Origin of the sequence: Microbispora sp. H13382 (genome assembly GCF_014161445.1) — a bacterium.
Classification (GTDB): Bacteria; Actinomycetota; Actinomycetes; order Streptosporangiales; family Streptosporangiaceae; genus Microbispora.
This window is the reverse complement of the sequence record NZ_JABBXA010000003.1, coordinates 1-57,671: the sequence shown is the minus strand read 5'-3', so window position 1 is coordinate 57,671 and position 57,671 is coordinate 1. Positions and strand designations below refer to the sequence as shown.

51 protein-coding genes (1 of these 51 running past the window's edge) are annotated in these 57,671 nt (G+C 71.9%); 21 read left to right on the top strand and 30 right to left on the bottom strand.

Going from position 1 to position 57,671, the window contains the following annotated elements:
• Positions 1-254, bottom strand: the 5' portion of a protein-coding gene (locus tag HHX41_RS07910) for a phosphoribosyl-ATP diphosphatase (RefSeq protein WP_169985931.1). Its footprint begins 10 nt before the window's first position; 254 of the gene's 264 nt are visible here — the first part of the coding sequence; it begins with the start codon at positions 252-254; its stop codon lies off the left edge, out of view.
• Between the two features lie 100 nt (positions 255-354).
• A complete protein-coding gene (locus tag HHX41_RS07905; protein WP_182905407.1) occupies positions 355-1,320 on the bottom strand; it encodes an acetylxylan esterase in 966 nt (321 codons plus the stop codon).
• A 331-nt stretch (positions 1,321-1,651) separates the two neighbouring features.
• On the opposite strand from HHX41_RS07905, the gene HHX41_RS07900 reads away from it, so the two are divergent.
• From HHX41_RS07900 to HHX41_RS07890, 3 genes are all read left to right on the top strand, one after another.
• Positions 1,652-2,908 carry an extracellular solute-binding protein gene (locus HHX41_RS07900; protein ID WP_182905406.1) on the top strand — a complete coding sequence of 419 codons (1,257 nt, stop codon included), beginning with the start codon at positions 1,652-1,654 and terminating at the stop codon, positions 2,906-2,908.
• 130 nt (positions 2,909-3,038) lie between these two features.
• A complete protein-coding gene (locus HHX41_RS07895) occupies positions 3,039-3,953 on the top strand; it encodes a carbohydrate ABC transporter permease (protein WP_182905405.1) in 915 nt (304 codons plus the stop codon).
• Complete coding sequence (locus HHX41_RS07890) at positions 3,953-4,909, top strand: carbohydrate ABC transporter permease (protein ID WP_182905404.1); 957 nt, start codon at positions 3,953-3,955, stop codon at positions 4,907-4,909. The genes HHX41_RS07895 and HHX41_RS07890 overlap by 1 nt, the downstream gene beginning before the upstream one ends.
• Here the strand turns inward: HHX41_RS07890 and HHX41_RS07885 are convergent.
• The 10 genes from HHX41_RS07885 to HHX41_RS07840 form a co-directional block, all read right to left on the bottom strand.
• Positions 4,867-6,702 carry an alpha/beta fold hydrolase gene (locus HHX41_RS07885; protein WP_182905403.1) on the bottom strand — a complete coding sequence of 612 codons (1,836 nt, stop codon included), beginning with the start codon at positions 6,700-6,702 and terminating at the stop codon, positions 4,867-4,869. The two genes, HHX41_RS07890 and HHX41_RS07885, sit on opposite strands and share 43 nt — an antisense overlap.
• 220 nt (positions 6,703-6,922) lie before the next feature.
• Positions 6,923-8,434 carry a DEAD/DEAH box helicase gene (locus HHX41_RS07880; protein WP_182905402.1) on the bottom strand — a complete coding sequence of 504 codons (1,512 nt, stop codon included), beginning with the start codon at positions 8,432-8,434 and terminating at the stop codon, positions 6,923-6,925.
• A 373-nt stretch (positions 8,435-8,807) separates the two neighbouring features.
• On the bottom strand, positions 8,808-9,197 hold the full coding sequence (locus tag HHX41_RS07875; protein ID WP_169985943.1) for a metal-sulfur cluster assembly factor: 390 nt from the start codon (positions 9,195-9,197) through the stop codon (positions 8,808-8,810).
• A gap of 67 nt (positions 9,198-9,264) precedes the next feature.
• On the bottom strand, positions 9,265-9,702 hold the full coding sequence (gene sufU, locus HHX41_RS07870; protein ID WP_169985945.1) for a Fe-S cluster assembly sulfur transfer protein SufU: 438 nt from the start codon (positions 9,700-9,702) through the stop codon (positions 9,265-9,267).
• A 3-nt stretch (positions 9,703-9,705) separates the two neighbouring features.
• Positions 9,706-10,968 (bottom strand): cysteine desulfurase, encoded by a 1,263-nt coding sequence (locus HHX41_RS07865; RefSeq protein ID WP_182905401.1) that lies wholly within the window; start codon positions 10,966-10,968, stop codon positions 9,706-9,708.
• Positions 10,968-11,720 (bottom strand): Fe-S cluster assembly ATPase SufC, encoded by a 753-nt coding sequence (gene sufC, locus HHX41_RS07860; RefSeq protein WP_169985949.1) that lies wholly within the window; start codon positions 11,718-11,720, stop codon positions 10,968-10,970. The genes HHX41_RS07865 and sufC overlap by 1 nt, the downstream gene beginning before the upstream one ends.
• 7 nt (positions 11,721-11,727) lie before the next feature.
• Complete coding sequence (locus HHX41_RS07855) at positions 11,728-12,057, bottom strand: non-heme iron oxygenase ferredoxin subunit (RefSeq protein ID WP_169985951.1); 330 nt, start codon at positions 12,055-12,057, stop codon at positions 11,728-11,730.
• A complete protein-coding gene (sufD, locus tag HHX41_RS07850; RefSeq protein ID WP_182905400.1) occupies positions 12,054-13,178 on the bottom strand; it encodes a Fe-S cluster assembly protein SufD in 1,125 nt (374 codons plus the stop codon). Before sufD ends, HHX41_RS07855 begins: the two co-directional genes overlap by 4 nt.
• On the bottom strand, positions 13,178-14,590 hold the full coding sequence (gene sufB / locus HHX41_RS07845) for a Fe-S cluster assembly protein SufB (RefSeq protein WP_169985954.1): 1,413 nt from the start codon (positions 14,588-14,590) through the stop codon (positions 13,178-13,180). Before sufB ends, sufD begins: the two co-directional genes overlap by 1 nt.
• A complete protein-coding gene (locus HHX41_RS07840) occupies positions 14,587-15,345 on the bottom strand; it encodes a helix-turn-helix transcriptional regulator (RefSeq protein ID WP_396705823.1) in 759 nt (252 codons plus the stop codon). The genes sufB and HHX41_RS07840 overlap by 4 nt, the downstream gene beginning before the upstream one ends.
• Before the next feature lie 300 nt (positions 15,346-15,645).
• On the opposite strand from HHX41_RS07840, the gene HHX41_RS07835 reads away from it, so the two are divergent.
• From HHX41_RS07835 to HHX41_RS07825, 3 genes are all read left to right on the top strand, one after another.
• The gene (locus tag HHX41_RS07835) at positions 15,646-16,602 is read left to right on the top strand and encodes an ABC transporter ATP-binding protein (RefSeq protein ID WP_182905399.1); all 957 of its coding nucleotides are present in this window, start codon (positions 15,646-15,648) and stop codon (positions 16,600-16,602) included.
• 56 nt (positions 16,603-16,658) lie between these two features.
• Positions 16,659-17,375 carry an ABC transporter permease gene (locus HHX41_RS07830; protein WP_182905657.1) on the top strand — a complete coding sequence of 239 codons (717 nt, stop codon included), beginning with the start codon at positions 16,659-16,661 and terminating at the stop codon, positions 17,373-17,375.
• A gap of 86 nt (positions 17,376-17,461) precedes the next feature.
• A complete protein-coding gene (locus HHX41_RS07825; protein WP_182905398.1) occupies positions 17,462-18,373 on the top strand; it encodes a DMT family transporter in 912 nt (303 codons plus the stop codon).
• A gap of 22 nt (positions 18,374-18,395) precedes the next feature.
• On the opposite strand, the gene HHX41_RS07820 is transcribed toward HHX41_RS07825, so the two are convergent.
• Positions 18,396-19,106: a GntR family transcriptional regulator gene (locus HHX41_RS07820; protein WP_182905397.1), complete on the bottom strand. Its 711-nt coding sequence runs from the start codon at positions 19,104-19,106 to the stop codon at positions 18,396-18,398.
• Between the two features lie 124 nt (positions 19,107-19,230).
• Between HHX41_RS07820 and HHX41_RS07815 the strand changes: the two genes are divergently transcribed.
• A complete protein-coding gene (locus HHX41_RS07815) occupies positions 19,231-20,226 on the top strand; it encodes a COX15/CtaA family protein (protein ID WP_310741830.1) in 996 nt (331 codons plus the stop codon).
• Between the two features lie 5 nt (positions 20,227-20,231).
• The gene (locus tag HHX41_RS07810) at positions 20,232-20,930 is read left to right on the top strand and encodes an ElyC/SanA/YdcF family protein (protein ID WP_310741829.1); all 699 of its coding nucleotides are present in this window, start codon (positions 20,232-20,234) and stop codon (positions 20,928-20,930) included.
• A gap of 390 nt (positions 20,931-21,320) precedes the next feature.
• On the opposite strand, the gene HHX41_RS07805 is transcribed toward HHX41_RS07810, so the two are convergent.
• The 3 genes from HHX41_RS07805 to HHX41_RS07795 all read right to left on the bottom strand — a co-directional run bounded on the left by HHX41_RS07805 (position 21,321) and on the right by HHX41_RS07795 (position 24,879).
• Positions 21,321-22,385 carry a lytic polysaccharide monooxygenase gene (locus HHX41_RS07805; protein WP_259400778.1) on the bottom strand — a complete coding sequence of 355 codons (1,065 nt, stop codon included), beginning with the start codon at positions 22,383-22,385 and terminating at the stop codon, positions 21,321-21,323.
• 215 nt (positions 22,386-22,600) lie between these two features.
• On the bottom strand, positions 22,601-23,827 hold the full coding sequence (locus HHX41_RS07800; protein ID WP_169985965.1) for a CaiB/BaiF CoA-transferase family protein: 1,227 nt from the start codon (positions 23,825-23,827) through the stop codon (positions 22,601-22,603).
• A gap of 218 nt (positions 23,828-24,045) precedes the next feature.
• The gene (locus tag HHX41_RS07795; protein WP_182905395.1) at positions 24,046-24,879 is read right to left on the bottom strand and encodes an alpha/beta fold hydrolase; all 834 of its coding nucleotides are present in this window, start codon (positions 24,877-24,879) and stop codon (positions 24,046-24,048) included.
• Positions 24,880-25,096: 217 nt separating this feature from the next.
• Here HHX41_RS07795 and HHX41_RS07790 point away from each other — a divergent pair, with 217 nt between their 5' ends.
• Together HHX41_RS07790 and HHX41_RS07785 are read left to right on the top strand one after the other, a co-directional pair.
• Entirely contained in the window at positions 25,097-25,744 is a 648-nt protein-coding gene (locus tag HHX41_RS07790; protein WP_182905394.1) for a winged helix-turn-helix transcriptional regulator, read from the top strand.
• Positions 25,745-26,033: 289 nt separating this feature from the next.
• Positions 26,034-27,488 (top strand): carboxyl transferase domain-containing protein, encoded by a 1,455-nt coding sequence (locus tag HHX41_RS07785; RefSeq protein WP_182905393.1) that lies wholly within the window; start codon positions 26,034-26,036, stop codon positions 27,486-27,488.
• A gap of 22 nt (positions 27,489-27,510) precedes the next feature.
• Here the strand turns inward: HHX41_RS07785 and HHX41_RS07780 are convergent, their stop codons facing one another.
• Complete coding sequence (locus HHX41_RS07780) at positions 27,511-28,857, bottom strand: PrsW family intramembrane metalloprotease (protein ID WP_182905392.1); 1,347 nt, start codon at positions 28,855-28,857, stop codon at positions 27,511-27,513.
• A gap of 137 nt (positions 28,858-28,994) precedes the next feature.
• On the opposite strand from HHX41_RS07780, the gene HHX41_RS07775 reads away from it, so the two are divergent.
• Complete coding sequence (locus tag HHX41_RS07775) at positions 28,995-30,545, top strand: N,N-dimethylformamidase beta subunit family domain-containing protein (RefSeq protein WP_182905391.1); 1,551 nt, start codon at positions 28,995-28,997, stop codon at positions 30,543-30,545.
• A 26-nt stretch (positions 30,546-30,571) separates the two neighbouring features.
• Here HHX41_RS07775 and HHX41_RS07770 read toward each other — a convergent pair whose 3' ends face one another.
• Entirely contained in the window at positions 30,572-31,525 is a 954-nt protein-coding gene (locus HHX41_RS07770; protein ID WP_182905390.1) for a heme o synthase, read from the bottom strand.
• A gap of 320 nt (positions 31,526-31,845) precedes the next feature.
• Between HHX41_RS07770 and tkt the strand changes: the two genes are divergently transcribed.
• The 6 genes from tkt (at position 31,846) to pgl (ending at position 40,116) form a co-directional block, all read left to right on the top strand.
• On the top strand, positions 31,846-33,879 hold the full coding sequence (tkt, locus tag HHX41_RS07765) for a transketolase (RefSeq protein WP_259400802.1): 2,034 nt from the start codon (positions 31,846-31,848) through the stop codon (positions 33,877-33,879).
• Positions 33,880-33,889: 10 nt separating this feature from the next.
• The gene (gene tal / locus HHX41_RS07760) at positions 33,890-34,993 is read left to right on the top strand and encodes a transaldolase (protein WP_182905389.1); all 1,104 of its coding nucleotides are present in this window, start codon (positions 33,890-33,892) and stop codon (positions 34,991-34,993) included.
• 7 nt (positions 34,994-35,000) lie between these two features.
• A complete protein-coding gene (locus HHX41_RS07755) occupies positions 35,001-36,626 on the top strand; it encodes a glucose-6-phosphate isomerase (protein WP_182905388.1) in 1,626 nt (541 codons plus the stop codon).
• A 220-nt stretch (positions 36,627-36,846) separates the two neighbouring features.
• A complete protein-coding gene (gene zwf, locus HHX41_RS07750) occupies positions 36,847-38,367 on the top strand; it encodes a glucose-6-phosphate dehydrogenase (protein WP_169986060.1) in 1,521 nt (506 codons plus the stop codon).
• Positions 38,368-38,416: 49 nt separating this feature from the next.
• The gene (locus HHX41_RS07745) at positions 38,417-39,340 is read left to right on the top strand and encodes a glucose-6-phosphate dehydrogenase assembly protein OpcA (RefSeq protein WP_169985980.1); all 924 of its coding nucleotides are present in this window, start codon (positions 38,417-38,419) and stop codon (positions 39,338-39,340) included.
• Positions 39,337-40,116, top strand: a complete 780-nt coding sequence (pgl, locus tag HHX41_RS07740) for a 6-phosphogluconolactonase (RefSeq protein WP_182905387.1) — start codon at positions 39,337-39,339, stop codon at positions 40,114-40,116. Before HHX41_RS07745 ends, pgl begins: the two co-directional genes overlap by 4 nt.
• Positions 40,117-40,336: 220 nt before the next feature.
• On the opposite strand, the gene HHX41_RS07735 is transcribed toward pgl, so the two are convergent.
• Together HHX41_RS07735 and HHX41_RS07730 are read right to left on the bottom strand one after the other, a co-directional pair.
• Complete coding sequence (locus tag HHX41_RS07735) at positions 40,337-41,311, bottom strand: hypothetical protein (RefSeq protein ID WP_182905386.1); 975 nt, start codon at positions 41,309-41,311, stop codon at positions 40,337-40,339.
• A gap of 1,121 nt (positions 41,312-42,432) precedes the next feature.
• On the bottom strand, positions 42,433-43,509 hold the full coding sequence (locus tag HHX41_RS07730; RefSeq protein WP_182905385.1) for a GNAT family N-acetyltransferase: 1,077 nt from the start codon (positions 43,507-43,509) through the stop codon (positions 42,433-42,435).
• A gap of 196 nt (positions 43,510-43,705) precedes the next feature.
• On the opposite strand from HHX41_RS07730, the gene HHX41_RS07725 reads away from it, so the two are divergent.
• Both HHX41_RS07725 and HHX41_RS07720 read left to right on the top strand, forming a co-directional pair.
• Positions 43,706-45,103 (top strand): FAD-binding oxidoreductase, encoded by a 1,398-nt coding sequence (locus HHX41_RS07725; RefSeq protein WP_182905384.1) that lies wholly within the window; start codon positions 43,706-43,708, stop codon positions 45,101-45,103.
• 61 nt (positions 45,104-45,164) lie between these two features.
• Positions 45,165-46,772, top strand: coding sequence for an amidohydrolase (locus HHX41_RS07720; RefSeq protein ID WP_182905383.1), 1,608 nt, complete (start codon positions 45,165-45,167; stop codon positions 46,770-46,772).
• A gap of 138 nt (positions 46,773-46,910) precedes the next feature.
• On the opposite strand, the gene HHX41_RS07715 is transcribed toward HHX41_RS07720, so the two are convergent.
• Positions 46,911-47,438, bottom strand: coding sequence for an MBL fold metallo-hydrolase (locus tag HHX41_RS07715; protein ID WP_310741828.1), 528 nt, complete (start codon positions 47,436-47,438; stop codon positions 46,911-46,913).
• A gap of 24 nt (positions 47,439-47,462) precedes the next feature.
• Here HHX41_RS07715 and HHX41_RS40285 point away from each other — a divergent pair, with 24 nt between their 5' ends.
• Entirely contained in the window at positions 47,463-47,600 is a 138-nt protein-coding gene (locus HHX41_RS40285) for a hypothetical protein (RefSeq protein ID WP_182905382.1), read from the top strand.
• Positions 47,601-47,645: 45 nt separating this feature from the next.
• On the opposite strand, the gene HHX41_RS07705 is transcribed toward HHX41_RS40285, so the two are convergent.
• The 9 genes from HHX41_RS07705 to uvrC form a co-directional block, all read right to left on the bottom strand.
• The gene (locus tag HHX41_RS07705; RefSeq protein WP_079319880.1) at positions 47,646-47,993 is read right to left on the bottom strand and encodes an RNA polymerase-binding protein RbpA; all 348 of its coding nucleotides are present in this window, start codon (positions 47,991-47,993) and stop codon (positions 47,646-47,648) included.
• A gap of 75 nt (positions 47,994-48,068) precedes the next feature.
• Positions 48,069-48,299 carry a preprotein translocase subunit SecG gene (gene secG, locus HHX41_RS07700; protein WP_076441471.1) on the bottom strand — a complete coding sequence of 77 codons (231 nt, stop codon included), beginning with the start codon at positions 48,297-48,299 and terminating at the stop codon, positions 48,069-48,071.
• A 124-nt stretch (positions 48,300-48,423) separates the two neighbouring features.
• A complete protein-coding gene (gene tpiA, locus HHX41_RS07695) occupies positions 48,424-49,203 on the bottom strand; it encodes a triose-phosphate isomerase (protein WP_169985994.1) in 780 nt (259 codons plus the stop codon).
• The gene (locus tag HHX41_RS07690; protein ID WP_169985996.1) at positions 49,204-50,391 is read right to left on the bottom strand and encodes a phosphoglycerate kinase; all 1,188 of its coding nucleotides are present in this window, start codon (positions 50,389-50,391) and stop codon (positions 49,204-49,206) included.
• A complete protein-coding gene (gene gap / locus HHX41_RS07685; protein WP_169985998.1) occupies positions 50,391-51,395 on the bottom strand; it encodes a type I glyceraldehyde-3-phosphate dehydrogenase in 1,005 nt (334 codons plus the stop codon). Before gap ends, HHX41_RS07690 begins: the two co-directional genes overlap by 1 nt.
• A 287-nt stretch (positions 51,396-51,682) precedes the next feature.
• Positions 51,683-52,663 (bottom strand): DNA-binding protein WhiA, encoded by a 981-nt coding sequence (whiA, locus tag HHX41_RS07680; protein WP_169986000.1) that lies wholly within the window; start codon positions 52,661-52,663, stop codon positions 51,683-51,685.
• A gap of 63 nt (positions 52,664-52,726) precedes the next feature.
• Positions 52,727-53,686, bottom strand: coding sequence for a uridine diphosphate-N-acetylglucosamine-binding protein YvcK (gene yvcK / locus HHX41_RS07675; RefSeq protein WP_182905653.1), 960 nt, complete (start codon positions 53,684-53,686; stop codon positions 52,727-52,729).
• Between the two features lie 281 nt (positions 53,687-53,967).
• On the bottom strand, positions 53,968-54,837 hold the full coding sequence (gene rapZ, locus HHX41_RS07670; RefSeq protein ID WP_182905381.1) for an RNase adapter RapZ: 870 nt from the start codon (positions 54,835-54,837) through the stop codon (positions 53,968-53,970).
• Between the two features lie 238 nt (positions 54,838-55,075).
• Positions 55,076-57,031, bottom strand: a complete 1,956-nt coding sequence (uvrC, locus tag HHX41_RS07665; protein ID WP_169986004.1) for an excinuclease ABC subunit UvrC — start codon at positions 57,029-57,031, stop codon at positions 55,076-55,078.
• A gap of 500 nt (positions 57,032-57,531) precedes the next feature.
• Between uvrC and HHX41_RS42250 the strand changes: the two genes are divergently transcribed.
• Positions 57,532-57,671 (top strand): transposase (locus HHX41_RS42250; RefSeq protein WP_396794288.1); only part of this gene is annotated, 140 nt, incomplete at its 3' end.

The window sequence follows — 57,671 nt, the reverse complement described above, 5'->3', positions numbered from 1 at the left end:
TTGTAGACCTCGTCCAGCCCGATCCCGCGGGCCAGCATGAGCACCTGGACGTGATAGAGCAGCTGCGAGATCTCCTCGGCCGCCCGGTCCGCCGACTCGTGCTCGGCCGCCATCCAGCTCTCCGCGGCCTCCTCCACGACCTTCTTGCCGATGGCATGGACGCCGGCGTCCAGGGCGGCCACGGTGCCCGACCCCTCGGGCCGGGTGCGCGCCTTCTCTGCCAGCTCGGCGTACAGCTCTTCGAAGGTCTTCATGGTCTCTCTCGGATCGTGGGCCTGCGCGTTCAGGTTATCGGCCCCAGGGTAGTCGCGGGGGCGGACCGCCGCGCCCCGCGTCCACCCTGCGAGATCCGTCTCAGCCGAGGATCTTCCTGGCCAGCCTGAGCTGCTCCAGCGCCTGCTGCGACTCCCCGCCCTCGTGGCCGTTGAACGGCCAGACCGTGATGTCCTTCGGCCCGGCGTAGTGGTTGTAGGCCCCGAACACGGTCGAGGGCGGGGTGACGCCGTCGCGTAGGGCGGCGGAGAACCGGGCGGGCGTGGCGGCCCTCGCCGCGAAGTGCAGGCCGTCGAAGTAGTCGAGGGTCGCGAAGATCTCCTCGACCCGGGTCCGGTGGATCCCGCAGAACCGGCCCAGCTCGGCGTACGGGTCCTCGGCGGTGATCTCGACGGCGCGCCGGATGTCGCACATGAACGGCACGTTGACGAACGCGAAGGCGAGGTCCGGCACGAGCGCGGCGGCGGCGAGCGCCATGCCGCCGCCCTGGCTGCCGCCGGTCACCACGACGCGCCCGGCGTCCACGAGGGGGTGCGACCTGGCCGCCTCGACCGCGCGCACGACGTCGGTGTAGAGCCGCCGGTAGTAGTAGCCGTCCCGGTCGAACACGCCCTGGGTGAGCTTGCCGGGGATCTGCGCGCCGTTTCCGCCGACCGGGTCGGGGGTGTCTCCGGAGCGCCAGGTGCCGCCCTGCCCGCGGGTGTCCATCACGAAGGCCGCGTATCCGGCGGCCGGCCACAGCAGCCAGTCGTGCGGCCGGCCCCGGCCGCCGCCGTACCCGATGAACTCCACCACGCACGGCAGCGGGCCCGACGCGCCCGCGGGAGCGAGGAACCACCCCTTGATCGGATGCCCGCCGAATCCGGCGAACGTCACGTCTGCCACGTCCATCAGCGCGAGGTCCGCCTCGTACGGCTCGAAGACGGGGTTCAGATCGTGCGCACGGGCCTCGGCCAGCGTGCGGTCCCAGAAGGCGTCGAAGTCGGCGGGCTCCCGGCGCTCGGGCAGGTACGCGCGCAGCTGGTCGAGAGGCATGTCGACGAACATGGGGGACTCCCGTGGGTGGTGGGCCTGGCTCGTGTTATGCCGCAAGGTTACACAAACGCCTTGTTTCAGACTTCTGACCCGGTTAAGGGTCTTCCGCCGGGGTTCGGCTCCAGACCATCCCCGCCGACGACCTGCGAAATGACACTCGGGACAGCGTTACACCCGGGTTGACGGGATGAAACACCCTCTTGAAACTAATCCGGTTTAGTGCTGGACTCTGCACGAATTCGAAGCGTGGGAGGTGCGGCCGCACCGGCACTGCCTCGCGGTCCGCCCTCTCGGGGGGCACGACATGTCAGTCGATCACTTTCCGTAGAGATCGGAGACGTCCATGCGACGAACGACGGCGGCCACCTGCGCCGCCCTGATCGCCGCCCTCGGCGCGGGCTGCGCGACCAGCGGCACGTCGGAGACCAGGCAGGCGGACGCGAACGCCCCCGCCACGATCACGTGGTGGTCCACCGGCGGCGACGACGAGACCGCGACCTTCCAGAAGGCCGCCGACCTGTATGCCAAGACGCACCCCAACATGACGATCAAGGTGCAGACGCTGAGCTGGGACGACGCGTACGCGAAGCTGCTCGCGGCCTCGACCAGCCGCAGCGGGCCCGACATCATCTCCGGCGGCATGACCTGGACCATCCAGTTCGGCCTGCGCGGCGGCATGGTGGACCTGCGCAAGTACGGCATCGAGCAGCTCCAGGCCCAGGCGCAGCCCGCCCAGTGGAAGTCGGCCGTCTCCCCCGACGGCACCATCTACGGCATCCCGCTCGACATGTCCACCGAGGCGCTCTACTACCGGACCGACCTGTTCGAGGAGGCCGGGCTCAAGGAGCCGCCCAAGACCTGGGACGAGCTGACCGCCGACATCGAAAAGCTCAAGAAATCCGGGGTCAAGACGCCGTTCAGCATCGACTGGGGCAACCTCGACTGGATCGGCTACTTCAACTTCCTCTACCAGGCGGGCGGCACCTTCTACACGCCTGACTGCAAGCCGTCGCTGAACACCTCCCAGGCTGAGCAGGCGCTGTCGTACTGGATCGACCTGCACCGCGAGCACGGCGCGCCGACCGACACGGTGACGACCCCGGACGCGCTGGGCGCGGGCACCGCGATGGTCTACGGCGGCAACTGGAACGCCCTCGCCATCGACACCAGCAAGCCCGAGCTGAAGGGCAAGTGGGCGATCGCCCCGCTGCCGACCGGCCCGGCGGGGCCCACGACCTTCATCGGCGGACGGGCCGTCGGCGTCACGTCGTACAGCAAGCACATCCAGCAGGCGGCGGACTTCGTCAAGTTCCTCTACACCGACGAGGCAGTCGACGCGGTGGCGGCGGAGTCGAAGGCCCGCAACATCGCCTACATCCCGCCCCGCCCGGACAAGGTCGCCGACTCGCCGTTCGCGCCGGAGCACTCGGCGGTGTTCGCGGAGATCATCAAGACCGGCGCCGCGGCGCCCGGGTGCCCCGGCTGGGACGAGAGCGCGTCCGACGTGGCCAAGCAGCTCCAGTCGGCGATCCTCGGCAAGGCCGACGTGAAGACGGCCTTGGGCGAGGCCGCCAAGGTGATGGAGCGCAACGCCGGATAGCCGTTCCGGCCGGTGACGCCTGACCCCTCACCGGCGCGGCATCCGTCCCCCCCAACCAGGCCCGGGCCGGTGACACCTGACCTCTCACCGGCCCGGGTCCGTCCTCGGCTTCCCTTCGACTGGAGACGACATGGCAACCCACACCGCCGCGCCCCGGCGACGATGGCGCCGCTACGGCACGTCCTATCTGATGCTGCTGCCGTTCCTCGGCCTGTTCGCCGGCTTCCTGGTCTGGCCGCTGGTCAACTCGCTCTACCTCAGCTTCACGAAGTTCGACGGGGTGAACGCCCCCGAGTTCCAGGGTCTGGAGAACTTCCGGCGCCTGCTGTTCGACGACGACCGGTTCCGGCACGCCCTGGGCAACACGTTCCTCTACGTCGTGGCGTCGATCGGGATCGGCACGCTGCTGTCGCTCGGCCTCGCGCTGGCGTTCAACGGGTCGAGCTGGCCGCACCGCATCATGCGGACGATCTTCTTCCTGCCCTCGGTGACCTCGTCGATCGCGCTGATGCTGCTCTGGAAGTGGGTCTTCAACCCGGGCGACTTCGGCCTGGCCAACACCGTCGCGGCCTGGTTCGGGGGCAGGGCCGTCGAGTGGCTGGCCACGCCGGGTCTCACGATCCCGATCCTCGTGCTGATGTCGGTGTGGGGCGGGATGGGCTACGGCATGGTCCTGTACGTCGCCGGGCTCAACACGATCCCGCAGGAGTACTACGAGGCGGCCCGCATCGACGGCGCCGGCACCTGGCAGCAGTTCCGCCGGGTGACGCTGCCGCTGCTGCGGCCGGTCACCACGTACGTGGTCGTGACCGGCCTCATCGGGGCCTTCCAGGTCTTCGAAGCCGTCTACATCGTGTTCCGGGGCACCAACAACATCGGCGGCGTGCTCGACTCGGGCCTGATGATCGTGCCCTATCTCTACGACCAGGGCTTCACGCACTTCAAGCTCGGCTACGCCTCGGCGATCGCGTGGGTGCTCTTCCTGATCATCTTCGCCCTGAGCATGGTCAACCTCCGCATCGGCCGCGCCCTGAAGGAGCTGTGATGGCCGCCGCCCCCACGACCACGCCGATCGTCTCCGACCCCGCCGTCGCACCCCGGCGGGCGCCCGCCGCGTCGCGCGCCACCTGGCGCGGGAACCTGCTGCGCCTGCCGTTCTACCTGCTGTCGCTCACCATGATCGCGCCGTTCTACTGGATGCTGATCACGGTGTTCAAACCGGTGACCGAGCTGAACCGGCAACCGCCGTCGTTCGTGCCCGAGCACCCCACGCTGAACAACTTCTACGACCCCGGCTACTCCCCCACCCAGGTCAATCCGGGCCATCTCCAGGGCATCTTCCAGCGGTTCCAGGTCGACTTCGGCTTCGGCCGCTTCATGTTCAACAGCCTGGTGATCACGGTCGCGATCACTGTCGGGTCGCTGCTGATCGCCTCGCTGGCGGCGTACGTCATCACCAAGCACCGCGTACCGGGGCGGCGGCTGATCTTCCTGCTGATCGTCGCCTCGATGATGGTGCCCTGGCAGACCACCCTGGTGCCGAACTACGTCATCATGCGCAACCTGGGCTGGCTGGACACCTACCAGGGCTACATCATCCCGGCGCTGGCCAAGGCGTTCGTGCTGTTCTTCCTGGTGCAGTTCCTCCATTCGATCCCGGACGAGCTGATCCAGGCCGCCCGCGTCGACGGCGCCGGGGAGTGGCGCATCTGGTGGCGGATCGTGCTGCCGCTGCTGCGCCCGGCCCTCGCCGCGATGTCGATCTTCATCGTGCTCGCCGAATGGAACAACTTCCTGTGGCCTCTGATCATCGTGCAGAGCGACGAGATGGCGAACATCCCGGTCGCGCTCGCCCGCCTCAACTCCTACTTCGCCGGCGCGCAGCACCAAGGGGCGATCATGGCGGGCGGCCTGCTCGCCTCCCTGCCGTCGATCGCCTTCTTCCTCGCCTTCCAGCGCTACTTCACCCGAGGCATCGTGCTGAGCGGTCTGAAGGGCTGAACGGCTCGCGCGCCCGGAGAGGGGTTGTCCGCGCCGACGGCTTCGGCGACCTCCTCCGGGTGCGTCAGCTGGGGGTGATGACCCGCCTCCGGGACGACCGTCACGGTGACCCGGGGCAGCGTGTCCACGAGGGCCCGTCCTTCCGGGGTGAGAGGGTCGCGGGAGCCCACGACGACGTGCACGTGCCCCGGGTAGCGCGCCAGCCCGGCCCGCAGGCTCGCCCGCCACCGCGGTGAAGCCGCGGCCGCCAGGAGCCGGGCGGCGGTGGCGGCGGCGCCGCGGCGCAGGTCGGCCACGCTCGAACGGAGGGCGGGCGCGTGTGCCGGGTCTCCGGTGAGCCGCTCGGCCAGCGCGGTGGGACGGACCCGGCCGAGATACCAGCGGGCCGCGAGTGCGGAACGGGCGGCGGGAGCGGGGCGTGCCTGGAGGAAGAACGGCGCCACGAGCGTGAGCCGGTCCACCGCGCCGGGATGGGCGGCCGCGGCCTCCACCGCGGCGGCGGCGCCGATGGAGTGACCGACCAGGTGGCGTGCGCCGGTCCCGGTCACGAGAGCGGTCAGCCAGGCCGGCCAGTCGTCGCGACCTCCCGCGCTCATTCCCAGCCCCGGCAGGTCGGCGGCACGGGCGTCGCCCATCGCCGTGACGACCGGCGCCCAGGTGTCGGCGTTGACCGGCAGACCCGGCAGCACCACCGTGGGCGCGCCCGGTTCGCCCACCTCGAACGTCCGCACCCCGCCCGCGTCGACGAACCGCCTGCCTCCGGCGGGGGCGTCCCCGAAGCGGCTCGCCGCCAGGTGGTCGGCCCAGCGGCGGATCGTCGTGGCGGTGTCCGGCATGGTCAGCCCGTGGCGTGCCGCGAAGGCACGCGCCGGGCCGGTGGGATAGCGGTCACTCGACAGGAACGTCAGCGTCTCCGGATCGGCCTTCGTGAGCCTGCGGGGCAGCCGCTTCACCAGTGGCACCGGAACCCGCAGCCGGGGCGCCCTGACCTGGTAGTGCTCCGCGACGAGCGCGATCAGGCCGGGCAGCGCGGGCGTGTCGTCGTCCAGCAGCCAGTAGGACGCGCGCTCGGCGGCCTCGTCCCCCGGAAGCAGGGTCATGAACCGGGCGAGGTAGTCGACCGCGACCACGGGGACGAACGTCCCCGCGTTCCCCGGAACCGCCACGAGAGCGCCCTGCCAGAGGTCGCGCAGGGTCGACGCGAGCCCGAGGTACTGGCCGGCCTCGCCGGTGACGCTGTCACCGATCACGCTGGCCGGGTTGACCACCGACCAGGGCACGCCCAGCCGCTCCGCCTCGATCCGGAAGACGGCGTCCGCCTCCACCTTGGACGCCTCGTACGCGCCGAGGGCCCGGTAGGCCTCCCGCCGCTGCTCCTCGCTCCAGGGACGGGGGTCCTGCCCGCCCACGCGATACCCGGAGACGTGGACGAGGCGGCGCAGACGCGGCAGCCGCGCCGCGAAGGCGACGACCGCGCGCACGCTGTCGACGTTGGCCCGGCGGGCCTCGTCGGCCGGCATGCCGAACCGGTAGGCGCCGGCGCAGTTGTAGACCTCCGTGACGTCGCCGGCCTCCCCGTCGATCAGCGACGGCCCGGCGAAATCGACCCGGAGGTCGGCCGGGGCCTCGTCGTGCCCGTGCTCGGCCAGCCACCGGGCGAGCCTCCGGTAGGACTCGCGGCCGCGGCAGGCCGCGCTCACCCGGACGCCGGCCCGACCGAGCGCGAGGACCAGGTGGCGGCCGACGAAGCCGGTCGCGCCCAGGACCAGCGCGTGCCTGTCCGCGGCGCTCACGACGAGACCTCCGTGCCCTCGTGGACCAGCTCGGGCACCGGCTCCACGAGCCGCCCGCCGATCCCGGCTCCTGATGTTTCGATCACATGAGGAGACTAGACCGGTCTACATAGTTCACGTCAAGATGTACCCAAGGTTTCAGGAGCGCGTATGAGGATCGTCCCCACACGCCACCGGGCCGCCCGTACGGACGGCCCGGTGGTTGGGAGGAGAGGTGGAATCAGCGGCCGGTGAACCGGCGGCCGCGACCGCCTTCAGCCGCGCCGTACCCGGCCTGCCCGCCGGCCCGGCCACGGTGGTGACCGCCGCCCCGCCCGCCACGGGACTCGCCGTGTCCGTCACCGGCCCACGGCGCCCGGGACCGCTCACCCTGGTCGGGCCACCTGCGCCGGCCGTCGCCCTCGCCGGGACGGTCACCGCCACGGGGACGGTCGCCGAAACGGCGACGGCCCCGCGGCTTGTCGTCCCGCTGCCTGTCGTCGTGCCCGGGCCGCAGCGGCGAGCGCACGTCGGGCTCCCATACGGGCACGGCCTCGCCGCTCGGCCGCCGGGCCCCGGCGATCTCGTTCAGGACCGGGTCGCCCGGCGTCACCCGGTGCCGTGACGCGTCGACCCCCGCCTTGCGGGTCATCGACTCGGTGGAGCGACGCTCGCTCGGGAGCACCAGCGTCAGCACCACGCCGCGCTCGCCCGCGCGGGCCGTACGGCCGCCCCGGTGCAGGTAGCTCTTGTGGTCGGCGGGCGGGTCCACGTGCAGCACGAGGCTCACGTCGTCGACGTGGATGCCGCGCGCCGCGACGTCGGTGCACACGAGCACCCCGATCTTGCCCTGGCGGAACCCGTCGAGGATGCGGGTGCGCTGGTTCTGCCGCTTGCCGCCGTGCAGGCCGCCCGCGCGGACCCCCGCCCGGGCGAGCTGCTTGACGACCCGGTCGACGCCGTGCTGGGTGCGCACGAACAGGATCGTACGGCCGTCCCGGTTGGCGATCTCGGCCGTCACGTCGGCCTTGTCGTCGCGCTGCACCTGGATCAGGTGGTGCTCCATCGTCTCGACCGGGGAGGTGGCCGGGTCCAGCGAGTGGACCACCGGGTCGGTCAGGAAACGCTGGACCAGCGTGTCCACGTCGCCGTCGAGCGTCGCGGAGAACAGCAGGCGCTGCCCGTCGGCGGGCGTGCGCGCGAGCAACGCGCTCACCACGGGAAGGAAGCCGAGGTCGCACATGTGGTCGGCTTCGTCGAGGACCGTGATCTGGACGTCGTCGAGCGCGCAGGCGCCCTGCTCGATCAGGTCGGTGAGGCGGCCGGGCGTGGCGGCCACGACGTCCACCCCCCGGCGCAGGTCCTCGATCTGGCGACCCATCGGCATGCCGCCGACGACCGTCCTGGTGCGCAGCGACAGCCCCCGGCCGAGCGGCTCGACGGTGGCGGCGACCTGGAAGGCGAGTTCGCGGGTGGGCACCAGGATGAGGGCGCGGGGCCGCCGGGGCGCCGACTTCTCCCCCGCGATCCTGGCCAGCGTCGGCAGGCCGAAGGCGAGGGTCTTGCCGGAACCGGTCCGGCCGCGTCCGAGGACGTCGAGCCCGGCGAGGATGTCGGGGATGGCCGCCCGCTGGATCGGGAACGGCGTGGTGATGCCCTGCCGGGCGAGCCCTGTCACGAGCGGTCTGGGCAGCCCCAGCGTGCCGAACTCGGCAGGGGTGGTCGTGCCCTCGTCGAGGGCAGAGATGGTCACGAAATCGTGCCTTTCGAAGAAAGACGTGCCGGAACACGCGGGCGCGTCACTTCTGCGAAAGGACGAGCCGGGACAGGCACGGCGGGCGTGCCGTGCCTACGGGCGTCACGGGCCGGAATTACGACGGCCTGCTGCCCGCACGTTGCCGTGAGCACGCGTCCCGCAGAAGTGGAGACCGCCGGGCGGCGGCTCTCACGGACGCCTTTCACTCACGTCGCACAAGGAAGAGCAAAAAACGATCGTACGGCATTCCCGCATCACATCGGCCGCCCCGGTCCGGGACACGGTCCGCGTGCGGGTGGAAGCGCGGCGTCCCGCCACGTGCGGACGCGGCGGGACGGTGCGGGTACTGCCCGGCGGGAGGCCGCCGGGGTCAGACGTTGAAGCCGAGCATCCTGAGCTGGTCGCGACCCTCGTCAGTGATCTTGTCCGGACCCCACGGCGGCAGCCAGACCCAGTTGATGACCACGCTGGAGGCCAGGTCGGCGAGCGCCGAGTTGGCCTGGTCCTCGATCACGTCGGTCAGCGGGCAGGCGGCGCTGGTCAGCGTCATGTCGATGGTGGCGATGGGACGCTCGCCCTCGCCGGCCGGGTCGAGGTTGACGCCGTACACGAGGCCGAGGTCCACCACGTTGATCCCCAGCTCGGGGTCCACGACGTCCTTCAGCGCCTCGAGCACGTCGTCGAGGGAGCTCTCCCCGTCGTAGGTCCCGGTCGCCGCCTCGGTCGCGGTTCCCGTCGGGGTCTCGGTCGGCTTGCTCACGTCGTCTCCTCACCTCTCGGCGCCCGCGGCGTGGCGCCGTACTTCCCAACGCGACGGAGGCCGCCGGTCATCCCTGGCTCCTCATCAGCGCGTCCTTGTAAGCCATCCACGCCAGCAGCGCGCACTTGACGCGGGCGGGGAACTTCGCCACACCGGCGAACGCCACCGCGTCGCCCAGCACGTCCTCGTCCGGCTCCACCTGGCCCCTGCCCTGCATGAGCCGGGTGAACTCCTCCACCACCGACAGCGACTCCTCCACGGTGGAGCCGGTGGCGAGCTCGTGCAGCACCGAGGCGGCGGCCTGGCTGATGGAGCAGCCCTGGCCGTCGTAGGACACGTCGAGCACCTTGCCGCCGTCGGCCACCTTCACCCGCAGCGTCACCTCGTCGCCGCAGGTCGGGTTGACGTGGTGCACCTCGGCGTCGTACGGGTCACGCAGGCCCCGGCCCTGGGGATGCTTGTAGTGCTCCAGGATCAGCTCCTGGTACATCGATTCAGCGATCATGGCTCAGCCGAACACCTTCTGCACGTGGTGGAGGCCGCGGACCAGTGCGTCGATCTCGGCCGTCGTGTTGTACAGGTAGAAAGACGCCCGTGTGGTCGCGGGAATTCCGAACCTGAGGTGCAGCGGCCGGGCGCAGTGATGACCTACCCGGACCGCGATCCCGTACACGTCGTCGAGGATCTGCCCCACGTCGTGGGGGTGGATCCCCTCCAGGGTGAACGAGATCGTGCCGCCTCGGGCGATGGGCGTACGCGGGCCGATGATCCTGAGCCCCGGGACCTCCGGCAGCGCCTCCAGCGCGTACGCGACGAGTTCCTTCTCGTGCGCCTTGATCTGGTCCATGCCGACGGCGGTCAGGTAGTCGGCCGCGGCGCCGAGGCCGATGGCCTCGACGATGGGCGGCGTCCCGGCCTCGAACTTGTGCGGCACCGGCGCGTACGTCGAGCGGTCCATCCAGACCGCCTCGATCATCTCGCCGCCGCCGAGGAACGGCGGCATGGCGTCGAGCAGCTCGCGACGGCCCCACAGCACGCCGATGCCGGACGGCCCGACCATCTTGTGGCCGGTGAACGCGACGAAGTCGACGCCCAGCTCGGTCACGTCCACGGGCTGGTGGGGCACCGACTGCGACGCGTCGAGCATCATCAGCGCGCCGACCTCACGCGCGCGGGCCAGGATCGGCGAGACCGAGTTGACCGTGCCCAGCACGTTCGACTGGTGCGTGATCGAGACGATCTTCGTGCGATCGTTGACCAGCTCCTCCAGGCCCTCGACGTCGAGGCGGCCCTCGTCGGTCACGGGGAACCAGCGCAGCGTCGCGCCGGTCCGCTGCGCGAGCAGCTGCCACGGCACGATGTTGGAGTGGTGCTCCATCTCCGAGATGACGATCTCGTCGCCGGGGCCGATCCGGAACCGCTCGTCCTCGCCGACGGGGTTGCCGAAGGCGTACGCCACGAGGTTGAGGGCCTCGGAGGCGTTCTTGGTGAAGACGATCTCGTCGCGCGACGGGGCCTTCACGAACGCGGCGATCTTGTCGCGCGCGGCCTCGTACGCCTCGGTCGACTCGCTGCCCAGCACGTGCAGCGCCCGGCCGACGTTGCCGTAGTGCCAGGTCAGGTGATCGCGCATGGTCTCGATCACCTGCGCCGGCTTCTGGGAGGAGTTGCCGGAGTCGAGGTAGACCAGCGGCCTGCCTCCGGGGAGTTCGCGGGCGAGGACCGGGAAGTCCTTCCTGATCCTCTCCACGTCGAAGCCGGGCGCACTCATCAGGCGGACGCCGCCTTCGCGGTGTAGGCCTCGTAGCCCTCGGCCTCCAGCTTGTCGGCCAGCTCGGGGCCGCCCTCCTCGACCACGCGGCCGGCGGCGAAGACGTGGACGAAGTCCGGCTTCACGTAGCGCAGGATGCGGGTGTAGTGGGTGATCAGCAGCACGCCGGTGTCACCGGAGGCGCGGAACCGGTTGATGCCCTCGGACACGACGCGCAGGGCGTCGACGTCGAGGCCGGAGTCGGTCTCGTCCAGCACTGCGATCTTGGGCTTGAGCAGCTCCAGCTGGAGGATCTCGTGGCGCTTCTTCTCGCCGCCGGAGAAGCCCTCGTTGGTGTTGCGCTGGGCGAAGGCCGGGTCGATGGACAGCGCGTCCATGCCCCCCTTCAGCTCCTTGGCGAACTCGCGCAGCTTGGGCGCCTCGCCGCGGACCGCGGTGATCGCCGAGCGCAGGAAGTTCGACACGCTGACGCCGGGGACCTCGACCGGGTACTGCATGGCGAGGAAGAGGCCGGCGCGGGCGCGCTCGTCCACCGACATCTCCAGCAGGTCCTCGCCGTCGAGCAGCACGGTGCCGGAGGTGACGGTGTACTTGGGGTGCCCCGCGACGGCGTACGCCAGCGTGGACTTGCCCGAGCCGTTGGGGCCCATGATGGCGTGCGTCTCGCCGCTGCGGACCGTCAGGTCGACGCCGCGCAGGATCTCCTTGTCGCCCACGGCGACGTGCAGGTCACGGATCTCAAGAGTGGACACGAGTTATTTACTCCTTCGAGAGCGAGACGTACACGTCGTCGCCTTCGATCTTGACACGGTAGACGTTGACGGGCCTGGTCGCGGGCGGCCCGGTGGGCTTGCCGCTGCGCAGGTCGAAACAGGAGCCGTGGAGCCAGCACTCCAGGGTGTGGTCGTAGACCTCGCCCTCGCTGAGGCGGACCTCGGCGTGGGAGCACACGTCGTGCAGGGCGAAGACCTCGCCGCCGGTCCGCACAACCGCGACGGGCGTCTCGCCGACCTCCAGGCCGAGGACGCCGCCGTCGGGGATGTCCCCGACCTGGCAGACCTTCTCCCAGTGGACGGTCTCGGCGCTCATCGGGCCAGCTCCGCCTCGACGGCCGACAGGACGCGCTCGCGGATCTCCGGCACCTCGATCTTCTCCAGCAGCTGGGCGAAGAAGCCGTGGATGACCAGGCGGCGGGCCTCGTCGAACGGGATGCCGCGGGCCTGCAGGTAGAAGATGTGCTCGTCGTCGAGGCGGCCGGAGGCGGACGCGTGGCCCGCTCCCGCGACCTCGCCGGTGAGGATCTCCAGGTTCGGCACCGAGTCGGCGCGCGCGCCGTCGGTGAGGATGAGGTTGCGGTTCAGCTCGTAGGTGTCGGTGCCCTCGGCCTCGGCCCGGATGATCACGTCGCCGATCCAGACCGCGTGGGCGCCGTCGCCCTGCAGCGCGCCCTTGTAGGTCACGTTGCTGCGGCAGTTGGGCACGCTGTGGTCCACCAGGAGGCGGTGCTCCAGGTGCTGGCCGGCGTCCACGAAGTACAGCCCGGTGAGGTCGGCGTCGCCGCCGGGGGCGGTGTACGACACCGAGGGCGACAGCCGTACGAGGTCGCCGCCGAGGGTGACCACGAACGAGCGGAAGGTCGCGTCCTTGCCGAGCCGCGCGTGGTGGTGGGAGACGTGCACGGCGTCGTCGTCCCAGTCCTGCAGGCTGACGACCTTGAGCGTCGCGCCCTCGGCCACGTCGAACTCGACGTTGTCGGCGTAGACGGCGCTGCCGCGGTGGTCCAGGACCAGCACGGCCTCGGCCATCGGCTCCACCGACACGAGGACGTGCCCGTACGCCGCGGCGCCCGCCCCGGACCCCCGCAGGGTGATCACGGTGGGCCGGGAGGCGGCCGTCATCTTGGGCACCGTGACGACGGTGGCCTTCTCGAACGACGAGTACGCCTGCGCGCTGACCCGGTCGGCCGGCGTGTAGGCCTTCCCGAGCCGGGCGTCGTCGCGGCCGACGGTCTCGACGCGCACCTCGGGCGCGGCCTCGACGTCCACCACGACGCCGCCGGTGACGGCGGCGGTGCCGTTGTGCAGGCCCTTGAGCCGCGACAGCGGCGTGAACCGCCACTCCTCCTCGCGGCCCGTCGGCACCGGGAAGTCCGCCACGTCGTACGACGCCTTCTCGTGCAGCGTCGACAGCGGTTTGGTCTCCAGGCCCATCAGCCGACCGCTCCTTCCATCTGCAGCTCGATCAGGCGGTTGAGCTCCAGGGCGTACTCCATGGGCAGTTCGCGGGCGATCGGCTCGACGAAGCCGCGCACGATCATGGCCATCGCCTCGTCCTCGCCGAGGCCCCGGCTCATCAGGTAGAACAGCTGGTCCTCCGACACCTTGGAGACCGTGGCCTCGTGGCCCATCGACACGTCGTCCTCACGGACGTCCACGTACGGGTAGGTGTCGGACCGGCTGATCTGGTCGACGAGCAGCGCGTCGCACTTGACGGTCGAGGCCGAGCCGGCCGCGCCCTCGTCGATCTGCACCAGGCCGCGGTAGGACGTGCGGCCGCCGCCGCGCGCCACGGACTTGGAGATGATCGTGGAGGACGTCTTGGGCGCGAGGTGCACCATCTTGGCGCCCGCGTCCTGGTGCTGGCCCTCGCCGGCGAAGGCGACCGACAGCGTCTCGCCCTTGGCGTGCTCGCCCATCAGGTAGACGGCCGGGTACTTCATGGTGACCTTGGAGCCGATGTTGCCGTCGATCCACTCCATGGTCGCGCCCTCGTACGCCACGGCGCGCTTGGTGACCAGGTTGTAGACGTTGTTCGACCAGTTCTGGATCGTCGTGTAGCGGCAGCGGGCGCCCTTCTTCACGATGATCTCGACGACCGCCGAGTGGAGCGAGTCGGACGAGTAGATCGGCGCGGTGCAGCCCTCGACGTAGTGGACGTAGGAGTTCTCGTCCACGATGATCAGGGTCCGCTCGAACTGGCCCATGTTCTCGGTGTTGATCCGGAAGTAGGCCTGCAGCGGGATCTCGACGTTCACGTTCGGCGGCACGTAGATGAACGAGCCGCCCGACCAGACGGCCGTGTTGAGCGCGGCGAACTTGTTGTCGCCCACCGGGATCACCGAGCCGAAGTACTCCTTGAAGAGCTCCTCGTGCTCGCGCAGCCCGGTGTCGGTGTCGACGAAGATGACGCCCTTCTCCTCGAGGTCCTCACGGATCTTGTGATAGACGACCTCGGACTCGTACTGGGCGGCGACGCCGGCGATGAGGCGCTGCTTCTCCGCCTCGGGGATGCCGAGCTTGTCATAGGTGTTCTTGATGTCGGCGGGCAGTTCGTCCCAGGACGCGGCCTGCTTCTCCGTCGAGCGGACGAAGTACTTGATGTTGTCGAAGTCGATGCCCGTGAGGTCGGAGCCCCAGGTCGGCAGCGGCTTCTTCCCGAACAGCCGAAGGCCCTTGAGGCGCAGGTCGAGCATCCACTCCGGCTCGTTCTTGAGCGCGGAGATGTCGCGGACGACCTCTTCGGACAGCCCACGCCGGGCCGTGGCCCCAGCCACGTCCGTGTCGGCCCAGCCGAACTTGTAATTCCCGAGGCCTTCCAGCTCCGGGCGGTCGGTGACAGTCACCTTCCGGACTCCTTGCTCGTCGATGTGCTCGATAGGTCGGTACGCGCGTGCCGTGCGGCGAGCGCGTGTGAACTCACATGGGTGGTGCAGACCCCGTCGCCGTTGGCGATCGTCGCCAGCCGCTGCACCGGGGTGCCGAGCAGCCGGGCGAACGCCTCGGTCTCCGCCTCGCACAGTTGCGGGAACTGCGCCGCGACGTGCGCGACCGGGCAGTGGTGCTGGCACAACTGCTCGCCGCCCTTGCCCGTCTCCGACGCCGACGCCGCGTAGCCCTCCGTGGACAGAGCCTCGGCCAGCACGCGGACCCGCTGCTCGGCCGGGACCTCGCGCATGAGCGCCTCGAGCCGGCCGACCAGTCCGGACACCTGCGCCCGCGCGAACTCCGACACCGCCTCGCCGCCCAGACGCTCGGCCAGGAAGCGCAGCGCGCTGCCGGCCAGGTCGTCGTAGGCGTGGACGAAGGCGCTGCGGCCCGCGTCGGTGATCGCGAACATCTTCGCGGGCCTGCCGCGCCCCCGCTGGCCGCGCGGGCGGGCCGTACGGGGCTCTATCATGCCCTCGGCCAGCAGTGCGTCGAGGTGACGGCGGACCGCGGCCGGAGTCAGGCCGAGCCGCTCGCCCAGCGCCGCGGCGGTCACCGGACCGTGCTCCAGGATGAGCCGCGCCACCCTGGCCCGGGTCCCCCGCTCGGCGCCGATGTCCTTGCTCACGACGTCCTTGTGCGCAGGGGTCGCCGGAACCGGCCGCGTCACCACGGCCTTCTCGGCGTTCTGCTTCCCCTGCACGTATTTCACAACATCAGTGTGCCGTAATTCCTTCCCGGCCGACAAACCCTAGCCGAGGTCCACGGGAATGCAATTTCTCACGCAGGTAAGGCTTACCTAACCTGCGGCGACGCGGCCTTTCCCGATCCTTTACCTGCGGGGGCTGGAATGACGGCACTCACCGACGAGAGCGCGCTTCCCGCTCCCTAGACTCGATGCCGTCGACGACTGACCAGGACGACCCGCATCCGGCCGGCTCTGGCGGTCGGTCCGTGAGGGGAGGCCGGTGGAGTGCCGGGGGTTGACAGCACGCTTGACAGCACGCGTGGCGGCGCGGACGACGGCGCTCCCGCTGTCGAGATCGACGGGCTGGTCAAGCGGTACGGGAGCACCACGGCCGTCGACGGGCTGACTCTCACCTGCGCCCGGGGCGCCGTCACGGCGATCCTCGGGCCCAACGGCGCCGGCAAGACCTCCACGATCGAGATCTGCGAGGGCTTCCGCCGGCCGGACGGCGGGACCGTCCGCGTGCTCGGCCTGGACCCGGCCGACCCCGCCCTCCGGCCGCGCCTGGGGATCATGCCGCAGACGGGAGGGGTGCCTCCCGCCGCCCGCGCGGGCGAGTGGCTGCGGGTGGTCTCCCGGTTCTACGCCCACCCGCTCGACCCGGACGCCCTGCTCGGCCTGCTCGGCCTGGCCGGGCACGCGCGCACGCCGTACCGGCGGCTGTCGGGCGGGCAGCAGCAGCGCCTGTCGCTCGCGGCGGCGGTGATCGGGCGGCCCGAACTGGTCTTCCTGGACGAGCCGACCGCCGGGCTCGACCCGCAGGCGCGCCACGCCTGCTGGGACCTCGTCAGGGCCCTGCGCGCCGCCGGGGTGTCGGTGGTGCTGACGACCCACCAGATGGACGAGGCGGAGAAGCTCTCCGACCACGTGGTGGTCATCGACCACGGCCGGGTGGTGGCCGAGGGCACGCCCGAGTCGCTGACCGGCGCCGAGCGCCAGCTCAGGTTCCGCGCGCGGGCGGGGCTCGATCTGGAGGAACTGCTGGCCGCGCTGCCGTCGGGCAGCGCCGCCAAGGAGTCGCCCTCGGGGCACTACATCATCGAGGGGCAGGTCGGCCCCCAGTTGCTCGCGACCGTCACCGCCTGGTGCGCCACCGAGGGCGTCACCACCGAGGACCTGCGCATCGAGCGGCGCACGCTGGAGGATGTCTTCCTCGAACTGACCGGCAGGGAGCTGCGGTGACCACGATCGCCACGCTGGACCTCACGCCGCGGCCGGGTGCCGCGCCGCTGCACCGGATGGTCCTCGCCCAGGCGGGCGCGGAGATCCGGGCCACGCTGCGCAACGGCGAGCAGCTCCTGCTCACGATGATCATTCCGATCCTGCTGCTGGCCGGCTTCAGCGCGGCCCCGCTGGTGGACGTCGGCGACGGCAGGCGCGTCGACTTCCTCGCCCCCGGCATCCTCGCGCTGGCGGTCATGTCGACCGCGTTCACCGGGCAGGCGATCGCGACCGGCTTCGAGCGGCGGTACGGCGTGCTCAAGCGCCTGGGCGCGACCCCGCTGTCGCGGTCCGGGCTGCTGCTGGCCAAGACCGTCGCCGTCGTCGCCGTGGAGGCGCTGCAGGTCGTGGTGATCGTCGCGGTGGCGCTGGCGCTCGGCTGGTCGCCGCACGGCGATCCGCTGTGGGCCGTGCCGCTCCTGCTGCTGGGCACGGCGGCCTTCAGCGGCCTCGGCCTGCTCATGGCCGGCACGCTCCGGGCGGAGGCCACGCTGGCCGGGGCCAACCTGGTCTACCTGGTGCTGCTCGGGCTCGGCGGCGTGCTGTTCCCGCTGGACCGGTTCCCCGCCGGCGTCCGGCACGTGCTCGAACTGCTGCCGATCAGCGCGCTCACCTCCGGCCTGCGGACCGTCCTGAGCGCCGGCGGGGGATTCCCCGGCGGCGCGCTGCTCGTGCTGCTGTGCTGGACGGTGGCCGCGCTCGCCCTGGCCGTCCGCACGTTCCGCTGGGAATGACCCAGGGGGCCGCACCGGCGACCTGACGGCCCCTGCATATGATTGCGGGCGTTGTCCGTGATCAATGGCAGTCTGGGGTCGCCGGCATGACCGCTGAATCCCTTCCGGGGGCCGAGCCGTACCGTATGAGGCCGTCGCCGGGCAGGGTGCTGCGGGCCGCGTCGGACGCGATACCGCCGCCGGGCCTGGTGCTGCTGGCCGTCCTGTCGGTCCAGGTGGGCGCCGGGCTGGCCAAGAACCTGTTCACCCAGCTTCCCCCCACGGCCGTGGTGTTCCTGCGCATCGCCACCGGCGCGGTCATGCTGCTGGCCGTCGTCCGGCCCCGGGTTCGCGGGCTGTCGCGGCGCGACCTCGCCGTCGGCGTCGCCTTCGGGCTCAGCCTCGGCCTGATGAACCTGTCGTTCTACGAGGCCCTCGCCCGGCTGCCGATCGGGATCGCGGTGGCCATCGAGTTCGTCGGGCCGCTCACCCTGGCCGTGGTGTCCTCCCGGCGCAGGCTCGACCTGCTGTGGGTGACGCTGGCCGCCGCCGGCGTGGTCCTGCTCGCCCCCTGGGGCGATGCGGGGAGCGCGAGCTGGGCGGGGATCGGGTTCGCCGCGATGGCGGGGGCGTTCTGGGCCGCCTACATCGTGTTCTCCCAGGCCACCGGCGCCCGATTCCCCGGTGCCAGCGGACTGTCGTTCGCCATGATCGTGTCGACGGTCGTGATCGCGCCCATCGGCGTCACCGCGGGCGGAAGCGACCTGCTGCGGCCCGAGATCCTGCTCATCGGGGCCGGCGTCGGCCTGCTCTCCTCGGTCATCCCCTACTCGCTGGAGCTCGAGGCGCTGCGCCGGATGCCCAAGCGGGTCTTCGGGATCCTGATGAGCCTGGAGCCCGCCGTCGCCGCCCTTGTCGGCCTGTTCGTCCTGGGCGAGGTGCTCCAGGTCCGCGAGTGGGCGGCGATCGGCTGCGTGGTCGTCGCCTCCATCGGCGCCACGCGCCGGGGCGACGGCTGACCCGGTCCCCTCCGGCCGCTGCTCATGCCGCGGGCGGGCCGCCCGACCAGATCGCCCGTACGTGCCGGAGGTGGTGGTTCATCAGGCTCTCGGCCGCCGCGGCGTCGCCGCGTACGAGGGCGTCGAGGAGGTCGAGGTGCTCGCGCGCCGAGGCCGCGAGCAGCCGCTGGTCGGGCAGGCCGCGCAGCCCGTAGAGCCGGGCCCGGGCGCGCAGGTCCCTGACCGTCTCGACCAGCCGGACGTTGCCCGACAAAGCCAGCAGCGCGAGGTGGAACCGCTGGTCGGCGGCCACGTAGGCGAGCAGATCGCCCCTTGCAGCGGCCGAGACGATCTCCTCGGCGAGCGGGCGCAGCTCCTCGGCCTCCGCGGCCGGGGTCTCCCCGGCGAGCCGGGCCACCGTGGGCACCTCGAGCAGCCGCCTGACCTCGATGATCTCGTCGAGATCGCGCTCGGACACCTCCGCGACCCGGAAGCCCTTGTTGCGCAGCGCCTCGAACAGGCCCTCCTTGGCGAGGTCGAGCATGGCCTCCCGCACCGGTGTGGCGGAGACCCCGAACCTCGCCGCCAGCGCCGGGGCCGAGTACACGACGCCGGGCCGCATCTCCCCGGCCACCAGCGCGTCGCGCAGCGCCTGCGCCACCCGCTCGCGCAGGTTCTCCTGCCGCGTTCTCCCGCCCGGTGCGCGGAGGTCGTCGCGCGTGCGTCCCGCCGGTCCGTCCCACGCCCCGCCCATCGACCGGTCACCGCCCTCCTCGGTCCCGTACGGCCGATCGTACCGGCCCGGCCGCGGAGATGATCAACGCGGGCGGCGGGGTCCGGAGAAGGGACCACCCACAGGGCCACCTACGATTGATGCCGTGAATCCCACGACCGACCGGATCCGCGGCAGGCTGCTCGCCTTCTACCGCTCGTTCATGTTCCCGACGAACGAGTCGATGCGGCGGTGGGCGCTGGCGGCGATCGTGGTCAACGTCGGCATCACCGTCACCGGCGCCGCCGTGCGCGTCACCGGCTCTGGACTCGGCTGCCCGACCTGGCCGCGCTGCACGCCCGACAGCTTCGTGCCGGCCAGGATCGACACGCACGCGCCCCTCAAAATGGCGATCGAGTTCGGCAACCGGTTGCTGTCGTTCCTCGTGCTCGCGGTCGCGGTCGCGTGTGTGATCGCCGCCTGGAAGCTGTCGCGGGGCGAGCGCGGCCCGGTCCTGCTGCGGCTCGCGCTGGTGCAGCCGGCCGGCGTCGTCGTCCAAGCCCTGTGGGGCGGGCTCGTGGTCCACACGATGCTCAACCCGGTGACCGTCAGCGTCCACTTCCTGCTGTCCATCGGCATGACCGCCGCCGCCGTCGTGCTGTTCGCGCGGGCGGGCGAGGGCGACGCCCCGGCGGAGGGGCTGGTCCGCAAGGAGATCCGCACGCTGGGGTACGTGCTGGCCGCGGCCGCCTTCGCGCTGCTGCTCGCCGGGGTGGTGGTGACCGGCACCGGGCCCCACTCGGGCGACGACGCGGCCTCCCGCTTCGGCTTCGACATCCAGAGCGTGGTGCGGCTGCACACCGACATCGCCTACGTCGTCGTCGGGCTGACGTTCGCCCTGCTGCTGGCCCTGCGCGTCACCGACTCTCCCGGCCCGGCCCGGCGCGCCGCGCTCGTGCTGCTCGCGGTGGAGCTTTCCCAGGGCGTGGTCGGCTACGTGCAGTACTTCCTCGCCGTCCCCGCGGCGTTGGTGCTCCTGCACGTGCTGGGAGCGACGCTCGTGTGGATCTGCGCGCTGCGCGTCGTGTTCCTGATGCGGACCCGGGGCCCCGCGCCCGTCCCCGCGCCCGAGCAGCAGGAGCTCCACCGCGCGGGGGTCTGACCCCGGTGGGAGCCTTACGCCCCTGGACCTGGTCCCGTACGGCCCTGCGCCGGGCCTTCCAGGGGCTGGTCGCCCTGAGCGTGCTGCCGCTGGCGCCGATGACCTGGGCCTGGCTGACGAGCGCCGGCCACCGGGTGACCGCCGAGCCGGGCACGCGCTGGACCGCCGAGGTGCCCGCGATGCCGGCCGCGCTCGTGCTGGGCGCGGGCGTGCGTGGCGGGCAGCCCACCCCGATGCTGCGCGCCCGGCTCGACATCGCGGCCGAGCTGTACCGCACGGGCAGGGTGCGGGCCCTGCTGCTGTCCGGCGACAACAGCCGCAGGGACTACGACGAGCCCTCGGTGATGCGCGACTACCTGCTGTCCGGCGGCGTGCCCGCGGACAGGATCGTCCTCGACTACGCCGGGTTCGACACCTGGGACTCCTGCGTACGGGCCAAGGAGATCTTCGGCGCGTCCCGTCTCGTCGTCGTGACCCAGGTGTTCCACCTCCCCCGGGCCGTGGCGCTGTGCCGTACGGCCGGGCTGGACGCGTTCGGGGTCGGCGACGACTCGATCCGCGACTGGCCGGTGGAGACGGTGGCCTACACCGTCAGGGAGTTCCCGGCCTCGGCCAAGGGCCTGGTCGACGGCCTGGTCCTGCGCTCCTCGCCGCGGTTCCTCGGCCGGCGCGAGACCGCGCTCGACCACGCCCTGGACCGCTGACTCCCGCATCCCACGAGCGGCCGTGAGAGGCACCCGAGGGATGCCCGCCGCGAAACTTTCATCGCGCGGCGGGCCGTGAACTGGGCGGACAGGGCCCGCCGGGGCGGGTCCGCTGGTCCGGCGCGACGCGGCGGGTTAGGGTCCGGGCCATGTGGGAGCGCTCCCACCATCCCCAGAGGGAGGTGAGGCCACACCCACAGTGGCTATCGCACCGCGGGTACGAGAGGCGGATCCTCCTCCGCCCACCCATCGCGCAACGCCCGGGGAGCCGCCGCGACGGCCTCCCCGGGCGTCTCCCGTGGCACCCGGCGCCGGGGCGCGGCCACAAGGCCCCCGGCGAGTGCCGGGCGGATCAGGCGGCGCCCGTCCGCCCGGCGTCGCGGGAAGCCGTCAGCCGCAGCTGATGTCGCTGATCGACGGGGTGGCCGAGCCGCTGCCGAGGAACCCGGCCGTGGCCGAGGCGCCCGGGGCCAGCGACTTGTTCCACTCCGGCGCATGGATCATCATGAACGGCCCGCTCTGCATGGACGTCCCGTTCCACGCCTGCGTGAGCGTCGTGCCCAGCGGCATCGCCCACTGGACGTACCAGTCGTTGAGCGGGCTCGTGCCGGTGTTCTTGATCGTGACCTCGCCCTGGAAGCCGCCCTGCCAGGTGTTGGTCAGCTTCACCGTGGCCGTGCACGCCGGGTTGCCGGAGGTCGGGGAGGCCGCGGGGCTCGGCGACGGGCTGCTCGTGGGGGACGCGCTCGGCGAAGGGCTCGGCGACGGGCTGGGCGAGACGCCGTCGCGGAGGAAGTTCACATCCGAGCAGCCGTAGAAGGTCTCCTGGCTGTCGGACCGGTACCAGACGGCGTAGATGATGTGCCGGCCGCTCTTGTCGGGCAGCCTGCCGGAGAAGCGGTAGGCGCCGTTGCTGACCGCGGGCTCGGGGTCGACCGTGAGGAACGGCTGCTCCTCCATGTCCGCCCACGTCAGCGGCTTGGTCGGGTTCCAGCTGTCCTTGGTGACGTAGAGCTTGAAGCCGCCGGGGTGCGGCACCCACGCGCCGTAGACGAAGTTGTAGATGCTGTTCGCCTTGAGCGTGGTGGTCGGCCAGTCGGTCCTGGGCGCGTCGTAGGCGGCGTACTTGCTGAAACCGCCGCTGCACAGCTGGCCGTCGGGGATGAAGCCCCGGGTGCGGCCGCCCCCGTCGGAGCGGAGCACGCCGTACCAGTCGTAGAGGGGCTGGGTGCCGCCGGCCGCCACGGCGTCCTTGCAGGCGGGGTTGTTGGGGATGATCTGGCCGCCGGTGAGGCCGTCGGTGTAACACGCGTACGTGCGGCTCGCCGGGGCCTGCAGGGCGCCGTGCGCCTCGGCCGCGGTCTGCGTCAGGACCGCGACGACGCCGGCGAGCACGGCCGCCACCACGGCGAGCACGGCGAGTTTGCGCCCGGATCTCAGGGACAGCGATCTCAAACGCGGGGATTGCACTGAAGTTCTCCTCATGATGGGCGGGCACGCCTTCCGGGGAAGGTCGCGCCGTCAGGGGCTGTCGTACGAGAAGAACGCATGCGGCATCGCCACACGCCCTCCTGGAGCCCACCCATCAAGTGGCCACCGCGCACAGTGATTGAAGCACGCGCGGGCCGCCCGGGCCAAGAGCGGACAGGCCGTACGACCCGGGCGCCCGCTCAGGCGTCGGCTGAGCTCGGCCGGTCCCGCTGGGGGGCGCCGTCGGCGCCCCGGGCCACCTCGGCGCGGATGGCCGCTCCGTCGGCGTCGAGCACGGGCGGCGCGGCGTGCTCGCGGCGGGTGGTCTCGGTCTCGCCGTCCGGGCCGGGAGTGAAGAAGCGCAGCGGCGGACCGGGCAGTCGCAGCCGGCCGAGGGTGGCGTGCTCGACGTCGACGAGCAGCCCCTGTGACAGGGTCTGCTCCCACGCGTAGACCTCGTCGATCGTGCGCACCTTGCCGGCCGGGATGCCTGCCGCGGCCAGCCGGGCCAGCAACTCCTCGGCGGGATGCTCCGCGAAGGCGTCCTCGATCAGCTCGATCACCCGCTGCCGGTTGCCCACGCGTTCGCCGTTGGTCGCCATGCCCGGCGCCTCGGGGTCCAGGCCGAACTCACCGCAGAGCCGGCGCCACAGCGACTCGCTGCCGCACGACAGCTGCACCGATCCGTCCTTGCAGCGGAACAGCCCGTACGGCGCGATCGACGGGTGGTGGTTGCCCTGCGGCCGCCCGACCTGGCCGGCGACCGTCCACGCCGTCCCCTGGAAGGCGTGCACGCCGACGATCGCCGCGAGCAGCGAGGTGCGCACCACCTGCCCGCGTCCGGTGCGTTCCCTCTCGAACAGCGCGGCCAGCACGCCGTAGGCGCCGTACATGCCGGCCAGCAGGTCGCCGATCGGGACGCCGACGCGCTGCGGGTCGTCCGGCCCCGGCCCGGTCAGGGACATCAGCCCGGCCTCGCCCTGGGCGATCTGGTCGTAGCCCGCCCGGCCGCCCTCCGGTCCGTCGTGCCCGAAGCCGCTGATCGACAGCGTGATCAGCCGCGGGTTCAGCTCGGCCAGGACGTCGGTGCCGAACCCGAGCCGGGTCAGCGTGCCGGGCCGGAAGTTCTCCAGCAGCACGTCGGCGCGGCGCAGCAGACCCGTGAGCACCTCCCGGTCGGCGTCGTCCTTGAGGTCGAGGGTGATCGACTCCTTGTTGCGGTTGGCCGACAGGAAGTAGGTCGACTCGCGGTCGCCCGTCTCGGGCTGCACGAAAGGCGGCCCCCAGCCGCGGGTGTCGTCCCCGCCTCCGGGGTTCTCCACCTTGACGACGCGGGCGCCGAGGTCGCCCAGCATCATCGCGGCGTGCGGCCCGGCGAGGGCGCGGGTCAGATCGACGACGAGCACTCCGTCGAGCGGTCCGGACACGGTGACTCCGATCCTTGCGTCAGCCGGGGTCGCCTTCGTCCCCGGGCGAGCTGGGTGGGGCAGCGGGCGCGGAATGTCCGTACGCCCCCGGCACCGACCGGGCGGGTACGGCCTCCGCGCCGACGTCAGCCTACGGCGGCGGACGCGGGCACGGAGGCGGGCACGGAGGCGGGGCGCCGGGGCGGCGCGGGCGCTCGCGCCCCGGCCCGCCGGCGGGGTCAGCCGAGGGCCTTGTGGATGATCTCGGCGCAGGTGGCGACGTCGAGCGCCAGGCCCTGGTGGTCGCCCGGGAAGACGAGCGGCTCGACGCCGAGCCGTTCGGCCAGCACCCTGGCGGACGAGGCGGGCACCCCGTCGCCCGAGGCCGCTCCGACGCCCACGGCGACCGGCACGGGGCCGGAGCGCAGCGCGGCGACGTCGGGCACGAAGCGCAGCACGGGCAGCAGCACATGGGAGAAGAAGTGATCGAGGTTCTGCTGGATGCGGCCCATCATCTCCAGCGCCTCGGGCGGCATCTGGGCGAAATCGGGCATCGCGGGGGGCGCACCGCCTTCTCCCGCGACGGTGGCGGCGAACTTCTGCATCGCCGGACCCGCGCCCTGGTCGCGGTAGGTGTCGTACACGTCCTGGAACGCCGCTCGCCAGTGTTCGCGGCCGGGCAGCAGCTCGGGGATCGGCGGCTCGTGCACGACCAGGGCACGCACCCGCCCGGGGTGGCGGGCCGCGAGGTCCAGGGCGGTGAGCGCGCCGCCGCTGTTGCCCAGCACGTTGGCCGGCTCGTCGCCCAGGGCGGCCAGCAGGCGGTAGGCGTCCTCGCCGAAGACCGCGACGTCCTGGTCGGCGGGCGGGCCCGTCAGGAGGCTGCGGGACAGGCCGCGCTGGTCGTAGGTGACGACGGTGTAGCGGTCGGACAGGCTCGCGGCGAGCCCGGCCAGCGCCCCGGCGTCGGCGGGCGCGCCGGGAATCATCAGCAGCAGCGGTCCGGTCCCCCGGACCTCGTAGTGCAGGCGTGCCCCGGGGACCTGGAGCGTCCTGATCTCGGCGTCGTTCATCGATGTTCTCTTTCTCTTCGCTCAGGGGTCAGACGGGCCGGTAGGTCAGGTCGAGCACGCCGGTGGGGCTGCCCGCCAGGGTGATCGTGCCGCCGGGCACAGTCACGCGACCACTCCTCAGGATGACTCTGCTGACCGGCCTCGTGGCCGAACGAGAAGCAAGCTTGTATTTTGCAAGCAAGGTTTGTCAACCGAAGCATGGAGTAGGATCTGCAGCATGACGGTTCGTGAGTACGGGCAGTTCTGTGGGCTGGCCCGCGCGATGGAGATGGTCGGCGAACGCTGGACCCTGCTGATCGTCCGCAACCTGCTCTCCGGGCCCCAGCGCTACACGGACCTGCGCAAGGGCCTGTCCGCCATCCCGACCAACATCCTGTCGGCCCGCCTCAAACAGCTCGAAGAGGCGGGACTGGTCGTGCGCCGCGCGCTGCCGCATCCCGAACGCGCGGTCGTGTACGAGCTCACCGGCTACGGATGCGAACTCGAGCCGGCGCTGATCGCGCTGGGCCGCTGGGGCGCCCGGACGATGACCGAGCCCCGCGCCGGCGAGGTCATCACGCCCGAGTCGGTGGCCATGGCCTTCCGCACCACCTACCGGCCGGAAGCGGCTCGGGGCACGACCGTCGGCTACGAGGTCCGGATGGGCGACTTCACCCTCCGCCTGCAGATCACCGACGGGGCCCTGACGGTCGGCGTCGGCCCGCACCCCGCCCCGGACCTCGTCGTCGAAAGGCTGAGCGACCAAGGTGTCCACGCGTTGATGACCGGTGCCAAGACTCCCGGGGAGGCACTGGCCGACGGCAGCGTGAGCGTGAAGGGCGACCCCGCTCTTCTCCACCGGTTCGTCGAGACGTTCCGCTTCTGACCACCCTCGCGTTCTGACCACCCTCGCGCGGCGGCGGAACGGACCGCGCTGAGGTTCGCCGCGTGCGGGGTACGCAGCACGGTGTGGACGTGGAACGGCTTGAGGGTGTTGCCGGGGCCGCCGGCAGCGGCTTCACGAGACCCACGAACCTGATTCGCGAGATTCCGGGCTGGAGGAGCCGACCGATGACAATCGTGGGAATCCGCCGGGACGGCGGCCCGATCGAGGTCGGACGCCTCGGCACGGTGCGCGACCCGGTCGACGGCGACGACGTCCGGGAGCGCGGCGCATGACCCGGCTGGGCGCCCGCGCGCTGATCGACGCCACGGTCGACCCCGGCACCTTCCGCCCCTGGGACGAGCCGGTCGACCGCACCGGATACGACGCCGGCTACCGCGCCGCGCTGGAGCGGGCGGAGACGAAGGCCGGCACCGACGAGGCCGTGCTCACCGGCCGGGCGCTGATCCGCGGGCACGCGGCCGCGCTCGTCGTCAGCGAGTTCGGCTTCCTCGGCGGCTCCATCGGAGTGGCCACGGCGGAGCGCATCGTCGCCGCCGTACGGCGGGCGACCCGCGAACGGCTGCCGCTGATCGCCGCACCGGCCTCGGGCGGCACGCGCATGCAGGAGGGCACGCCGGCGTTCGTCCGGATGATCGAGATCAGCCGCGCGGTGGTCGCGCACAAGGCCGCCGGCCTGCCCTACCTCGTCTACCTGCGCCATCCCACGACCGGCGGCGTGTTCGCCTCCTGGGGGTCCCTCGGGCACGTCGCGGTCGCCGAGCCCGGCGCGCTCATCGGCTTCCTCGGCCCCCTCGTCTACCAGACCCTGCGCGGGGAGCCGTTCCCCGAGGGCGTCCAGGTGGCCGAGAACCTCGTCGCCAAGGGGATCCTCGACGCCGTCGTCCCCACCGGGGAACTGGCCGGCGTGACCGCCCGCGCGCTCGCCCTTCTCTCCGGGGCACGCCGTCCGGAGGCGGAGACGCCGCCGCGGGAGGCGCCCGCGGAGACGAGCGCGGTGGACGCCGGAGGCGACGCCTGGTCCTCGATCACCCTCACCCGCCGGCCCGACCGGCCCGGCGTACGGGAGCTGCTCCGTCACGCCGCCGACGACGTCCTGCCGCTGCACGGCACCCAATCCGGGGAGACCGACGACGCGCTCCTGCTGGCGCTCACCTCGTTCTCCGGCACCCCCTGTGTGCTCGTCGGGCAGGACCGGCGCACCCAGTCCCAGCACCGTCCCCTGGGCCCGGCCGCGCTGCGCGGCGCCCGGCGCGGCATGCGCCTCGCCCAGGAGCTGCGCCTGCCGCTGATCTGCGTCATCGACACCCCCGGGGCGGACCTGTCCGCCGCCGCCGAGGAGGGCGCCCTGGCCGGGGAGATCGCCCGCTGCCTGGCCGAGATGGTGGAGCTCACCGTCCCCACCGTCTCGGTGCTGCTGGGCGAGGGCAGCGGCGGTGGCGCGCTGGCCCTGCTGCCGTCCCGCCGGGTGATCGCGGCCGGCAACGCGTGGCTGTCCCCCCTGCCGCCGGAGGGCGCCAGCGCGATCCTGCACGGCGGCCCCGGGCTCGCGCCCCAGGTCGCCCGCCGGCAGCGGGTGCGCGCGGCCGACCTGCTCGCCGAGGGCGTCGTGCACGCCGTCGTGCCGGAGCCGGTGCCCGCGCATCTGGATCCGGCCGGGTTCGCCCGCCGCGTCGCCGGCGAGTGCCTGCGTCAGATCGAGAGCCAGCGCCGCACCACGGAGTGAGAGACCTCCGGGGACGCCGCCCTCAGTTCCCCCGCCCCGGGCCCTGCGGCCCGTTCTGCGGCGGCGTCTGCGGGCGCCCGGGGCCCGGGGATGGTGGCCCCTGCGCGGGGCCGTGGCCCGGCTCGCCAGGCTGCTGCCGATACCAGGGCGGCACGGCGGGGCCGCCGCCCGGCCACTGGCCGGGCGGCGGGGCGCCCGGAGCGTACCCCGGCGGCGGCACCCCTCGCGCGGCGCTCGCCTGGTGACGCTCCGGCAGCGGGAACGACAGCCGGGTGTAGGCCATCAGGTCCGCGAGCGACCGCTGCTGGGCGCGGAAGGTCTGCTCGTCCACCCCGCCCCGGGCCGCGCGGGCGTGCAGCAGCCCGAGCTCGGTCGAGGCGATCTGATAATCGATCATGGCCCGTGCCCCGGCCCTGCCGCCGTGGGCCTTGGCCCACGCCCTGGCCTGCCGCCGCCGGCGCAGGGACGACAACATGAAGATGTCGGCCTGGTTGATCAGCCCGTTGCGCTCGTACGGCGGCAGGTAGTGCTGGATCAGCCCGACGATCCGCCGTCTGTCCCGGAAGATCACGACGAGCTCGACGATGAGCAGCATCATCAGCAGCAGGTAGGCGATGGCGAGCCCGCCGAGGCCGGCGAAGGAGGCGAAGCCGTTCCAGAGTCCGTGCAGCAGCATGGCGCCGATCCACCCGATGACGATCACGACGACCCCGACCGCACCTCCGCGCTGGGCGGCGTACGCGACCGCGATCCCGATCAGGGAGGTGAACAGCGGATGGGCGAACGGCGACAGCACGGCCCGCAGCACGAGCGTGGCGGCCAGCCCCTGCGCGCCGTTCTCCTCCAGCGCGGCCAGGTAGTAGCTGACGTTCTCCGACATGGCGAAGCCGAGCCCGACCATGCTGGCGTAGATGATCCCGTCGGTGGGACCGTCCAGCTCCTGCCGCCGGAACCACAGCAGCCCGAGCAGGACCAGCCCCTTGGCCGTCTCCTCGACCGGCGGGGCGCCGAACGTGGCGACCAGGTTGCGGGCGTTGGTCATGTCCCCGAGCTGGTGGGCCACGTAGACGAGGTTGAGCGAGTTGAGCACGCCGGCGAGCAGGACGGCGATGCCGGCGCCCCAGGCGAACGCGAAGATCAGGTTGGTGCGGGGCTCCGGTTCCATCCGGTCGAGGGCGAGCACGCCCGCGAGCAGCAGCGGCACGGGGGCCACGGCGAGCCCGAGCGCGATGAAGAACTGGACCGGCTCGCCGTTGATGATGTCGAAGGAGAACGACACCAGGGCGCAGATCCCGGCGACGACCAGACCCACGATGAGACCGATGGACGGACGCTCCCTGAGAACGGCGCGGGGGTCGAGGCCTGCCACTGTGTGACTGTAACCGACCACGCCCGCCGTGGTCCTCCTCCGGCCCCAAAAGATCCCATCGATTGCGTCGGCCGATCGTCTCGCGCGCCGAGCCGGTCGTCCGGAGCACGTCCCGGTTACCGGCACAATGGGCGATCATGGATGTCGCACCACGTGACGGGCTCGGACGACGCGGGTTCCTCCGCGTCGCGTGCGCCGCGGCCGTCGGCTCGGTCGCCGCATGCGCGCCCGTGTCCCGGGACGCCTCCGCTCCCGCCTCCACGCCGCCCTCCGCCACCCCCACGCCGTCGCCCGGAAGGCCGGTGCCGGAACGCCTGCTGCCCGGCGACCCCGACTGGCGGGTGCGCGGACGCGGCCCCGACGAGGCGATCGAGGGCTACGGCGATCGGGCGAGCGTGCTGCCCGGGGAGTCGTTCGGGCTGCACGTCTCCACCACCGAGGGCCGCTACCGGGTCACGGCGTACCGGATGGGCTGGTACGGCGGCACGCTCGCCCGCCGGGTGTGGCGGTCGGGGTGGATGAGGGGGCGCGACCAGGGCCGCGGGCGGCTCACCGGGGACACCCGCACCGTACGCGCGGGGTGGCGGCGATCCCTCACCGTGTCCACGGAAGGCTGGCCGGAGGGGGCCTACCTGCTGCGCCTCGACACCGAGCGCGGCCACCAGCGGTACGTGCCACTGGTCGTGCGCTCGGCCTCCGGGTCCGGGCGCACGGTGATGGTGCACGCCACCCCCACATGGCAGGCGTACAACCGGTGGGGCGGCTACAGCCTCTACTACGGCGAGGACGGCCGCTACGAGAGCCGCTCGCTCGCGGTCAGCTTCGACCGCCCCTACGACCGCACCGGGATGGAGAAGTTCCTCATCCACGAGCGGCCGGTGGTGGCGCTGGCCGAACGGCTCGGCCTTCCCCTGGCGTACACGACGGGCGGTGACCTGGAGGCCGGCGACGACGTGCTCACCGGCGCATCGTCGGTGATCTTCCTCGGGCACGACGAGTACTGGACGCCCGGAATGCGCCGCACCGTGACCGAGGCCCGCGACGCGGGCGCCAACCTGGCCTTCCTGGGCGCCAACACCTGCTACCGCCGCGTCCGCCTGGAGGAGGACGGCAGGATGGTGGTCTGCTACAAGACCGCGGTGGACCGCGACCCGCTGGTCCGCACGCGCCCGTCGCTGGCGACGACCGACTTCCGTGCGGCGCCGAAGGCCGACCCCGAGTCGTCTCTCATCGGCGTGTACTACGACGGGTATCCCGTGGACGCGCCCTTCGTGGTGCACGAGCCCGGCCACTGGATCTTCACGGGCACCGGTGTACGCCGCGGCGACGCCTTCCCGCACCTGGTGGGCGTGGAGTACGACCGGGTGAACACGGACGTGCCGACGCCCAGGCCGCTGCAGATCCTCGCCCACTCGCCGGTGACCTGCGTGGGGCGTCCCAGCTTCGCCGACGCCGCCTACTACACGGCGCCGAGCGGGGCCGGGGTTTTCGCCTCGGGGACCATGCGGTGGGCCGAAACGCTCATGGCCGGCACCCGCGACCTGCCACGGGCCCACGGCATCGGCGCGCGTACGCGGGCCTTCGTCACCACCGCGACGACCAACCTGCTGAAGGGCTTCGCGGAGGGACCGGCGGCCGAGCGCCTGCCCGCCCCCGACGACAACGTACGGAAGACCTACCGCCGCTGACCGCTCGGCGCCGGAGTCGGCGGCGTTCAGACGACCAGGGAGTCGATCGCGACGGCGAGGAACAGCAGCGCCAGGTAGACGTTCGACCAGTGGAAGAACCGCATCGGGCGCAGGTCGACGCCGGTCTTGCCGGCGTTCACCCGCCCGAGCAGGCGGTGGACCTCCACGAGGCAGACCACGCCGAGCACGAGCGCGGCGGCCGGGTAGACCAGGGAGGTGCCGGCGACCGGCCACAGCAGCAGCGAGCACAACACCGTGGCCCAGGTGTAGGCGACCACCTGCTGGACGACCCGGCGCTCGGTGGTGACCACCGGGAGCATGGGCACTTCGGCCGCCGCGTAGTCCTCGCGGTAGCGCATGGCGAGCGTCCAGGTGTGCGGCGGCGTCCAGAAGAACACGACGCCGAACAGCACGACCGGGGCCCACGACAGCCCGCCGGTGATGCCGGCCCAGCCGATCAGCACCGGCATGCAGCCGGCGATGCCGCCCCACACGATGTTCTGCGACGTGCGCCGCTTGAGCACCAGCGAGTACACGAAGACGTAGAACAGGATCGCGCCCAGCGACAGCGCCGCGGCCAGCCCGTTGACCGTGAGGGCGAGCCCGAGTGTGGAAAGAGTGCCGAGAATCACACCGAAGACCAGCGCGCCCATCGGCGACACGTCGTGCTTGGCGAGCGGACGCCTGCGGGTGCGCCGCATCGTCCGGTCGATGTCCCGGTCGATGTAGCAGTTCAGGACGTTCGCGCTGCCCGCCGACAGGGTGCCGAAGACCATGGTGGCGGTGGCGGTCCACAGGTCGGGCAGGCCATGCGCCGCGAGGAACATGACCGGCAGGGTCGTGATCAGCAGCAGCTCGATGATCCGGGGCTTGGTGAGCGCCACGTAGGCCTTCACGAGCGCCCCTACGGAGCGGGGAGCCGTGGCCGTCGCGGCGGACCCGAGAGGGGCCACCGTCTGCTTGTTCGTCAAGACCGTCAAGGCGCTTCCAACACGTGCGGGGTCAACGCGTAACCTCTGATTAGGGCGGATCTCCGGGCAGCCTGTCTCCGGGCAGCAGCCGGCACTTGGTCAATCACTGTAGTCGCCACCGCAGGTGGTCCCCCAATCGGGGCCGAGGCCGCAAGCGCCGTTACCGAGGTGGCTACCAAACGGTATTACGCCGAACCCGTTAGGGTCCCCTGTGGGCGGGAAATGCCAGAACGGCGCGACAACTAGAGGGGATCGAGCAGTTGAGCAGCGCAAGCCTTGAGTGGAATGACCTCGACCGGCAGGCGGTCGACGTCGTGCGGGCCCTGGCGATGGACGCCGTGGAGAAGGCGGGATCGGGTCACCCCGGCACCGCCATGAGCCTCGCCCCCGCTGCCTACCTTCTTTTCCAGCGGGTCCTGCGTCACGACCCCTCGGATCCCAAGTGGGCGGGGCGGGACAGGTTCGTCCTCTCCTGCGGGCATTCGAGCCTGACGCTTTACATCCAGCTCTACCTGTCCGGCTACGGCCTGACCCTGGACGACCTCAAGGCGCTCCGGCAGTGGGGCAGCCTCACCCCGGGCCACCCCGAGTACGGCCACACGGCCGGGGTGGAGACCACGACCGGCCCGCTCGGCCAGGGCATCGGCAACGCGGTCGGCATGGCGATGGCGGCCCGCCGCGAGCGCGGCCTGTTCGACCCGGACGCCGCGCCCGGCACCTCGCCGTTCGACCACATGATCTGGTGCTTCGCCTCGGAGGGCGACCTCGAGGAGGGCATCAGCCACGAGGTCAGCGCCCTCGCGGGTCACCAGAAGCTCGGCAACCTGGCCGTGGTCTTCGACTCCAACCACATCTCCATCGAGGACGACACCCAGATCGCCCTGTCCGAGGACATCGCCAAGCGCTACGAGGCGTACGGCTGGCACGTCCTGGAGGTCGACTGGACGGCCACGGGCGAGTACAAGGAGGACGTCCAGGCGCTGTACGCCGCGCTGGAGGCGGCCCGCGCCGAGACCGAGCGGCCGACGTTCGTCAAGCTCCGCACGATCATCGGCTGGCCGGCGCCGAACAAGCAGAACACCGGCAAGATCCACGGCTCGGCCCTGGGCGCCGACGAGGTCGCCGCGACCAAGCGCGTCCTCGGCATGGACCCCGGCAAGAGCTTCGCGGTCCCCGCCGAGGTGCTCGACCACGCCCGCGACGTCGTCGCGCGCGGCCGCACCCTGCGCGCCGAGTGGGACAAGGGCTACCAGAGCTGGCGTGAGGCCAACCCCGAGCGGGCGGAGCTGTTCGACCGGATCTCCAAGCGCAGGCTGCCCGAGGGCTGGGACAAGGCGCTGCCGTCGTTCGAGATCGGCTCGCAGGTCGCCACCCGCAAGGCGTCCGGCGAGGTGCTGAGCGCTCTCGCGCCGGTGCTGCCGGAGCTGTGGGGCGGTTCGGCCGACCTGGCGGAGTCCAACAACACCACGATGAAGGGCGAGCCGTCCTTCATCCCGGACGAGTACCAGACCAAGGAGTTCCCCGGTAACCGGTACGGCCGGACGCTGCACTTCGGCATCCGCGAGCACGGCATGGGCGCGATCCTCAACGGCATCGCGCTGCACAACGGCACCCGCCCCTACGGCGGCACCTTCCTGGTGTTCAGCGACTACATGCGCCCGTCGGTGCGCCTCGCCGCGCTGATGAAGCTGCCGGTGACCTACGTCTGGACGCACGACTCGATCGGTCTCGGCGAGGACGGCCCGACCCACCAGCCGATCGAGCACCTGTGGGCGCTGCGCGCGATCCCCGGGCTGGACATCGTCCGCCCGGCCGACGCCAACGAGACCGCGGCCGCGTGGAAGGCCGTCCTGGAGAACAACGACCGCCCGGCGGGCCTCGCCCTGACCCGGCAGAACGTCCCCACCCTGGACGGCACGGGCGACCCGGACGCCGTCGCGCGGGGCGGCTACGTCCTGCAGGACGCGTCCAACGGCCAGCCCGCCGTCGTGATCATCGGCACCGGCAGCGAGGTCCAGCTCGCCGTCGAGGCCCGCACGATCCTGGAGTCGCAGGGCATCCCGACCCGCGTGGTCTCGATGCCGTGCGTGGAGTGGTTCCAGGCGCAGGACGCCGCCTACAAGCAGACCGTGCTGCCCCCCGCGGTCAAGGCCAGGGTCGCGGTCGAGGCGGGAATCACGCTCGGCTGGCGCGAGTTCGTGGGAGACGCGGGCGAGGTCCTCGGGCTCGACCACTTCGGCGCCTCGGCGCCGTACAAGACGATCTACGAGCAGTTCGGCCTCACCGCCGACCGCGTCGTCGCCGCCGCCAAGGCCAGCCTGGCCAAGACGGGCGCCGACAAGGGCGAGACGACCGGAAACTGAGGGACGAAGGATGAATGAGAACCTGAAGCGACTGTCCGACGCCGGAGTCTCCATCTGGCTCGACGACATCAGCCGGGAGCGGCTGCGCTCCGGCAACCTCGCCGCCCTGATCCGCGACAAGAACGTCACCGGGGTCACCTCCAACCCCACGATCTTCGCCTCCGCCCTGAGCAAGGGCGACGCCTACGACGCGCAGCTGCACGACCTCGCCACCCGCGGGGTGACGGTCGAGGAGGCCGTACGCGCGATCACCACGTTCGACATCCGCTGGGCGGCCGACGTGCTGCGGCCGGTCTTCGACGCCACCCGCGGCGTCGACGGGCGCGTGTCGATCGAGGTGGACCCGCGCCTGGCCCGCAAGACCGAGGCGACGATCGCCGAGGCCCGCGCGCTGTGGTGGCTGGTCGACCGGCCCAACGTGCTCATCAAGATCCCGGCGACCGTCGAGGGCCTGCCGGCGATCACCCAGGCCATCTCCGAGGGCATCAGCGTCAACGTCACGCTGATCTTCTCGCTCGAGCGGTACCGCCAGGTGATGGACGCCTGGCTGAGCGGGCTTGAGAAGGCCAAGGCCAACGGCCTCAACCTGGCCACGATCGAGTCGGTCGCGTCGTTCTTCGTCAGCCGCGTCGACACCGAGATCGACAAGCGCCTCGACAAGATCGGCACGCCGGAGGCCGCCGAGCTGAAGGGCAAGGCCGCCGTGGCCAACGCCCGCCTGGCGTACGCCGCGTACGAGGAGGTCATGAACTCGCCGCGCTGGCAGGCGCTGCGCGCGGCCGGCGCGCACCCGCAGCGCCCGCTGTGGGCCTCCACGGGTGTGAAGAACCCCGACTTCCCCGACACCCTGTACGTCGAGCAGCTGGTCACGGCCGGGGTCGTCAACACCATGCCGGAGAAGACGCTGGACGCCTCGGCCGACCACGGCCGGATCTCGGGCGACACCATCCGCCCGTTCTACCAGCAGGCGTGGGACGTCATGGCCTCGCTCAAGCAGGCCGGAATCGACTACGACGACGTCGTCCGCGCGCTGGAGGAGGAGGGCGTCGAGAAGTTCGAGACGTCCTGGAGCGAGCTTCTCGAGACCGTCGACGGCGAGCTGCGGAAGGCCTGAGCTACAGATGACAATCGAGGTGACCCTCGGCGACGAGGCGGACGCCGTCAAGGCGGTCAAGGACAAGCTCGTGGCCGAGGGGGTGCCCGCGGCGCTCGCCGCGGGCGACTCCACGCTGTGGGGCCCGCAGGCGCAGCCCGAGGCCGCGATCCGGCTGGGCTGGCTCAACCTGCCGCGGGCGAGCCGGGAGCTGTTGCCGGAGATCGCCAAGCTGGTGGAGCGGGCCCGCGCCGCGGGCCTGGACCACGTGGTGCTCGCCGGCATGGGCGGCTCCTCCCTCGCCCCCGAGGTGATCTGCGCCACCGAGGACGTGCCGCTGACCGTCCTCGACACCACCGACCCGCAGCAGGTCCGGCGCGCGCTCGCCGACCGGCTCGACCGCACGGTCGTGGTGGTGGCGAGCAAGAGCGGCGGCACGATCGAGACCGACAGCCACCGGCGCGTCTACGAGCAGGCGTTCCGGGACGCGGGCATCGACCCGGCCGAGCGGATCGTGGTCGTCACCGACCCCGGCTCGCCGCTGGAGCGGACGGCCATCGAGGCCGGATACCAGGTCGTGCTCGCCGACCCGAACGTGGGCGGCCGCTACAGCGCGCTCACCGCGTTCGGCCTGGTGCCGAGCGCCCTCGCCGGCGCCGACGTGGCCAAGCTGCTCGACGACGCCGCCGCGGTGGCGCCGCTGCTCGCGCAGGACGAGGGCAACCCGGGCCTGGAGCTCGGCGCGCTGCTCGGCGCGCGGGCGCTGCAGGGGCGCGACAAGCTCATCCTGCGCGACGCGCCCTCCGACATCACCGGCCTGCCCGACTGGATCGAGCAGCTCATCGCCGAGTCGACCGGCAAGGAGGGCAAGGGCATCCTGCCCGTCGTCGGCGCCGAGGCGGCCGAGGCCGGCGACCAGTTCCTCGTCACCATCGGCTCCGACAGCGGCACGACCGTCGACGGCCCGCTCGGCGCGCAGTTCCTCGTCTGGGAGTACGCCACGGCGATCGCCGGCCGGGTGCTCGGGATCAACCCGTTCGACCAGCCGAACGTCGCCGAGTCGAAGGAGAACACCACCAGGATTCTGCAGGAGGCCGGCGACGGCCCGCTGCCGACCGGCACGCCGGTGCTCACCGACGGCCCGGTCGAGGTGTACGGCGACGTGCCCGGCGACCTGAAGAACCTGGCCGACGTCCTCACCTGGCTGCTGCGCGCGATCCCCGAGCGCGGCTACCTGGCGATCATGGCGTACCTCGACCGCGAGGCCGCGTTCGACGCCGCGGTGGTCGGCGACGCCTCCTTCGAGGAGATGACCGAGACGTGGGCGAGCGCCGACGTCGCCACCCTGCGGGCGCTGCTCGACTACCGCACCGACCACGCGGTCACGTTCGGCTGGGGCCCGCGCTTCCTGCACTCCACCGGGCAGTACCACAAGGGCGGTCCGGAGACCGGCGTGTTCCTGCAGGTCACCGGGGCCGTGACCGACGACGTCGAGGTGCCCGGCAAGCCGTACACGCTGGGCAGGCTGCAACTCGCGCAGGCGCTGGGCGACCTGGGAGCCCTGACCTCCCGCGGCCGTCCGGCGGTCCGCCTGCACCTCACCGACCGCGTCGCCGGCGTCAGGCACCTGCTCTCCGTGGCCGAGGAGCTCTGACCATGCGATGCGTTACAGGCGAAGGGCCCGTCCGCAGGGAGGACACATGACGGAGCAACAGGAGCCGCAGGCCCCCGCCGACGACGCCCGGCAGGCGCCGGACGCTGCACAGCAGGCGGGAGACGAGCTGCCGCGGCAGGCCGTGGACGATCTGACGGCCGCCGAGCGGGCGGTCCTGGCCGCCGCGCAGGCCGCCACGACCGGGACGACCGAGCTGACCATGGCGGCCAACCCGCTGCGCGACCCGCGCGACCGGCGCCTGCCCCGGGTGGCCGGGCCGTGCGTGCTCGTGCTGTTCGGCGTCACGGGCGACCTCGCCAAGCGCAAGCTGCTGCCGGCGATCTACGACCTGGGGAACCGGGGGCTGCTGCCCCCGGGCTTCTCCCTGGTCGGCTTCGCCCGCCGTGACTGGGCGCACGAGGACTTCGCCCAGGTCACGTACGAGGCGGTCAAGGAGCACGCGCGGACGCCGTTCCGCGACGAGGTCTGGAAGCAGCTCAGCGAGGGCATCCACTTCTGCCCCGGCGAGTTCGGCGACGACGGCGCCTTCGACGTGCTCGCCATGATGCTCAAGGAAATCGACGAGACCCGGGGCACCGGCGGCAACTACGCCTTCTACCTGTCGGTGCCGCCGAAGTTCTTCCCGCTCGTGATCGAGCAGCTCAAGCGGACGAACCTGGCCAAGGGCCCCGAGGGCTCCTGGCGCCGGGTCGTCATCGAGAAGCCGTTCGGGCACGACCTGAAGAGCGCGCAGGATCTCAACACGATCACCAGCGCCGTGTTCCCGGAGAGCTCGGTCTTCCGGATCGACCACTACCTCGGCAAGGAGACCGTCCAGAACATCCTGGCGCTCCGTTTCGCCAACACGCTGTACGAGCCGATCTGGAACCGCGGCTACGTCGACCACGTCCAGATCACGATGGCCGAGGACATCGGCATCGGCGGCCGGGCCGGCTACTACGACGGCATCGGCGCGGCCCGTGACGTGATCCAGAACCACCTGCTCCAGCTCCTCGCGCTGGTCGCGATGGAGGACCCCACCTCCTTCGACGCCGACGCGCTGCGCCGGGAGAAGGAGAAGGTGCTGCGAGCCGTCAAGCTGCCCGCCGACCTGGCCACCGGCACCGCCCGCGGCCAGTACACGCGGGGCTGGCAGGGCGGCGAGCCGGTCGTCGGCTACCTGGAGGAGCAGGGCATCTCCTCCGACTCCGCGACCGAGACGTACGCCGCGGTGAAGCTGGAGGTGGCCAACCGCCGGTGGGCGGGAGTGCCGTTCTACCTGCGGACGGGCAAGCGGCTCAGCCGCCGGATGACCGAGGTGGCCGTCGTCTTCCAGCGGGCGCCGCACCTGCCGTTCAGCAAGGACGACACCGAGATCCTCGGCCACAACGCGCTGGTCATCCGCGTGCAGCCGGACGAGGGCATCACGGTGCGCTTCGGCTCCAAGGTGCCGGGCACGGCCATGGAGGTCAGGGACGTCAACATGGACTTCGCCTACGGCGAGTCGTTCATGGAGTCCTCCCCCGAGGCGTACGAGCGGCTGCTGCTCGACGTGCTCATCGGCGACCCGCCGCTGTTCCCGCACCAGCGGGAGGTGGAGCTGTCGTGGCAGATCCTCGACCCGATCGAGGAGTTCTGGGCCTCCGAGGGCAAGCCCGAGGGGTACGAGTCCGGCTCCTGGGGCCCCGCCTCGGCCGACGCGATGCTGGCCAGGGACGGACGCGCCTGGAGGCGGCTGTGAGCGCGGCTTCCGGCGAGGCGCGTTCCGGGCGGATCGAGCGGAGAGCGGTGTGACGACCTTCAACCTGACCGAGACGACCGCGTCGAAGATCTCTTCGACGCTCACCCGCCTGCGGCACCAGCTGGGCGCGCCCGCCGTCGGCATGGTGCTGACGCTCGTCGTGGTGGTGGACGAGGCGGGGCAGTACGACGCCCTGCGCGCGGCCACCGAGGCGGCGCGCGAGCACCCCTCGCGCATCCTCATGGTGATCAGCCGCGACCCGGCCGAGCCCAACCGGCTGGACGCGGAGATCCGCGTGGGCGAGTCGGCGCCGGGCGAGGTCGTGCTGCTGCGCCTGTACGGCGAGCTGACCGAGCACGCCGACTCGGTGATCACGCCGCTGCTGCTCACCGACACGCCGGTGGTGGTGTGGTGGCCGGGCGACTGCCCGGACCTCCCCGCCAAGAACGCGATCGGGCACCTCGGCAGCCGCCGCATCACCGACGCCAGGTCCGCTCAGGACGGCGTGTCGGCCATAGCCGCCCGGGCCGACCAGTATGTGCCCGGCGACACCGACCTGGCCTGGACGCGGCTCACGCCGTGGCGCAGCCTGCTGGCCGCCGCCTTCGACCAGCCCATCGGAAAGGTCACCGGAGGCGTGGTGGAGGCCGCGGCGGGCAACCCCAGCGCGCCGCTGCTGGCCGCCTGGCTGTGCGACCGGCTGGAGGTGCCGATCGAGGTCGCCGACTCCGCCGGCCCTGGCCTGACGGGCGTACGGCTGTCCATCGAGGACGGCGGCGAGCTGACGGTGAGCAGGGGTGACGCGAGGCTCGCCACGCTGTCGCGGCCCGGCAACCCCGACCGCCGGGTCGCCCTGGCCCGCAGGCCGACCTCGGAGCTGCTGGCCGAGGAGCTGCGCAGGCTCGACCCCGACGACATCTACGCCGCCGCGATCCGCCGCCTGGCGGAGATGAAGGGGCGGGGACGGGCGTGAGCGGCGTTCCCACCGTCATCGTCCACCGGGACGCCGAACTGCTGGCCCAGGCCGTGGCCGCCCGCCTCATCACGCGGCTGGTGGACACCCAGGCGGCCCGCGGTTCGGCGCACCTGGTGCTGACCGGCGGCACCGTGGGCATCGCGACGCTGGCCGCCCTCGCGGGGACGGCGGCGCGCGACGCCATCGACTGGCGGGCGCTCGACATCTGGTGGGGTGACGAGCGGTTCCTGCCGACCGGCGATCCCGAGCGGAACGAGACCGGGGCCCGTCAGGCCCTGCTCGACCATGTCGACGTGGACCCGGCGCGGGTCCACCCGATGCCCGGCCCCGACTCGGGGATGACCGCCGAGGAGGCCGCCGACGCGTACGCGGTCGAGCTGGCCAAGGCGGCCAGGCCCGAGGATCACGGGCCGGTGCCGTCGTTCGACGTGCTCCTGCTCGGCATGGGACCGGACGCGCACGTCGCCTCGTTGTTCCCGGACAGACCCGCGGTCTACGAGGAGGAGCGCTCGGTGGTGGCGGTGCACGGCTCCCCCAAGCCACCGCCGACCCGGCTGTCTCTGACGTTCCCGGCACTGCGGGCCGCCAGGGAGGTCTGGATCGTCGCCGCGGGCGAGGACAAGGCACAGGCGGTCCGGATGGCCCTGTCCGACGCCGGGCCGTTCCAGGTCCCGGCCGCCGGGGCACGCGGGCGGCAGCGCACGCTGTTCCTGCTCGACCGCGCCGCCGCACACAAGATCCCGCCGTCGTTGGGGCGGATCGCCTCCCCCTGACGGAGATCACATCGGAACGGCCGGGCCGGGGCACACGCCCCCGCCCGGCCGTTCGGGTATGAGACGTCACCAAGGCGAGGCAGCACCGCCGCCCGTGAGACGTCACTGCGGAGAGACGTCACTGCGCCGGTCGGAAGCTCCGGTCCTCGCGAAGCCCGCTCCGCTGGGCCTTCGCTGCGGTCCTCCCTCCCGCCCGCTCCGCTCCTTCCCCGCCGCGCCATCATTCGTGGGCGGATCGTGCCTCGTCGAGGGTGGCACGGACCTGGTCGGCACGCTGGCGGGCTGAGCGGGCGGCGCGTTCGGCGTTCGTCTCCTCGCGGCGGGCGACCTCCAGCCGGTTTTCGGCCGCCTTCAGCTTGTCCCTGGCCTTGGCCAGCTTGGCCGTCAGCGTCTCGACCTTCGCCGTGCGCCGCTCGTGCTCGCGTACGGCCTCGGTGCGCTCGGCCTCCCAGTCGGCGCGGCCCCGCTCCGCCTCCGTCGCGGCCCGTTCGGCCTCGGCGAGCGCGTTTTCGAGGCTCTCGATCCGGCGACGGCGCTCGGCTTCCCGGTGCTCGGCCTCGCGCCGTTCGCGTTCGAGTTCGTGCTCCCGGCGCTCCTGGTCTTGGTCCGGGGCCTGGTGCTCCGCCTCGGGGCCGGCACCGGCCGGAAACTTCGTGCCGGCTTTCGCGGGCTTTCCCGCCGGACGTGCTGCGGCGGGTTCGGGGGCGGGACGTACGACGGGGGCGGGAGTGAAGCCGCTGTAGCTCAGGGGGCGGGTCAGCGTGCCCCGGCGCACCTGTTCGGCCGCGTCCTCGTCCACCACGGCGGCGTCGAGCGTCTGCTCGATTTCCAGGTCGGCCGTGGAGCCCAGCGGATGCCCGGCCACCTCGGCCTCCTCGCGTACGGACCGGACGAGACGGGCGACGAGCGGGGTACGTTCGCGGCCGGCCTCGGCCAGGGCGTCCGCGTCCTGGGCCCGCCAGGCCTCCCGCAGCCGTCGTCCGAGGTCGAGCAGCCGGCCGAGTTCGTCCCCGCGCTCGCGGGCCGTCCGGTTGACGGCCCAGGCCACGACCGTGGGTTTGCGCAACGCCTTGATCCGCTTGGCCAGCGCGGCGTCCCCGGCCGCCTTCACTTCTTTCGCCAGCGCGTCGCGGGCCGAGGTGAACTCCTCGGGCACCATGCCGTAGAGCCGTTCGGCCGCCTCGTCGAAGTCCACAGACCACCTTGTACCTGAGTTCGCCGCGGCGTTCCACCGGCACCGGCGAGATCTCCTGAACGGGCGACCGCCGTCGACTGTGTCGCGGATCGCCCGTCCGCTCTCAGACCGGCAGGCCGGGCAGCGTGGGCGACCCGACCTCGAGCGACGGTTCGCCGTCCAGGAATCGCAGGTGCGCGTGATACTCGGGGGCCGTGATCTCATTCGACATGACGGACCGGTCGGTCGTGTTCTCTGCCGTGACTCCCACCGTGGCACGCCTGGTGATACGCGGCGACGGCGCCGCCTACCGGCTGCGGAAGACCGGACAGCTACACACGCTGGAGGCCGGGCGGCGCGCCCGTGTTCCGGCTCTGGCAGCCGTATTCACCGGACGACGCGTGGTCTGTCGAGACGATAACGACCACTCCACCAACCCCGGGAAGGCCACCGCAGGAATCGATCACGGATTCGTTCTGGGATTGGGTCACCGGTGATGAGTCCAGCGCGTTCTGGGAATGGATGGCCGGCAAGGTCACCGGCGATCTGGAGATGCCGCTGTTCCTGCCCGAAGGCAGCTATGCCCTCGCGCTCGCCACACGCCCGCTACTGCGGTCCGCTCGCGTTCTCATGGGCAACGAGTCCGTGAGCAGACCCTCCACCGCTCTGACGCTGTGTGACGGAGCTCCGGCTCACGCTCTCGTATTCGGGCGCCATGCCGAGCCGACGCTCAACGCTCCGCTGATCGGCGTCCCGATCCTCAATTGCGGTCGGAGCTGCTCCTCGACGCGCTGGCCGCCTTCCAGGACAGCGACCCCGCCCTCGCTCTGTGGCACGACAAGCAGGCGCGGGAGTTCGTCGAGTGGTGCACCGCCGAGTGACGGGGATCGAGAGAGCGGAGCGGAAGGGAGCGAGGACCGCAGCGAAGGCCCAGCGGAGCGGGCTTCGCGAGGACCGGAGGTTCCTTCCGGCGCAGTGACCGCCCCCGCCAAGGGACCCGCGCACTGACCGGCCCGTCCGTCCGGCACGGTGACCGGCCGGGCCGAGATCCGTAGACCCCGCGAACGGCGCGCACCTGCGGCGAGCCGTCCTGGTCCGGTGCCCTGAGCTACCCCGGACCAGGAGGACCACCCGTGAGGACGTCAGCTCGGGGACGCCGTCGCCATCACGCCCACGGCGAGCCGCGCCTCGACCACACCGGGGTCCTCGGTGTGGGTGAGCGTCGCGCCGAGGGAGCCGAGCAGCCTGCGCATGCGCGTGTTGTCGTACAGGAGGGTCGCCCGCACCTCGGCGAAGCCGAGGTCCCTGGCCTGGGCGAGGAGCATGCGGGCCAGGTGGGTGCCGAGCCCCCGGCCCTGCCAGCGGTCCTCCACGAGGAAGGCGATCTCCGCGATGCCCGGGTCGGGAGTGAACATCAGCGAGGCGAGCGCGACGACCTGCCCGTCGTGCCCGGCGACGAGCGACTGCCCGCGGGCCCGGTCGCACAGCCGGTCGAACATGTGGGGCGGCAGGGTGGGGTTGGCGGTGAAGTAGCGGAACCTGCGCGTCTCGGGCGAGCAGCGCTCGTGCAGGTCGCGCAGCGCCTCGCGATAAAGCGAAGTCAACGGCTTGACCTGCACCTCCGCGCCGTCGGCGAGCCGCACCGGCCCCTCGGCCGCGGACGGCTCGGCCGGCGGCTGCGCCAGCCTCACCATCGCGGCGGCGCGGGCCGCCTCGGTCAGGGTGAACGGGAGCCCTGAGCGGCGCAGCCGGATCGACCGCCGCGGCGCCACGGGCACCACCAGCAGAGTCGGGTCGGGCAGCTCCAGCGCCTCCCCCTCGTCCCGCTCGCCGTCCTCGTTCCGCGGGCGCACGGCGGCCGCGCCGTACACCCAGCGGGCGTCGTCGGCGCGCAGCAGCTCGCCCAGGATCTCCGGCAGGCGCCAGGGAGCAGAGCGCAGCCGGGCCGCGAGCAGCAGCGTCCGCGTCGGCTCGTCGGTCAATTCGTGCGCGGTGGCGGGGACGATCCGCACCCGTCTCCCGCCGGCCGCCTCCAGCGCCTCGCGTACGGCCTCGGGGGAGGCGGGGATGTCGGTGACGAACTCGTCGACCGTGCCGTCCGTGTCGGGCTGCACCGACAGGCCCAGGATGTTGCCGCCCCTGTCGGCCAGGGCCGTCGCCAGCGACGCCAGCCGCCCCGGCCGCTCGTCCACGGTCGTACGAATCCGGAAGAACCCCATCGGTATCCGCTCCCTCCGTTGCGCTGGTCTCCAGGGTGGCGGAATGCTGTTACACGCTTGCTACACAGCGGTGAGCCGATCGTTTCCTGTCGATGCGCCACGTTACGACTACGGTTATCCGCATGTGTTCCATCGGATCACCACGACATCCGTCGCCGAATAGCGAGGCGAGCACGGATATAGCAGGATGTGCACCATGACCGCTCCTCTGTCCCCCGGCTTCGTCAACGGTGAGGTGTCCTTCTGGTATCGGTCGCTTGGCGTGCCCGAGCCCGGAGAACCGCTGGGCGGCGACCTGCGGGCCGACGTGGCCGTGGTCGGCGCGGGCTACACCGGGTTGTGGACCGCCTACTACCTGAAGAAGGCCGACCCGTCGCTGCGGGTCGTCGTGCTGGAGAAGGAGTTCGCCGGGTTCGGCGCGTCGGGACGCAACGGCGGCTGGCTGACCGGCGCGCTGGCCGGCTCGCCCGAGCGGTACGCGAAGACCCACGGCCGGGACGCGGCCCGGCGGTTGCAGCGCGCGATGTTCGAGGCCGTGGACGAGGTCATCCGCGTCGCCCGCGAGGAGGGCATCGACGCCGACATCGTCAAGGGCGGCCTGCTCACGGTCGCCCGCGGCCCGGCGCAGGCGCTGCGGTTGCGCGAGGAACTGGCGACGCAGCGCGAGTGGGGCTGGGACCGCGACGACGTCCGGCTGCTGACCACCGGCGAGATGAACGACCGGCTGCTTGTGGCGGGCGCGACGGGAGCCACCTGGAGCCCGCACTGCGCCAGGATCCAGCCGGCCAAGCTCGTCCGCGGCCTCGCGCGGGTCGTACGGGACCTCGGCGTCGAGATCTACGAGCGGACGCCCGTCACCGAGATCGCGCCGGGCCGGGCGGTCACGCCGTACGGGACGGTGAAGGCGGATTACGTCCTGCGCTGCACCGAGGGGTTCACCGCGACCATAGCGGGCCACCACCGCGACTGGCTGCCGATGAACAGCTCCCTGATCGTCACCGCGCCGCTGCCGGAGCAGGTCTGGGCGGAGATCGGCTGGCAGGGACGCGAACTGCTCGGCGACATGGCGCACTACTACATGTACGCCCAGCGGACGGCCGACGACCGCATCGCCTTCGGCGGCCGCGGCAGGCCGTACCTGTACGGGTCGAGGGTCGACGAGCGGGGCCACACGCACAACTGGACCGTGGACGCCCTGTGGGACCTGCTGGTCGCGTTCTTCCCCGCCGTCGCCGGATCGCGGGTGGAGCACGCCTGGTCGGGGGTGCTCGGCGTGCCGCGTGACTGGTGCTCGGCCGTCCACGTGGACCCCGCGACCGGCCTCGGCTGGGCGGGCGGCTACACGGGCCACGGCGTGACCGCCACGAACCTCGCCGGGCGCACGCTGTGCGACCTGGTGCTGCGCCGCGACACCGATCTGACCCGCATGCCGTGGGTGGACCGGCGGGTACGCGCCTGGGAGCCGGAGCCGCTGCGCTGGCTCGGCGTCCACTCGATGTACCGTCTCTACCGCCTGGCCGACGCCCGTGAGGGCAGGGGCATGACCAGGACGTCCGTACTGGCCAGGATCGCCGACAAGATCACCGGCCACTAGCCCTTGTGATCTCGCGCTGTTCGCCGGACGCCCGCACATCTCGAAGAAGGACACGACACCCTTGAGCTCCACCATCTTGTTCCGCGGCGGCCGCGTCTTCGTCCCCGGCGGTTTCGCCGAGGCGGTCCTCGTCCGTGACGGCGCCATCGCCGCCGTCGGCGCCGAGGCCGACCTCGTACGGCTGGCGCCGGGCGCCGAGCCGGTGGACCTCGGCGGCGGCCTGCTGACGCCGGGATTCACCGACGCCCACGTCCACCCGGTGCAGGCCGGCCTGGAGCGGGCCAGGTGCGACCTGGCCGAGGTGTACGGCCTCGACGCCTACACCACGCTGATCGCCGGCTACGCGGCGAACAATCCGAGCAAAGAGTGGATCGACGGCGGCGGCTGGGACATGTCGGCCTTCCCCGGCGGTCTCCCCCACCGGTCCCAGCTCGACTTCCTCGACCGCCCCGCGTACTTCGTGCAGCGCGACCACCACGCCGCCTGGGTCAACACGCGGGCCCTGGAGGTCGCCGGGATCACGAAGGACACCCCCGACCCCGTGGACGGCCGCATCGAGCGCGACCCGGACGGCACGCCGAGCGGCGTGCTGCACGAGGGCGCGATGGACCTCGTCGGCCTGCTCACCCCGCGCCCCACCCCGGCCGACGTCGACGCCGCCCTGATGGACGCGCAGTCCCACCTGTTCTCGCTGGGCGTCACCGGCTGGCAGGACGCCATCGTCGGCTCGTACGCCGGGTCGGACGACCAGCTGCCCGCCTACCTGTCCGCGGCCGCCTCGGGACGCCTGCGGGCGCGGGTCGTCGGCGCCCTGTGGTGGGACCGCAGCCGCGGCGCCGAGCAGATCCCCGAGCTGGTCGAGCGGCGCGCGATGGCCAAGGGCCTGGACCGCTTCCGGGCGACGTCGGTGAAGATCATGCAGGACGGCATCCCGGAGAACTTCACCGCCGCCGTCATCGAGCCCTACTGCCGCTGCGGCGGCACCGGCCTGTCGTACGTCGACCCGGCGCTGCTCGACGGGTACGTCAAGGAGCTCGACGCCCTGGGCTTCCAGGTGCACTTCCACGCCATCGGCGAGCGGGCCGTGCGCGAGGCGCTCGACGCGCTGACCGGCACCGACCCCGACAACCGGCACCACATCGCGCACGTGCAGATCATCACGCCGCAGGACGTGCCGCGCTTCGCCGAGCTCGGCGTGACGGCCAACCTGCAGGCGCTGTGGGCCACCCACCACCTGCAGATGGACGAGCTGTGCATCCCCTACCTCGGCGAGGAGCGCGCCTCCTGGCAGTACCCCTTCGCCGACCTCGTACGGCACGGCACCCGCTTCGCCGGAGGTTCGGACTGGCCGGTCTCCTCGGCCGACCCCCTTGAGGCCATGCACGTGGCGGTCAACCGCACCGAGCCGGGCGGCTCCGTCCACGCGACGTACCCCACGGCCCAGACGCCGTTCCTGCCCGAGCAGAGCCTCGACCTGCGGACGATCATGACGGCCTACACCGAGGGCTCGGCCTGGATCAACCGCTCTCCCGCCGGGGTGATCGAGGAGGGCCGCCCGGCCGACCTCGTCGTCCTCGACCGCGACCCCTTCACGCTCAACCCGAAGGACATCTGGACCACCAAGGTCCTCATGACGTTCCTGGACGGCGAGCAGGTGCACGGCGGGTGACCGGGGTGGCGCCGACCGCCAGGTCCGGGGCCCGCGACAGGATCCCGGCGGTCGCGCCGGCCTGCGAATGCGGTCTTCGACGCGCTCCCACGGTGCCGACCCTGACCAGCCGCTCCCCCGCAGGCACCACCGCCCGCGTCATGCGGGGTGCTCGGCGCACAGGCAGCCGACACCCTTCTCGATCCATTCCCTGCCGGCCCACTCCGGGTGCCGCTCGATCATGAGCGACCTGACCTCCTCGACGATCGTCTGCTCGCCCACGGCCGAGTCCCGGCGTGCCCAGGTCTCGTCGCGCAGCAGTTCGAGGTAGTCCCGGACGTCGGCGAGCAGCTGCGGGCCGCCGACGTCGCCATGACCGGGCACCACCACCCGCGGCGACGCGTCGGCCAGCCGCCGCATCACGCTGATCCAGCGAGTGCCGGACACGTCGGTGTCGTACGGCGGGAACCACGGGAAGATGGCGAACTGCCCGGCCTCCACGAGATCGCCGGTGAACATCACCCCGGCGTCGGGGACCGTGATCACCTGGTCGCCCCTGCTGTGCGCCCGGCCGGCGGCCCGCAGCCGCACCACCCGGCCGCCCAGGTCGAGGTCGTACGCGTCGTCGTAGACGACGTCCAGGCCGTCCTGTGGAACGGCACGGTCGGGCTGGCGCCGGCGGCCCACGCGCTGCCCGAGGGGCTCACGTCGGTGCCGCTGGCCGACATGCCGCCCAGCCGCCTCGTCCTGGCCTGGAACAGCGCCGACGCCAACCCGCTGATCCGCTCGTTCGCCCACATCGCCACGGCCGTGTACCGCTCCGCCGACCGGGAGCCGGCGCATACGTGAAGGCCCTCCCCGCCTGGGCGGGAAGGGCCTTGACAGTCGTCCGGATCAGTAGATCGGGCGGGAGGAGGAGCGCAGCCGCTCCAGCGCCTCGGCGAGGATCTGCGCGCCGTCCTTGTCGCTACGGCGCTCCTTCACGTACGCGAGGTGCGTCTTGTACGGCTCGTTCTTCGGCGGAGCGGGCGGGTTCGACTGGTCCTGCCCGGCCGGCAGTCCGCACCGCGGGCAGTCCCAGAACTCGGGGACGGCCGCGTCGCTGGCGAAGCTCGGGCGCGTCTCGTGCATGTTCGCGCACCAGAACGAGACCCGCACACGGGGGGCGGCCTCGCCGCGTTCGGCCTCTCCCATGGGGCCAGCGCCGACTCGGCTGCCACGGATCGCGTTGCCACTACCCACCGAAGAACTCCTTGCTCGATCGCCCCGCGGACGGGGGGAGATGAATCTCTGTCACGCGTGGCCGCAGGCCGTCCGCTACGGCTTGAGCAGCAGGCCCAGCGCGATGATGCAGACGAACCAGACGATGCCCGTGATGATGGTGAGGCGGTCCAGGTTGCGTTCCACCACCGACGAACCACCGAAGGACGACGAGAAGCCGCCTCCGAACAGGTCCGACAGACCGCCGCCCTTGCCCTTGTGGAGCAGGACGAGCAGCACCATCAGAGCGCTCGACAGGATGAGGGCGATGGAGATTCCGATTGTCACCGTAGACCTGTTCCTATGTCCGGGCGTGCACGACGCGTTGTGCACGATGCCATCGGCGTGACGATTCAGTTGTGTTCTTCGAGGGTACGACCTGTTGTCAAGTCGCACCCCCCAAACGGCTCAGCTAGCCGGCGGTCTCGCCAAATCGGCAGATCTTGGCGAATTCGACCGCGTCGAGGCTGGCCCCTCCCACGAGGGCGCCGTCGATGTCGGCCTCCGCCATGATGCCGGCGACGTTGTCCGACTTCACCGAGCCACCGTAAAGGATACGGACAACAGAGGCCACATCGTCACCGTAGAGCTCGGCGAGTCGCGTCCTGATGGCGCCGCAGACCTCCTGGGCGTCCTTCGGCGTGGCGACCTCGCCGGTGCCGATCGCCCAGACCGGCTCGTACGCGATCACGATGGACTTCACCTGCTCGGCGGGGACGCCTTCCAGTGCGCCGTCGAGCTGCGCCAGCGTGTGCTCGACGTGGCGGCCCTCCTGACGCACCGGCAGCCCTTCACCCACACACAGGATAGGCGTCAGCGAGTGCCGGTAGGCGGCCTTGACCTTGGCGTTGCACAGCGCCTCGTCCTCGGCGTGGTACTGCCGCCGCTCCGAGTGCCCCACGAGCACGTACGTGCAGCCGAGCTTGCCCAGCATGGCCCCGGAGATCTCCCCGGTGTACGCCCCGGAGTCCTGCGTCGACAGGTCCTGCGCGCCGTAGGTGATGCGGAGCTTGTCCGCGTCCACCAGCGTCTGCACGCTACGCAGGTCGGTGAACGGCGGGATGACCGCCACGTCCGCCTTGTCGTAGTCGCGGTCGGTCAACGTGAACGCCAGCTTCTGCACCAGGTTGATGGCCTCGAGGTGGTTGAGGTTCATCTTCCAGTTGCCGGCGAACAGCGGCTTGCGAGCCATCTACTCCTCCAGCGCCGCGAGTCCGGGCAGCGTCTTGCCTTCGAGATACTCGAGGCTCGCGCCGCCACCGGTGGAAATGTGCGAGAAACCGTCCTCGGGCAGGCCGAGCTTGCGCACGGCCGCCGCCGAGTCGCCGCCGCCGACCACGGTGAACGCCTCGGAGCTCACCAGCGCCTCGGCCACCGCGCGGGTGCCGCCGGAGAACGCCTCGAACTCGAACACGCCCATCGGGCCGTTCCAGAACACCGTCTGGGCGTCGGCCAGCTTCGAGGCGAACAGCTCCCGGGTGCGGGGACCGATGTCCAGGCCCTCGCGGTCGGCCGGGATCGCGGTGGCGTCCACGACCTCGTACGGCGCGTCGGCGCCGAACTCCGTGGCGGCCAGCACGTCCACCGGCAGCACCAGCTCGACCCCGCGGGAGGCCGCCTCGTCGAGGAAGCCCTTGACCTGGTCGATCTGGTCCTCCTGCAGCAGCGACTTGCCCACCTCGTGGCCCTGCGACTTCAGGAAGGTGTAGGCCATGCCGCCGCCGACGAGCAGGCGGTCGACCTTGGACAGCAGGTTCGCGATCACGCCGAGCTTGTCGGAGACCTTCGCGCCGCCCAGCACGACGACGTACGGCCTGGCCGGGTCCTCGGTGAGCTTGCGCAGCACCTCGACCTCGGCGAGGACCAGGTCGCCGGCCGCGTGCGGCAGCCGCTTGGGCAGGTCGTAGACGCTGGCGTGCTTGCGGTGCACCGCGCCGAAGCCGTCGCCGACGTAGAGCTCGGCGAGGGCGGCCAGCTTGTCGGCGAACTCGCCCCTGACCGCGTCGTCCTTGGACTCCTCGCCCGGCTCGAAGCGCAGGTTCTCCAGGAGGGCGACCTGCCCGTCCTGCAGGCCCGCCACCACGCTCTGCGCGGACTCGCCCACCACGTCGGCGGCGAACGCCACGTCCTCACCGAGCAGCTCGGCCAGCCGCCGGGAGACCGGGGCGAGCGAGTACTTCGGCGTGACCGAGCCCTTGGGGCGGCCGAGGTGGGCGGCGACGACGACCCTCGCGCCGCGCTCGACCAGCTTCCTGATCGTCGGCACCGACGCCCGGATGCGGCCGTCGTCGGTGATCGTCTCCCCGTCGAGGGGGACGTTGAGGTCGGCGCGCACGAACACGCGCCGGCCCTTCACGTCGAGCTCGTCGATTCCGATCATCAGAGGGAGGCGCCCACGTACTCGATGAGGTCCACGAGGCGGTTGGAGTAGCCCCACTCGTTGTCGTACCAGCCGACGACCTTGACCTGGTTGCCGATGACCTTGGTGAGGCCGGCGTCGAAGATGCAGGACGACGGGTCGGTGACGATGTCGCTGGAGACGATCTCGTCCTCGGTGTAGCTGAGGTAGCCCTTGAGCGGGCCCTCGGCGGCGGCCTTGAGCGCGGCGTTGACCTCCTCGACGGTGGTCTCGCGGCCGACCTCGACCGTGAGGTCGGTGGCCGAGCCCGTCGGGATCGGCACACGCAGCGCGTAGCCGTCGAGCTTGCCCTTCAGCTCCGGCAGGACCAGGCCGATGGCCTTGGCGGCGCCGGTGGAGGTCGGGACGATGTTCAGCGCGGCGGCGCGGGCGCGGCGCAGGTCCTTGTGCGGGCCGTCCTGCAGGTTCTGGTCCTGCGTGTAGGCGTGGATGGTGGTCATCAGACCCTTCTCGATACCGAAGGTGTCGTTGATGACCTTGGCCATCGGGGCCAGGCAGTTGGTGGTGCAGGAGGCGTTCGAGATGATCGTGTGAGCGGCCGGGTCGTACTTGTCGTGGTTCACGCCCATGACGATCGTCACGTCTTCGTTCTTCGCCGGAGCGGAGATGATGACCTTCTTCGCGCCGTTGTCGGCGTGCACCTTGGCCTTGGTGGCGTCGGTGAACAGACCGGTCGACTCGACGACGACGTCCACGCCGAGGTCGCCCCAGGGCAGCTTGGCGGGGTCACGCTCGGCGAACGCCTTGATCGCCTTGCCGTCAACGGTGATCTCGTCCGCCGAGGCCTTGACCTCGTACGGCAGGCGGCCCAGGATGCTGTCGTACTTCAGCAGGTGGGCCAGCGTGGCGTTGTCGGTGAGGTCGTTGACGGCGACGACCTCGATGTCCTTGCCGCTGGCCGCCACAGCGCGCCAGAAGTTGCGGCCGATACGGCCGAAGCCGTTGACGCCTACGCGGATGCTCACGGAACCGATCTCCTCGTACGTCGTGCGCCGGCGTACCGGCGCCAGGGCTGTGTTAAACCTCAATGACAGACCTTATCGGACCCAAATTGGTGTAGACCACCGGGCCGTACTTTGACGGCGTGTCAGGCCGGACAGGCCGGTGAGCGGGCCCTTTCCCATGGCGCGGACCCGGCCGTACCCCGTTCCGCGGGACCGCCGGCCCGGCGTACGCCGAGCGCGATCGGGCCGCCGGGGACGGCATGGCGACGCGTCCCCGGCGGCCGGGGACGGCACCGGAAGGCGGACTGCTACTGGGTGAGCATGTCGGCGGTGAGGTTGGCCTCGGTGTTGGCGATACCGAGGTCCTGGGCGCGCTTGTCGGCCATGGCGAGCAGGCGCCGGATGCGCCCGGCGATGGCGTCCTTGGTCAGCGGCGGGTCGGCGATCTGGCCGAGCTCCTCCAGGGACGCCTGCTTGTGTTCCACCCGCAGCCGACCGGCGATCACGAGGTGCTCGGGAGCCTCGTCGCCGAGGATCTCCAGCGCCCGCTGCACCCTCGCCCCGGCGGCGACGGCCGCCCTGGCCGACCTGCGCAGGTTCGCGTCGTCGAAGTTGGCCAGGCGGTTGGCGGTGGCCCGCACCTCGCGGCGCATCCGCCGCTCCTCCCAGGCCAGCACGCTGTCGTGGGCGCCGAGCCGGGTCAGCAGCGCGCTGATCGCGTCGCCGTCGCGCACCACCACGCGGTCGACGCCGCGCACCTCGCGGGCCTTGGCGTGGATCTTGAGCCGCCGGGCCGAGCCGACCAGGGCGAGCGCCGCCTCGGGGCCGGGGCAGGTCACCTCCAGCGACATCGACCGGCCCGGCTCGGTCAGCGACCCGTGCGCGAGGAACGCGCCCCGCCAGGCCGCCTCGGCGTCGCAGGTGGCCCCGGAGACGACCTGCCGGGGCAGCCCCCGCACGGGACGCCCGTGGTTGTCGATCAGACCGGTCTGCCGGGCCAGCGCCTCGCCGTCCTTGTAGACGCGCACGACGTAGCGCGAGCCCTTGCGCAGCCCCGCGGGGGCCAGGACCAGCACCTCGGCCTTGTGCCCGAAGACCTCGCCGATGTCCTTGATCAGCCTGCGGGCGGTGGCGTTGGTGTCGAGCTCGGCCTCGATCACGATGCGCCCGCCCACCAGGTGCAGCCCGCTGGCGAACCGCAGCAGCGTGGACACCTCCGCCTTCCGGCAGCATGGCTTGAGCACCGGAAGGCGGCTCAGCTCGTCTTTCACCACACCCGTCATGGCCATCAGCGCGTGTCCTCCCCCAAACAGACTCTGCCCGCCAGTCTCTCGCACCTTGTGCGCACGCAATCACCGCTTCTCGCGGAAAATCTCATCCAGGACAGCGGCAAGACGTGGTCCGTCGTGGCGTGCGGATCCGTCAGAGGCGGCCACATCGGCCAAAACGACCCGGCCGCCCATCGACGCCGCCGCCTTCTCCAGCGCCCTCGGGTCGGCGACCACCGCACCGTCCGCGACCACCGCGTCGACGAGCAGCGCGGGGGCGTGCTCCCTGAGCACCTCCAGGTGCCGTTCGGGTGAGAAGCCGTCGGTCTCCCCCGCCTGCGGCGCGAGGTTGAGGATCACCAGCCGCCTGGCGCTCGTCTCGTGCAGCGCCCGGGCGAGCCCGGGCACCTTGAGATGCGGCAGCACGCTGGTGAACCAGGAGCCCGGCCCGAACACCACCCAGTCGGCCGCCTCGATCGCCTCGATCGCCTGGGGGCAGGCGGGAGGGTCGGACGGCAGCAGCGAGATGGAGCGAACCCGCCCGGGCGTCAGCGCGCAGGCGACCTGCCCGCGCACCGTCGTGATCAGCCCGTCCAGTTCGACCTCCGCCTGGATGTCGAGCGGCACGGAGGCCATGGGCAGCACGCGGCCGTGCGCACCGAGCAGCCGGCCCACCCACTCCAGGCCGACGACGGGATCCTCCAGCAGCTCCCAGAGCGCGACGATGAGCAGGTTGCCGACGGCGTGGCCGTGCAGCTCGCCCTCGCTCCTGAAACGGTGCTGGACGACCTCGCTCCAGGTCTTGCCCCACTCGTCGTCGCCGCACAGGGCCGCGAGCGCCATCCGCAGGTCACCGGGCGGCAGCACCCCCAGTTCGCGCCTGAGGCGTCCGCTGGAGCCGCCGTCGTCGGCGACCGTCACCACGGCCGTCAGGTCGTCGGTGACGGTCCTGAGGGCCGACAGGGAGGCGTAGAGGCCGTGGCCGCCGCCGAGCGCGACGACCCTGGGACCGCTCGCGGCGGTCTCGAACTGCTGGGGGAACATCGGACTGCCGGGGGTGGGGGACTTCGGGGGATGTCGAGGGACGGGGGGGTCCGCGGCCTCCGCGGCGGGGTCCTTCATCGTCCTCCTCGCCGCGCCACGAGCACCGCTCTGCGGAGCCGTGGCGCTCACGTCGTGCTGATCTGTCACGCCCTTCCGGTCACGCGACCGGGACCGGGCGCGCTCCTCGACGGCCGCGGTGCGGGCCCGGACCCGTTACCGGCCGGTGCCCGCCACGCTACGCCCTGAGGGGACCACCCCCGCCGCGCGGCGGCCGGAAGCCGTCACTCGCGGCCCACGTCCCGGTGGCTGACCTGGACGTCCATGCCGCGCTCGCGCAGGCGCGCGCCGAGCTGCTCGGCCATCGCGACGCTGCGGTGCTTGCCTCCGGTGCAGCCCACGGCGAGGGTGGCGTAGCCCTTGCCCTCGCGCGTGTATCCGGCGGCCACGACGCCGAAGACCTCCTCGTATCCGTCGAGGAACTCCTTGGCACCCGGCTGGCTGAGCACGTAGTCGCGCACGGCGGCGTCGAGCCCGTTCATGGGCCGCAGTTCCGGCACCCAGTGGGGGTTGGGCAGGAACCGGCAGTCCACGACGAGGTCGGCGTCGACCGGCAGGCCGTACTTGTAGCCGAAGGACACCACGTTGACCTTCAGCCCGGGCCGGTCCTCGCCGCCGAAGAACGACACGATCTTCTTGCGCAGCTCGTGGACGTTCAGCAGGGACGTGTCGATGACGAGGTCGGCGTTGGCGCGGACCTCGCGCAGGATGCCGCGCTCACGGTCGATCCCGTCGACGAGCCGCCCGTCACCCTGCAGGGGGTGGGGCCGCCGGACGTTCTCGAACCTGCGGACCAGTTCCTCGTCGCTCGCCTCCAGGAACACGACCCGGACGCCGACGCCGCGCCCGTCGAGTTCCTCGATCGCCGCGTTGAGGTCGGTGGTGAAGGCGAGGCTGCGCACGTCGACCACGGCCGCGACGCGGTCGGTCGCCATGTTCACCCGGCCGGCCTCCTCGGCGAGCGAGGACAGCAGCCCCGGCGGCAGGTTGTCGATCACGTACCAGCCGAGGTCCTCCAGAGACTTCGCGGCGGTGCTGCGCCCCGCCCCCGACATCCCAGTGATCACCACGAATGCCGGCTCTGTCGTGCTCATCGCCCGCTCACCGCCTTGCCGCCCATGTCAGCTCGCCCAATGTCAGCCCCATCCGCGTCCGCGCCCGCGGCCGGAACGGCCGCCGGGAACCTGGCGCGTCCCCCGCGGGGGACTCTCTGGTGCCGGAGCATGACACCTCTTCACCTGATCGCGCCACCGCCATGCCGGGCAACTCCCATGGTGCCCTGCCAGCCGCCCTGGCCGCGACGTGACATGCCGCCGTGCTCGCGCGGGCATGTCACGACCCCTGCCCCGCCGGGGACGGGCTCTCACCGCGCAGCGCCGCGACGATGGCCTCGGCGGTCGCGCGGCCGATGCCGGGGACCTCGCGGATCTCCTCCGCGCTCGCCTCCCGCAGCCGCTTCACCGAGCCGAAGTGACGCAGCAGGGCCTGACGGCGTGCCGGGCCCAGACCCGGCACCTGGTCGAGCGCGCTCTCTTTGAGCGATTTCGACCTCTTCGTCCGATGGTAGGTGATGGCGAACCTGTGCGCTTCGTCACGGACGCGCTGTAACAGGTAAAGCCCCTCGCTGCTGCGCGGCAGGATCACGGGCTGGTCGTCGCCGGGCAGCCACACCTCCTCCAGCCGCTTGGCCAGGCCGCACACGGCGACGTCGTCGATGCCGAGCTCGTCGAGGGCGCGCTGGGCGGCCGCCGCCTGCGCCGGGCCGCCGTCCACCACCACGAGGTTGGGAGGGTAGGCGAACTTGCGCGGACGGCCGGTCTCCGGGTCGATCGGCGTCCCGGCCCCGTGCCCGGCCTCGCGCTCGCCCGCGTCGTCCACGTCGGCGTCCAGTTCGCCCGTCTCCGCCCGCTCCTCCAGGTAGCGCTTGAACCGCCGGCAGATGACCTCGTATATCGAGGCGACGTCGCCGTCCGCGGTCCTGATGGAAAAGCGGCGGTACTCACTCTTGCGGGCCAGGCCGTCCTCGAAGACCACCATCGAGGCCACGACGTTCTCCCCCTGGATGTGCGACACGTCGTAGCACTCGATCCGCAGCGGCGCCTGGTCGAGATCGAGGGCGTCGGCGATCTCCTGCAGAGCCCGGCTGCGCGTGGTCAGGTCGCTGGCGCGGCGCAGCTTGTGCTGGGCGAGCGACTCCTTGGCGTTGCGCTCCACCGTCTCCATGAGGCTCTTCTTGTCACCGCGCTGGGGAACGCGCAGGTCGACGCGGGAGCCCCGCTGCTCGCTCAGCAGCTCGATCAGCGCGGTCTCGTCCGGCGGCCGCGCCGGCACGAGGATCTCGCGGGGGATCGTCGCCTCGCCGTACATCTGGAGCAGGAACTGCTCCACCAGCTCGCCGGGGGCGGCCTCCTCGACCTTGTCCACCACCCAGCCGCGCTGCCCGCGGATCCGGCCGCCGCGCACGTAGAAGACCTGGACGGCCGCCTCCAGCGGGTCCTCCGCGAGGGCGATCACGTCGCAGTCGGTGTCGTCGCCGAGCACGACGGTCTGCTTCTCCAGGGCCCGTTGCAGCGCCTGGATGTCGTCCCGCAGCCGCGCGGCCCGCTCGTACTCCTCCACGGCCGCCGCGTCGCGCATCTCGCGCTCCAGCCGCTTGATGAAGCGGCCGGTGTTGCCGGCCATGAAGTCGCAGAAGTCCTCGGCGAGCGCGCGGTGCTCCTCGGGGGTGACCCGGCCGACGCAGGGCGCCGAGCACTTGTCGATGTATCCCAGCAGGCAGGGACGGCCGATCTGCCCCGCCCGCTTGAAGACCCCGGCCGAGCACGTCCGCACGGGGAAGACGCGCAGCAGCAGGTCGACGGTCTCCCGGATGGCCCAGGCGTGCGAGTAGGGGCCGAAGTAGCGGGTGCCCTTCCGCTTGGCCCCGCGCATCACCTGCACCCGGGGAAAGTCCTCCCCCATCGTCACGGCCAGGTACGGGTACGACTTGTCGTCGCGGTACTTGACGTTGAACCGGGGGTCGAACTCCTTGATCCAGGAGTATTCGAGCTGGAGCGCCTCGACCTCGGTGCCGACCACCGTCCAGTCCACGGACGCCGCGGTCGTGAGCATCGTCTGCGTCCGCGGGTGCAGGCCGGCGAAGTCCGCGAAGTACGAGTTGAGCCGCTGCCGCAGGCTCTTCGCCTTGCCCACGTAGATCACCCGGCCGCCCGGGTCGCGGAAGCGATAGACGCCTGGCGACTCGGGGATCGATCCGGGCGCCGGTCGATAGGTTGCCGGATCCGCCACACCCAAAGACTACTGGGCCTCGCCGACAATCCCGGCCGACGATCTCGCCGCCCGCGCGGACCCCGGTGTGGTGGGACACGAGCCGGCCTTTACGGCGTAGATCAAGATTCTCGGCCGGCCCCGTCGATCCACGCCGAGCGCCCGGCGGGCACGAACGCGGCTGCCTGCGTGACGTTTCACCTGCCGTCCCGCGGCGGCCGCAGCGGTCCCGCGCCCGGGAGAAACTCTTCGACGCGGCCCGACCGGCATCGCGCGGGGTTCGCGAGCCGAGGGTTCGCGCGCCGAAGGGTTCCACGGGCGGTGGAGCCGGAGCCGTTGGGCGACCGCCGCCTCGGCGCGGGATCCCCGCGTCCGGCAGGCGGCGGCGCGCTCTCCGGCGCCCCTAGGGCCTGTATCGAAGTCCGCGGCGGTGCGGGAGTCGGAGAGGTCGTAGATCGACAACGCAAGAGGTCTCCGGTATTTGGTTGATCGACCAAGACAAACCGAAGACCGGAGACCTCGTGGACACCTTAGCGGTGACGAGGCGGTTCGATCTGACCGACGCCCAGTGGGCGGTGCTGGAGCCGCTGCTGCCAGCGCCGAAGCGGTCTGGGCGGCCGTCACTGTTCAGCAAGCGGCAGTTGATCGACGGGATCCGCTG

Excerpts from the sequence above, each read along its gene's own strand:
- HHX41_RS07820 (WP_182905397.1), bottom strand. The coding sequence starts at position 19,106 with ATGGGCGGGGCGTGGGACGGACCGGCGGGACGCACGCGCGACGACCTC.
- whiA (WP_169986000.1), bottom strand. The coding sequence starts at position 52,663 with ATGGCCATGACGGGTGTGGTGAAAGACGAGCTGAGCCGCCTTCCGGTG.
- HHX41_RS07890 (WP_182905404.1), top strand. The coding sequence starts at position 3,953 with ATGGCCGCCGCCCCCACGACCACGCCGATCGTCTCCGACCCCGCCGTC.
- HHX41_RS07690 (WP_169985996.1), bottom strand. The coding sequence starts at position 50,391 with ATGATCGGAATCGACGAGCTCGACGTGAAGGGCCGGCGCGTGTTCGTG.
- sufU (WP_169985945.1), bottom strand. The coding sequence starts at position 9,702 with ATGATCGCTGAATCGATGTACCAGGAGCTGATCCTGGAGCACTACAAG.
- HHX41_RS07825 (WP_182905398.1), top strand. The coding sequence starts at position 17,462 with ATGACCGCTGAATCCCTTCCGGGGGCCGAGCCGTACCGTATGAGGCCG.
- HHX41_RS07855 (WP_169985951.1), bottom strand. The coding sequence starts at position 12,057 with ATGAGCGCCGAGACCGTCCACTGGGAGAAGGTCTGCCAGGTCGGGGAC.
- tal (WP_182905389.1), top strand. The coding sequence starts at position 33,890 with ATGAATGAGAACCTGAAGCGACTGTCCGACGCCGGAGTCTCCATCTGG.
- HHX41_RS07865 (WP_182905401.1), bottom strand. The coding sequence starts at position 10,968 with ATGAGTGCGCCCGGCTTCGACGTGGAGAGGATCAGGAAGGACTTCCCG.
- tkt (WP_259400802.1), top strand. The coding sequence starts at position 31,846 with ATGGACGCCGTGGAGAAGGCGGGATCGGGTCACCCCGGCACCGCCATG.
- zwf (WP_169986060.1), top strand. The coding sequence starts at position 36,847 with ATGGCGGCCAACCCGCTGCGCGACCCGCGCGACCGGCGCCTGCCCCGG.
- HHX41_RS07755 (WP_182905388.1), top strand. The coding sequence starts at position 35,001 with ATGACAATCGAGGTGACCCTCGGCGACGAGGCGGACGCCGTCAAGGCG.
- HHX41_RS07775 (WP_182905391.1), top strand. The coding sequence starts at position 28,995 with ATGGATGTCGCACCACGTGACGGGCTCGGACGACGCGGGTTCCTCCGC.
- HHX41_RS07785 (WP_182905393.1), top strand. The coding sequence starts at position 26,034 with ATGACCCGGCTGGGCGCCCGCGCGCTGATCGACGCCACGGTCGACCCC.
- rapZ (WP_182905381.1), bottom strand. The coding sequence starts at position 54,837 with ATGAGCACGACAGAGCCGGCATTCGTGGTGATCACTGGGATGTCGGGG.
- HHX41_RS07830 (WP_182905657.1), top strand. The coding sequence starts at position 16,659 with ATGGTCCTCGCCCAGGCGGGCGCGGAGATCCGGGCCACGCTGCGCAAC.
- yvcK (WP_182905653.1), bottom strand. The coding sequence starts at position 53,686 with ATGTTCCCCCAGCAGTTCGAGACCGCCGCGAGCGGTCCCAGGGTCGTC.
- sufD (WP_182905400.1), bottom strand. The coding sequence starts at position 13,178 with ATGGGCCTGGAGACCAAACCGCTGTCGACGCTGCACGAGAAGGCGTCG.
- HHX41_RS07900 (WP_182905406.1), top strand. The coding sequence starts at position 1,652 with ATGCGACGAACGACGGCGGCCACCTGCGCCGCCCTGATCGCCGCCCTC.
- HHX41_RS07730 (WP_182905385.1), bottom strand. The coding sequence starts at position 43,509 with ATGGGGTTCTTCCGGATTCGTACGACCGTGGACGAGCGGCCGGGGCGG.
- HHX41_RS07790 (WP_182905394.1), top strand. The coding sequence starts at position 25,097 with ATGACGGTTCGTGAGTACGGGCAGTTCTGTGGGCTGGCCCGCGCGATG.
- HHX41_RS07795 (WP_182905395.1), bottom strand. The coding sequence starts at position 24,879 with ATGAACGACGCCGAGATCAGGACGCTCCAGGTCCCCGGGGCACGCCTG.
- HHX41_RS07725 (WP_182905384.1), top strand. The coding sequence starts at position 43,706 with ATGACCGCTCCTCTGTCCCCCGGCTTCGTCAACGGTGAGGTGTCCTTC.
- HHX41_RS07895 (WP_182905405.1), top strand. The coding sequence starts at position 3,039 with ATGGCAACCCACACCGCCGCGCCCCGGCGACGATGGCGCCGCTACGGC.
- tpiA (WP_169985994.1), bottom strand. The coding sequence starts at position 49,203 with ATGGCTCGCAAGCCGCTGTTCGCCGGCAACTGGAAGATGAACCTCAAC.
- HHX41_RS07905 (WP_182905407.1), bottom strand. The coding sequence starts at position 1,320 with ATGTTCGTCGACATGCCTCTCGACCAGCTGCGCGCGTACCTGCCCGAG.